The 40,690-nt window shown below is 63.8% G+C and carries 40 protein-coding genes and 1 riboswitch; of the genes, 13 read left to right on the top strand and 27 right to left on the bottom strand.

Annotated features, from left to right (window positions below):
* Positions 1 to 191 precede the first annotated feature (191 nt).
* From NKJ58_RS30395 to bcoG, 6 genes are read right to left on the bottom strand one after another with little or no spacing between them, the layout of a single operon-like run.
* Positions 192 to 974 carry a carnitinyl-CoA dehydratase gene (locus tag NKJ58_RS30395; protein WP_023684273.1) on the bottom strand — a complete coding sequence of 261 codons (783 nt, stop codon included), beginning with the start codon at positions 972 to 974 and terminating at the stop codon, positions 192 to 194.
* Positions 967 to 3,045, bottom strand: a complete 2,079-nt coding sequence (locus NKJ58_RS30390) for an acetate--CoA ligase family protein (RefSeq protein WP_352854611.1) — start codon at positions 3,043 to 3,045, stop codon at positions 967 to 969. Before NKJ58_RS30390 ends, NKJ58_RS30395 begins: the two co-directional genes overlap by 8 nt.
* A gap of 3 nt (positions 3,046 to 3,048) precedes the next feature.
* Positions 3,049 to 4,212: an acyl-CoA dehydrogenase family protein gene (locus NKJ58_RS30385; protein WP_023684275.1), complete on the bottom strand. Its 1,164-nt coding sequence runs from the start codon at positions 4,210 to 4,212 to the stop codon at positions 3,049 to 3,051.
* A 5-nt stretch (positions 4,213 to 4,217) separates the two neighbouring features.
* The gene (locus NKJ58_RS30380) at positions 4,218 to 5,312 is read right to left on the bottom strand and encodes a carnitine 3-dehydrogenase (protein WP_023732588.1); all 1,095 of its coding nucleotides are present in this window, start codon (positions 5,310 to 5,312) and stop codon (positions 4,218 to 4,220) included.
* Between the two features lie 2 nt (positions 5,313 to 5,314).
* Positions 5,315 to 5,938 (bottom strand): HD domain-containing protein, encoded by a 624-nt coding sequence (locus NKJ58_RS30375; protein ID WP_352520039.1) that lies wholly within the window; start codon positions 5,936 to 5,938, stop codon positions 5,315 to 5,317.
* A 14-nt stretch (positions 5,939 to 5,952) separates the two neighbouring features.
* Positions 5,953 to 6,876, bottom strand: coding sequence for a 3-dehydrocarnitine:acetyl-CoA trimethylamine transferase BcoG (bcoG, locus tag NKJ58_RS30370; RefSeq protein WP_023668863.1), 924 nt, complete (start codon positions 6,874 to 6,876; stop codon positions 5,953 to 5,955).
* Between the two features lie 78 nt (positions 6,877 to 6,954).
* Here bcoG and NKJ58_RS30365 point away from each other — a divergent pair, with 78 nt between their 5' ends.
* Positions 6,955 to 7,935 (top strand): GlxA family transcriptional regulator, encoded by a 981-nt coding sequence (locus tag NKJ58_RS30365; protein ID WP_023668864.1) that lies wholly within the window; start codon positions 6,955 to 6,957, stop codon positions 7,933 to 7,935.
* A gap of 61 nt (positions 7,936 to 7,996) precedes the next feature.
* On the opposite strand, the gene NKJ58_RS30360 is transcribed toward NKJ58_RS30365, so the two are convergent.
* On the bottom strand, positions 7,997 to 8,200 hold the full coding sequence (locus NKJ58_RS30360) for a hypothetical protein (RefSeq protein WP_023684278.1): 204 nt from the start codon (positions 8,198 to 8,200) through the stop codon (positions 7,997 to 7,999).
* Between the two features lie 205 nt (positions 8,201 to 8,405).
* Complete coding sequence (gene xylA / locus NKJ58_RS30355; protein ID WP_023684279.1) at positions 8,406 to 9,731, bottom strand: xylose isomerase; 1,326 nt, start codon at positions 9,729 to 9,731, stop codon at positions 8,406 to 8,408.
* Between the two features lie 113 nt (positions 9,732 to 9,844).
* Between xylA and NKJ58_RS30350 the strand changes: the two genes are divergently transcribed.
* Entirely contained in the window at positions 9,845 to 10,207 is a 363-nt protein-coding gene (locus NKJ58_RS30350) for a nuclear transport factor 2 family protein (protein ID WP_023668867.1), read from the top strand.
* Between the two features lie 221 nt (positions 10,208 to 10,428).
* Here the strand turns inward: NKJ58_RS30350 and xylB are convergent, their stop codons facing one another.
* From xylB to NKJ58_RS30335, 3 genes are all read right to left on the bottom strand, one after another.
* Positions 10,429 to 11,883: a xylulokinase gene (xylB, locus tag NKJ58_RS30345; protein WP_352520040.1), complete on the bottom strand. Its 1,455-nt coding sequence runs from the start codon at positions 11,881 to 11,883 to the stop codon at positions 10,429 to 10,431.
* An 81-nt stretch (positions 11,884 to 11,964) separates the two neighbouring features.
* Positions 11,965 to 13,290, bottom strand: coding sequence for a tetratricopeptide repeat protein (locus tag NKJ58_RS30340; RefSeq protein ID WP_352520041.1), 1,326 nt, complete (start codon positions 13,288 to 13,290; stop codon positions 11,965 to 11,967).
* A 24-nt stretch (positions 13,291 to 13,314) separates the two neighbouring features.
* Positions 13,315 to 13,938, bottom strand: a complete 624-nt coding sequence (locus NKJ58_RS30335) for a LysE family translocator (protein WP_023694251.1) — start codon at positions 13,936 to 13,938, stop codon at positions 13,315 to 13,317.
* Positions 13,939 to 14,166: 228 nt separating this feature from the next.
* Between NKJ58_RS30335 and NKJ58_RS30330 the strand changes: the two genes are divergently transcribed.
* From NKJ58_RS30330 to NKJ58_RS30305, 6 genes are all read left to right on the top strand, one after another.
* Positions 14,167 to 14,934 carry a L,D-transpeptidase gene (locus tag NKJ58_RS30330; RefSeq protein ID WP_023668871.1) on the top strand — a complete coding sequence of 256 codons (768 nt, stop codon included), beginning with the start codon at positions 14,167 to 14,169 and terminating at the stop codon, positions 14,932 to 14,934.
* 99 nt (positions 14,935 to 15,033) lie between these two features.
* Entirely contained in the window at positions 15,034 to 16,200 is a 1,167-nt protein-coding gene (locus tag NKJ58_RS30325; protein WP_352520042.1) for a diphosphate--fructose-6-phosphate 1-phosphotransferase, read from the top strand.
* The gene (locus NKJ58_RS30320; protein ID WP_352461850.1) at positions 16,200 to 16,964 is read left to right on the top strand and encodes an MBL fold metallo-hydrolase; all 765 of its coding nucleotides are present in this window, start codon (positions 16,200 to 16,202) and stop codon (positions 16,962 to 16,964) included. The genes NKJ58_RS30325 and NKJ58_RS30320 overlap by 1 nt, the downstream gene beginning before the upstream one ends.
* A 30-nt stretch (positions 16,965 to 16,994) precedes the next feature.
* Positions 16,995 to 17,099, top strand: coding sequence for a PDZ domain-containing protein (locus NKJ58_RS30315; protein WP_352520043.1), 105 nt, complete (start codon positions 16,995 to 16,997; stop codon positions 17,097 to 17,099).
* 244 nt (positions 17,100 to 17,343) lie between these two features.
* Positions 17,344 to 17,955, top strand: coding sequence for a molybdopterin-dependent oxidoreductase (locus tag NKJ58_RS30310; RefSeq protein ID WP_352520044.1), 612 nt, complete (start codon positions 17,344 to 17,346; stop codon positions 17,953 to 17,955).
* A complete protein-coding gene (locus NKJ58_RS30305; protein WP_352520045.1) occupies positions 17,952 to 18,692 on the top strand; it encodes an FAD-binding oxidoreductase in 741 nt (246 codons plus the stop codon). The genes NKJ58_RS30310 and NKJ58_RS30305 overlap by 4 nt, the downstream gene beginning before the upstream one ends.
* 45 nt (positions 18,693 to 18,737) lie before the next feature.
* Here the strand turns inward: NKJ58_RS30305 and NKJ58_RS30300 are convergent, their stop codons facing one another.
* The 8 genes from NKJ58_RS30300 to NKJ58_RS30265 form a co-directional block, all read right to left on the bottom strand.
* Positions 18,738 to 20,204, bottom strand: coding sequence for a nucleotidyltransferase family protein (locus tag NKJ58_RS30300; protein ID WP_352520046.1), 1,467 nt, complete (start codon positions 20,202 to 20,204; stop codon positions 18,738 to 18,740).
* Positions 20,204 to 20,896 carry a glycosyltransferase family 2 protein gene (locus tag NKJ58_RS30295; protein ID WP_352520047.1) on the bottom strand — a complete coding sequence of 231 codons (693 nt, stop codon included), beginning with the start codon at positions 20,894 to 20,896 and terminating at the stop codon, positions 20,204 to 20,206. Before NKJ58_RS30295 ends, NKJ58_RS30300 begins: the two co-directional genes overlap by 1 nt.
* Positions 20,881 to 21,633, bottom strand: coding sequence for a glycosyltransferase family 2 protein (locus NKJ58_RS30290; protein WP_023755574.1), 753 nt, complete (start codon positions 21,631 to 21,633; stop codon positions 20,881 to 20,883). The genes NKJ58_RS30295 and NKJ58_RS30290 overlap by 16 nt, the downstream gene beginning before the upstream one ends.
* 33 nt (positions 21,634 to 21,666) lie before the next feature.
* A complete protein-coding gene (locus NKJ58_RS30285) occupies positions 21,667 to 22,410 on the bottom strand; it encodes a glycosyltransferase family 2 protein (protein ID WP_023755573.1) in 744 nt (247 codons plus the stop codon).
* Positions 22,407 to 23,456, bottom strand: a complete 1,050-nt coding sequence (locus tag NKJ58_RS30280; RefSeq protein WP_352520048.1) for a serine kinase — start codon at positions 23,454 to 23,456, stop codon at positions 22,407 to 22,409. Before NKJ58_RS30280 ends, NKJ58_RS30285 begins: the two co-directional genes overlap by 4 nt.
* Before the next feature lie 152 nt (positions 23,457 to 23,608).
* Complete coding sequence (locus tag NKJ58_RS30275; protein WP_352520049.1) at positions 23,609 to 24,031, bottom strand: PqqD family protein; 423 nt, start codon at positions 24,029 to 24,031, stop codon at positions 23,609 to 23,611.
* 162 nt (positions 24,032 to 24,193) lie between these two features.
* A complete protein-coding gene (locus tag NKJ58_RS30270; RefSeq protein ID WP_352854610.1) occupies positions 24,194 to 25,294 on the bottom strand; it encodes an FAD-binding oxidoreductase in 1,101 nt (366 codons plus the stop codon).
* Positions 25,295 to 25,331: 37 nt separating this feature from the next.
* Positions 25,332 to 26,579, bottom strand: coding sequence for an aromatic ring-hydroxylating oxygenase subunit alpha (locus NKJ58_RS30265; RefSeq protein ID WP_352813285.1), 1,248 nt, complete (start codon positions 26,577 to 26,579; stop codon positions 25,332 to 25,334).
* Between the two features lie 117 nt (positions 26,580 to 26,696).
* Positions 26,697 to 26,898, bottom strand: a riboswitch (cobalamin riboswitch).
* Between the two features lie 498 nt (positions 26,899 to 27,396).
* On the opposite strand from NKJ58_RS30265, the gene NKJ58_RS30260 reads away from it, so the two are divergent.
* From NKJ58_RS30260 to NKJ58_RS30250, 3 genes are all read left to right on the top strand, one after another.
* Positions 27,397 to 27,603, top strand: coding sequence for a DUF680 domain-containing protein (locus tag NKJ58_RS30260; RefSeq protein WP_023668885.1), 207 nt, complete (start codon positions 27,397 to 27,399; stop codon positions 27,601 to 27,603).
* Between the two features lie 66 nt (positions 27,604 to 27,669).
* A complete protein-coding gene (locus NKJ58_RS30255; RefSeq protein ID WP_352813284.1) occupies positions 27,670 to 27,873 on the top strand; it encodes a DUF680 domain-containing protein in 204 nt (67 codons plus the stop codon).
* Positions 27,874 to 27,944: 71 nt separating this feature from the next.
* Positions 27,945 to 28,178: a DUF680 domain-containing protein gene (locus tag NKJ58_RS30250; RefSeq protein ID WP_352813283.1), complete on the top strand. Its 234-nt coding sequence runs from the start codon at positions 27,945 to 27,947 to the stop codon at positions 28,176 to 28,178.
* A 71-nt stretch (positions 28,179 to 28,249) separates the two neighbouring features.
* On the opposite strand, the gene NKJ58_RS30245 is transcribed toward NKJ58_RS30250, so the two are convergent.
* From NKJ58_RS30245 to NKJ58_RS30225, 5 genes are all read right to left on the bottom strand, one after another.
* Positions 28,250 to 29,362: an ABC transporter ATP-binding protein gene (locus NKJ58_RS30245; RefSeq protein ID WP_352813282.1), complete on the bottom strand. Its 1,113-nt coding sequence runs from the start codon at positions 29,360 to 29,362 to the stop codon at positions 28,250 to 28,252.
* Positions 29,363 to 29,428: 66 nt separating this feature from the next.
* Positions 29,429 to 31,093, bottom strand: a complete 1,665-nt coding sequence (gene bglA, locus NKJ58_RS30240) for a beta-galactosidase BglA (RefSeq protein WP_352813281.1) — start codon at positions 31,091 to 31,093, stop codon at positions 29,429 to 29,431.
* A 5-nt stretch (positions 31,094 to 31,098) separates the two neighbouring features.
* Entirely contained in the window at positions 31,099 to 32,253 is a 1,155-nt protein-coding gene (locus tag NKJ58_RS30235; RefSeq protein WP_023668890.1) for a carbohydrate ABC transporter permease, read from the bottom strand.
* A gap of 1 nt (position 32,254) precedes the next feature.
* The gene (locus NKJ58_RS30230) at positions 32,255 to 33,268 is read right to left on the bottom strand and encodes a carbohydrate ABC transporter permease (protein WP_023668891.1); all 1,014 of its coding nucleotides are present in this window, start codon (positions 33,266 to 33,268) and stop codon (positions 32,255 to 32,257) included.
* 235 nt (positions 33,269 to 33,503) lie between these two features.
* Positions 33,504 to 34,859, bottom strand: coding sequence for an ABC transporter substrate-binding protein (locus tag NKJ58_RS30225; RefSeq protein ID WP_023668892.1), 1,356 nt, complete (start codon positions 34,857 to 34,859; stop codon positions 33,504 to 33,506).
* Between the two features lie 364 nt (positions 34,860 to 35,223).
* Between NKJ58_RS30225 and NKJ58_RS30220 the strand changes: the two genes are divergently transcribed.
* Positions 35,224 to 36,246 carry a substrate-binding domain-containing protein gene (locus NKJ58_RS30220; RefSeq protein ID WP_023668893.1) on the top strand — a complete coding sequence of 341 codons (1,023 nt, stop codon included), beginning with the start codon at positions 35,224 to 35,226 and terminating at the stop codon, positions 36,244 to 36,246.
* 166 nt (positions 36,247 to 36,412) lie between these two features.
* Positions 36,413 to 37,759: an NAD(P)/FAD-dependent oxidoreductase gene (locus tag NKJ58_RS30215; protein ID WP_023668894.1), complete on the top strand. Its 1,347-nt coding sequence runs from the start codon at positions 36,413 to 36,415 to the stop codon at positions 37,757 to 37,759.
* A 25-nt stretch (positions 37,760 to 37,784) separates the two neighbouring features.
* On the opposite strand, the gene NKJ58_RS30210 is transcribed toward NKJ58_RS30215, so the two are convergent.
* Genes NKJ58_RS30210 through NKJ58_RS30200 form a run of 3 tightly spaced genes read right to left on the bottom strand, consistent with a single transcriptional unit; the run spans position 37,785 to position 40,436 of the window.
* Entirely contained in the window at positions 37,785 to 39,197 is a 1,413-nt protein-coding gene (locus NKJ58_RS30210) for a S8 family serine peptidase (protein ID WP_352514617.1), read from the bottom strand.
* The gene (locus tag NKJ58_RS30205; protein WP_352854613.1) at positions 39,187 to 39,855 is read right to left on the bottom strand and encodes an anti-sigma factor; all 669 of its coding nucleotides are present in this window, start codon (positions 39,853 to 39,855) and stop codon (positions 39,187 to 39,189) included. The genes NKJ58_RS30210 and NKJ58_RS30205 overlap by 11 nt, the downstream gene beginning before the upstream one ends.
* A 14-nt stretch (positions 39,856 to 39,869) precedes the next feature.
* On the bottom strand, positions 39,870 to 40,436 hold the full coding sequence (locus tag NKJ58_RS30200) for a sigma-70 family RNA polymerase sigma factor (RefSeq protein WP_023683483.1): 567 nt from the start codon (positions 40,434 to 40,436) through the stop codon (positions 39,870 to 39,872).
* Positions 40,437 to 40,690 lie beyond the last annotated feature (254 nt).

Below are 40,690 nucleotides of genomic sequence, written 5' to 3'. Positions count from 1 at the left end.
CCGGCTGCCCCCGTCCCCGCCCCCGCCTGGGGTCGGTGTCCCCCTGCCCGCCCCCCCGCCCCCCCCCCCCCCCCCCCCCGCCCCCCCCCGCCGCCCCCGCCCCCCCCCCCCCCCCCCCCCCCCCCCCGCGGCGCATCACCCCACCCCGGACCTTCGGTCCGACCCTCCCCATCGAGGGGAGGGTAAAGAGCCTACTTCCCCTTCCACACCGGGTCGCGCTTCTCTGCAAACGCCCGGAACCCTTCCATGCCGTCCTCCGAGCCATACAGGGCATCGACGGTCGCCAATTGCCTCCGCGTCACGCGGTTCATCGCATCCTGGAAGGTCAGCGCCTCGGCCACGCGCGCCGTTTCCTTGATCGCGGCGAACACCAGCGGCGGGCCGCCGGCGAGCAGCCGGGCGATCTCCCAGACGCGGTCCTCGAGCTTTTCCTTGGGCAGCACTTCGTTGACCAGGCCCCAGCGATGCGCCTCGGCGACATCCATCCAGCGGCCGGTGAGCAAAAGGTCCATGGCGACGTGATAGGGGATGCGCTTGGGCAGCTTGATCGTCGCGGCGTCGGCCAGCGTGCCGGCACGGATTTCGGGCAGCGCGAAGGAGGAATGGTCGGAAGCGTAGATGAGGTCGCAGGACAGCGCCAGTTCGAAGCCGCCGCCGACCGCCATGCCGTTGACGCAGGCGATGACAGGCTTGTTCATGTCGCGCAGCTCCTGCAGGCCGGCAAAGCCGCCGACGCCATAGTCGCCGTCGACCGCATCGCCGCCGGCGGCGGCCTTCAAATCCCAGCCGGCGCAGAAGAACTTGTCGCCGGCGGTCTTGACGATGGCGACGCGCAGTTCCGGATCGTCGCGGAACGCCTTGAAGGTCTCGCCCATCAGCCGCGACGTTTTCAGGTCGATGGCGTTGGCCTTGGGCCGGTCGAGCGTGACCTCGAGGATGGTGCCCTCGCGGCGGGTGGAAATGACGTCAGACATTCTTCTTCTCTCCCAGCACCAGCAGCGCGTCGGCGATCCAGGCGCCCTTGCCCTCGGCGCAGACGATCAGCGGGTTGATGTCGAGTTCCTCGATCTCTCCGGCATTCGTCTGCACGAAGCCGGCAATGCCCGCGATGGCGTCGATGGCAGCCCCGACATCGGCCTTGGGCCGGCCACGATAGCCGTCGAGCAGCGGAAACAGTTTAAGGCCACGCAGGGCCGCCTCGATGTCGTCGCGCGTCGCCGGCAGCATCAGCGTGACGCTGTCGCGCAACAGCTCGACCAGCACGCCTCCGGTGCCCAGCGTCATGACGGCGCCGAACATCGGGTCGCGGGTGAAGCCGACGATCAGTTCGGCAACGCCGTCGCGCACCATGCGCTCGACATAGAGGCCGGTGCCGAGCGGCAGCAGATCATGCGCCGCCGTGCTCACGGATTCGGCGTCCTTGAGGTTCAGCCTGACCGCGCCGACTTCCGATTTGTGGGTGACTCCGAGCGCCTTCAGCGCCACCGGGAAGCCGAGCGCCATCGATGAGATGACGGCCTCGACAGCATTGGCGGCACGTTCTGCCTTCGGCACAGGCAAGCCGGCCTCGATCAGCCGCGCCTTGGCCTCGGCCTCATCAGGCGTGACATGGTCGCCTCCGGCCGCACCTGCAGCCGTGGTGTCGATCGGCTGCGCCTGCGGCTCGGCCCAGGCCCAGCCGATGAAGGCTGCCGCGCCTGCGGCGTCCATGGCCTCGGAAATGCCGAACAACGGCACCATGCCGCGCGCCATCAGTTCGGCGGTATATTCCTCCGGCAGGTTCTCCGGCAGCGACGAGACGATCGCACCATGCGCCTTGTTGGTCTTCAGCGCCGATTCGAAGGCGCGCAGCGTCGCCCACCAGTCGGTGACCGAGCAGCGGTCGGGGCGTGGAAAGTCGAGCACCAGCATGTTGAGGTCGAAGCCGCCCGACACCATGGCGGTGAAGGTGGCGGTCATCGCCGGTTCGTTGTTCCAGATGAAGGTGTGATAGTCCAACGGGTTGGCGACCGCGACCAGCGGCCCGAGCGTCGATTTGACATGGGCGCGGTGCTTGCTGGTGAGCTCCGGGAAATTGACCCAGCGGCCTTCGGCGCTGTCGGCCATGACAGAGGCTTCGCCGCCCGAGCAACTCATCGATGACAGTCGATAGCCGGGCAGTGGTCCTGTGACATGCAGAAGCTTCAGCGCCTCGATAAAGGCGGGGATGGAATCGACGCGGGCAATGCCGAGCCGCCGCAGGAAAGCGCCCGAGGCAGCGTCCGAGCCAGCCAGCGATGCCGTGTGCGAGACCGTCGCCTGCCGCGCCTGTTCGGACCGGCCGACCTTCATGGCGATGATCGGCTTCTTCAGTTCGCGCGCCCGCGACGCCAGCTTCTCGAAGCCGGCTACCGAATCGAAGGCTTCGATGTGCAGGCCGAGCGAGGTGACGCGCTCGTCCTCGATCAGGCCGAGCGCCATTTCGGAGAGGCCGGTCTGCGCCTGGTTGCCGGCGGTCATCAGGAAGGCGATCGGCAGGCCGCGCTTCTGCATCGTCATGTTGATGGCGATGTTGGAGGACTGGGTGATGATGGCGACGCCCTTGGCGCGTTCGGGCAGCCTGATGCCGCCATGCTGGTCGGGCCATAGCAGCGCGCCATCGGCATAGTTGATCAGGCCGTAGCAGTTCGGCCCGATGATCGGCATCTGGCCCGCGGCAGCCACCAGTTCGGCCTGCAGCCGCTCGCCGTCATCGTCATAGGCCTCGGTCTCAAGAAAGCCCGCGGCAAAACAGACGGCGCCGCCGGCGCCACGCTTGGCCAGCGCCTTGATCACCTCGATGGTGAGATGCCGGTTTACGCCGACAAAGGCGGCGTCGGGCGCCCCGGGCAATTCGGCGACCGAGCGATAGGCCTTGCGGCCGGCGACCTCGTCCTTGTTCGGATGCACCGGCCAGATTTCGCCGACAAAGCCCATCTTGATCGATTGGGCGACGACGGCGGCGGCCTGGGCCCCGCCGAACACCGCGATGGATTTTGGGCGCAACAGACGCTCAAGCTTGTGCATGGGTTATGCCCCGAACGGGCGCAGCAGCGCCCGCGAAATGATGTGGCGCTGGATTTCCGACGTCCCTTCCCAGATGCGCTCGACGCGGGCGTCGCGCCAGATGCGTTCCAACGGCAGGTCGTCCATCAGCCCCATGCCACCATGGATCTGGATGGCTTCGTCGGCAACGAAGGCGAGCATTTCGGTAGCCTTCAGCTTCGCCATGGCCATGTCCTGATCGGTGACGGTGCCCTGATCGTACTTCCAGCCGGCTTCGAACACCATCAGGTCCGCCGCCTTCAATTCGGTCGCCATGTCGGCGAGTTTGAACGACACGCCCTGGAACTTGCCGATCTGCTGGCCGAACTGCTGGCGCTGCGCGGAATATTCGATGGCATGACCGAGCGCCCGCTCGGCGCGGCCGAGACAGGTGGCGCCGACCTGCAGGCGCGTGGCGCCGAGCCAGGAATTGGCGACGTCGAAGCCCTTGTGGACCTCACCCAGCACCTGGCTTGCCGGCAGGCGGCAATCGTCGAATTCGAGGATGGCGTTGGTGTAGCCGCGATGCGAGACGTTGCGGTAGCCGTCGCGCACGGTGAACCCCTTGGTGCCCTTGTCGACGAAGAAGGCGGTGATCTTCTTGCGCTTGCCGCGCGGCGTTTCTTCCTCGCCCGAAGCCATGAAACAAATCGCGAAATCGGCGAGATCGGCATGGGAGATGAAATGCTTGGTGCCGTTAAGGACCCAGTCGTCGCCGTCCTGCACCGCGGTCGCCTTCATGCCTCGCAGGTCGGAGCCGGCGCCGGGCTCGGTCATCGCCAGGCAGTCCCACTTCTCGCCGCGGATGCACGGGAACAGGTACTTTTCGCGCTGCTCGGGCGTGCCGGCGAGCAGGATGTTGGAGGGGCGCGCGACGCAGGTCCAGTGCAGCGCATAGTTGGCGCGGCCGAGTTCCTTCTCGTAGAGCAGCCAGGTCACCGTATCGAGGCCGGCGCCACCGACATCGGCCGGCATGTTGGCCGCATAGAGCCCGGCTTCGATTGCCTTGACCTTGATCTCCTCGATCAACTCGCGGCGCAGCACGCCGGTGCGCTCGACCTCGCGTTCATGCGGGTAAAGCTCATTCTCGACGAACGCGCGCGTCGTCTCGACAATGAGCTTCTGTTCCTCCGAAAGACCGAAATCCATGGTCCTCAGCCCTTCTTCTTTTTCTTCGGCTTTTCCGCCTTCTTCACCGGCTTCGATGCCTTGGCCTTTTCTGCGGCCCTGGATGCGGCCGGCTTCTTCGCCGCCAGCTTGGCCAACTGCTTGGTATAGTCCTTGTGCAAGGCGCCGGCGCCCCAGCCCTTGCCTTTGTTCTGTTTCGACAGAGCATCCATGATCGCGACCAGATTGTCGTCGCGGATCTTTTCCAGTTCGCGGATCGACAGGCCGTGCGCCTGGTCGTCCGACTGGGTGGCAATAAGATCGACCAGCTCGTCGTTGAACTCCGGCACGTCCATAAGCTTGGTCCACGGCCATTTCAGGCACGGCCCGAACTGCGCCATGAAGTGGCGCATGCCGGCTTCGCCGCCGGCGACGCGATAGACCTGGAACATGCCCATCTGCGCCCAGCGCAGGCCGAAGCCATAGCGCATGATGTCGTCGAGTTCCTCAACGGTGCAGATGCCGTCCTTGATCAGCCACAGCGCCTCACGCCAGGCCGCTTCGAGCAGGCGGTCGCCGACAAAGGCCTCGATCTCCTTACGGATCACCACCGGCTTCATGCCGATCGAGGCATAGATTTCCTTGGCAACCTCGATCGCTTCGGGGAACGTCTGCTCGCCGCCGACGATCTCGACCAGCGGCAGCAGGTAGACCGGGTTGAAGGGATGTCCGACAACCAGACGCTCCGGATGCTTCTTCATCGCGACCTGCATGTCGGTCGGCTTGATGCCGGAGGTAGACGAGCCGACTATGGCGTTCGCCGGCGCATAAAGGTCGATCTCGGCCAGCACGCGGTGTTTCAGGTCGAGCCGCTCCGGCACGCTCTCCTGGATGAAATCGGCGTCGGCCACCGCCTCGGCGATGGTCTTGGCAAAGGTCAGTCTGCCTTCCCTGGGCAGGCCGCCGGGAACCATCTGCTTGTAGGCGCGGCGCGCGCCCTTCATCACTTCCGAGACCTTGCGCGACGCTTCCGGGTCCGGATCGAAGATCGACACGTCGATGCCGTTGAGCAGCAGCCGCGCCACCCAGCCGGCGCCAATGACACCGCCGCCAATGGCGGCTGCCTTGTTGATGATGCTCATGGTCAGGCTCCGGTTCTTGTCTTGGCGGTTTCGGGGTCGATGAGAGGCACGCGCTCGCCGGAGCGGATCACGGAGGGGTCGTAGGCCTTGCGGGCGAAGACTTCGAGCACGAAGGGCCGGAAGAATTCGATCGGCAGCGTGTCGAAGTCCGGGTCGAAGCTCGACTGGTCCCAGCGTTCGCAAAACTGGTCGCAATCGTCGAAATAGGCATGGCCGGCGAAGCGGTCGCGAGCATGGCGGTTGCCGCCGAGATGATGCGCGTAATAGAGCCGCTGGAAGTCGCCATGCTTTTCCACCACCCAGGTGCATTGCTCGCGCACGAAAGGTTTCAGGATCGAAGCGGCGTATTCGTCGTGATTGTAGGGAGCGTAGATGTCGCCGATGTCGTGCAGCAGCGCGCAGGCGATCCAGTCGGTGTCGGCGCCGTCACGCCAGGCCCGCGTCGCCGCTTGCAGCGAATGGCCGAGCCTGGTGATCTTGTAGCCCGACAGGCCTTCGTCGAGTTGCACCAGTGCGTCGAGCAGCCGCTCGCCGGTCCTGTCGGCATAGTCGATCTCATGGGCGGTCAGGAACTCATAGTCTTGCCTGTCGCCATCCTTCATCGCAGTGAATTTGACGGTAGCCATGATCCGCTCCCGTCTTAAGCAGCCGCTGCGATCGGCGCCCGCTTGGTGAGGTTGAGCTTCCTGCGCACTTCCTCCGGCCCCAAAATCCTGGCGCCGAGATTGGTGACGATGCTGGCGGCGCGCTCGACCAGCTGCGCATTGGTGGCCAGCACGCCCTTGTCGAGCCAGAGATTGTCTTCGAGACCGACGCGGACATTGCCGCCGGCGAGCACTGCAGCGGCTGCATAGGCCATCTGGTTGCGGCCGATGGCGAAGGCCGACCAGTTCCAGGTCGACGGCACGTTGTTAACCATGGCCATGAAGGTGTTGAGGTCGTCCGGCGCCCCCCACGGCACACCCATGCAGAGCTGCACCAGCGCGTCGGGATTCAAGACCTTTTCTTCGACCAGCTGCTTAGCGAACCAGAGGTGGCCGGTATCGAAGGCTTCGATCTCCGGCTTGACGCCGAGCGCCGTCATCATGCCGCCCATTGCGCGCAGCATGCCGGGCGTGTTGGTCATGACATAATCGGCCTCGGCGAAGTTCATGGTGCCGCAATCCAGCGTGCAGATTTCCGGCAGGCACTGGCGCACATGTTCCATACGGTTGGTGGCGCCGCCCATGTCGGTGCCTTTTTCATTGAGCGGCAGCGGCGCTTCCGGTGAGCCGAACACCATGTCGCCGCCCATCCCGGCGGTCAGGTTCAGGATCACATCGACTTCTGCCGCGCGGATGCGGTCCGTCACTTCGCGGTAGAGATGGACATCGCGGCGCGGCTTGCCGGTCTCGGGGTCGCGGACATGGCAGTGGACGATGGCGGCACCGGCCTTGGCCGCATCGATCGCCGAATCGGCGATCTGCTTGGGCGAGCGTGGCACATGCGGGGAGCGGTCCTGCGAGCCGCCGGACCCGGTCACGGCACAGGTAATGAAAACCTCACGGTTCATCGCGAGCGGCATGGACATCTCCTCCCCATAGAAACAGACCCTAACAATGACCGACTTGCCGGAAACTGTTTTGCAATTTACGAAGCTCTCGTGATCAAAAGCGAAAAACCGACCATCTTTCGCGCTGAGCGATCGCCGCTCAAGGTGACGCTGCTGGTGTTTTCAGGCTCGTCCATCATGTGCGTGGCGTCGACCGTCGACCCGCTGCGCGCCGCCAACCGCATCTCAGGCGAGACGCTGTTCGATTTCAAACTGGTCTCGGTCACCGGCGAGGCGCCGGTCACCACATGCGGCCTGCCGGTGGCGGTCAGGGGCCGCTTCGATGCGGCCGAGCCGACCGACGTGCTTGTCGTCGTCGCCGGCTTCGGCACCCAGAATTACGCGACATCGGCTCTGCTTTCCGGATTACGGCGAGCGGCCCGCGCGGCTCGCGCCTGCGGCGGCGTCGAGGCCGGCACATGGCTGGTGGCGCGCGCCGGCCTCCTCGAAGGCCGCAGCGCCACCACCCATTGGGAAGACATGGAGGATTTTTCCTCCGCCTTTCCCGGCGTCGACGTGCGTCCGGACCGCTACGTCATCGACGGACCGGTGTTCACCTCGGGCGGGGCGTCGCCGACCTTCGACCTGATGCTGCATCTGATCCGCACCCGGCTCGGCATGGCCGTCGCGCTCGATGTCGCCAGCGTCTTCATCTACGACCAGGCGCGCGCCGCGACCGACGCGCAGCCGCTGGTCTCGCTCGGCCGGCTCGACGGCTACGACCCGCGTCTGGCGCAGGCTATCCGGCTGATGGAATCGCATGTCGACCAGCCGCTGACCATCGACGCGGTGGCAAAACGCGCCGGGGTGACGGCGCGGACATTGGAGAGCATTTTTCGCAAGTCGATCGGCGAGACGCCGGGCGCATATTATCTCAGGCTGCGGCTGGGCGCGGCGCGGCGGCTGGTGGTCGACACGCGGATCGCCATGGCGGATATTGCCGGGCGGACGGGGTTCTCGTCCGCCGCGGCATTTTCCAGAGCGTTTTCAAGAGCGTTCGGCGAAGCCCCGGTCAGGCTGCGCCGAGGTTGATGCATGTCGCCCAAAAGTGTGTCGCGGTTTTGGGATTACGACATGCACAGACAAAGGGAGATCAGGCTGCGTTCTGTCGATCGCTGCCGGCGTCCATCTGCGAGCGCATCTGCCTCGCCAGACGGACTTCAAATCGGCTGCTGACAGCACGATCCCATTCGTTTTTCACGCTGTCGGTCGGCCGCGGCAGCGCCATCAGCCGGTCGATGATCGATCCGGTCTCGCCGGATGAGAGCAGGGCGTTGATTTCGCGTTCATGCTGCATATCGGTTCGCCTCCTTCCTTTTCACCCGCCACAACCGCATCCTTATACGAGATACGTGACGGCAGTTTGAAGGCAAGAGCGAGGTCATTGAGGGGCGCCAAAGGGCAAACCCTTGTCGTCGGATAGGGTCTTGCGCAAACCCCATTCCGGGGCGGCCGGAATGTTATCCAGCCACCCTTGAGCACAACGAATCGGCTTTCCGCCCTCAGACGTAGCGGTTGACGATGTTTTCCAGCAACTCCTGGCGGCCGGAGCGTGGCTGCGGCTCGATCTTCTTCTTCACCACGCGCTCGGCGATGTCTTCCAGCGAGCGCTTGCCCGACAGCATCGCCTTGCCCTCGGCCGTGTTCCAACCGGCATAGCGCTCGGCCAGCGGACCCGACAGCGCCTTGTCCTCGACCATCTTGGCGGCTGCCTTGAGACCTCGTGCGCAGGAATCCATGCCGCCGATATGGCCGATCAGCAGGTCCTGCGGGTCGAGCGACTGGCGGCGCAGCTTGGCGTCGAAATTGGTGCCGCCGGTCTTGAAGCCGCCGGCCTGCAACACCTGGTAATAGGCCAGCGCCATCTCCGGCACATTGTTGGGGAACTGGTCGGTGTCCCAGCCCGACTGGTAGTCGTTGCGGTTCATGTCGATCGAGCCGAAGACGCCGAGCGCATTGGCCAGCGCCAGCTCGTGCTCGAAGGAATGGCCGGCAAGAATCGCGTGGCCCTGCTCGATGTTCAGCTTCACTTCCTTCTCCAGCCCGAAGCGCTTGAGGAAACCGTAGACCGTGGCAACGTCGTAGTCGTACTGATGCTTGGTCGGCTCCTGCGGCTTCGGCTCGATCAGGATCGTGCCTTTGAAGCCGATCTTGTGCTTGTAGTCGACGACGAGACTGAGGAAGCGCCCGGCCTGCTCCTGCTCGCGAGCAAGATCAGTGTTGAGCAGCGTTTCATAGCCCTCGCGCCCGCCCCACAGTACATAATTCTCGCCCTTCAGCCGCTTCGTGACGTCGATGCAGCTTTTCACCGTCGCCGCCGCATAGGCGAAGACATCCGGATCGGGATTGGTGGCGGCGCCCGACATGAAGCGGCGGTTGGAGAACAGGTTGGCCGTGCCCCAGAGCAGTTTGACGCCGGTCTTCTTCATCTTGGCGGCAAAATAGTCGGCGATCTCGTCGAGCCGCGCGGCACTTTCGGAGAAATCCTTGCCTTCCGGCCGCACGTCGGCGTCGTGGAAGCAGAAATAGGGCGCGCCGAGCAGCGAGAACATCTCGAAGGCGACGTCGGCTTTCAGCTTGGCCAGTTCCATCGTGTCGACGCCGCCAGCCTTGGGAAACCAGGGCCGGTCAAAGGTCTGGCCGCCAAAGGGATCGCCGCCCGGCCAGGCGAAAGAATGCCAGTAGGCGACGGCGAAGCGCAGATGGTCTTCCAGCCGTTTGCCGGCCACCACCTCGTCGGGATTGTAGAAGCGGTAGGCCAGCGGATTGGTCGAATCCGGCCCCTCATACTTGATCGCTTTGATGTCGCCGAAAAATCCGCTGCTCATGATTTCTGTCCTCTCTCGAATAGTTCGCCCTGATTACCTCAGGCGTAATTGGTTTCGCTCTCGCTTGGGGTGAAAAGGCTCGTGTCAAAGCCACTCAACGAAGGAGACAGACCATGACCGACCTCAACACGATCGCCGAGAACTACATCACCGCCTGGAACGAGGCCGATGCGGATCGCCGTGCCGAACTGCTCAAGGCCACCTTCACCGAAGACGTCAGCTACCGCGATCCGCTCATGCAGGGCGACGGCCACGCCGGCGTTGCTGGGCTGATCGACGGCGTACAGCAGCGCTTCGCCGGCTTCCGGTTCTCGCTGAAGGGTACGCCGGACGGGTTTGGCGACCGCATCCGCTTCTCGTGGAATCTTGGGCCGGAAGGCGTGCCGTCGGTTATCGAAGGCACCGATATCGGTGTTATCGAAAATGGGCGCCTGAAGAGCGTCACCGGGTTTCTGGACAAGGTGCCGGCGCAGTGATCGATTAAGGGTGGCGCGAGACACCCCCCTCTGCCCTGCCGGGCATCTCCCCCGCAAGGGGGGAGATTGATAGTCACGCGGACCTTCGCCAACCAATAACGCCGAAAGAAAAGAGTCGGCGCGCAAGCTGCCAATCTCCCCCCTTGAGGGGGAGATGCCCGGCAGGGCAGAGGGGGGTGCCTCGCGCTCCCTCATGTGATTGCCGGGTGCCCCGCGCTCACTCACGCCATGGCGCCCTTGATCGCCGGATACAGCGCCCGGTAGCGCTGATAGGCATCGGCATACGCCCCGCCAAGCGGGACATCCGGTTCGATCGTCGCATCCGTCCTCGGCGCCGTGCACACCGCCAGCGGATCAGCCCCTGTCGCCGCAATCAGCCCGAGCCGGGCGGCGCCAAAGGCAGCACCGAAATCGCCGTCGGCCGGAATGTCCACGGGCACCTGCAGCGCCGTAGCGATCGCCTTCAGCCAATAGCGCGAGCGCGAGCCGCCGCCGATTGCCGTCACCCGCGTCAAATCCGTGCCGGCGGTCTTCAAGGCTTCGAGACTGTCGCGGAAGGCGAAGGCGACGCCTTCAAGCACGGCCTGCGTCAGCACCGCGCGGCTCGACTCATGCGCCAGTCCGGTGAAGGACCCACGAATGGCGGAATCATTGTGCGGCGTGCGCTCGCCCGAGAGATAGGGCAGGAACGACACCCCGCTCGGCGCTTTCAGCACATCGCCAAGTTCGGCGGTCAATTCGCCGGCCTTCTTGCCTGAAATCTCCGACAGCCAGTTCAGCGAATCGGTCGCAGACAGGATGACCCCCATCTGGTGCCAGGTGTTGGGCAGGGCATGGCAGAAGGTGTGGACCGCACTTGCCGGATTGGGCAGGTAGGAAGCGTTGGCGGCAAACAGCACGCCAGATGTGCCCAGCGACACAAAAGCGTGGCCGGCGCCGACCGTGCCCATGCCGCAGGCCGAAGCAGCATTGTCGCCGGCGCCGCCGGCAACCGGGGTGCCCGATGCTATGCCCCAGCTGGCGGCCAGTTCGGCGCGCAAGGCTCCGGCCTTCTCCGTGCCTTCGACCAGCGACGGCATCTGCCTTTCGTCGAGCGATGTCGCCGCAAGCAACTCGGGGGACCAGCGCCGTTTGCCGACATCGAGCCAGGAGGTGCCGGCCGAGTCGGACATTTCTGAGATATGCTCGCCGGTCAGCCACAGCCGCAGGAAATCCTTCGGCAAAAGCACCTTCGCCACTTTGGCGAAGACGGAGGGCTCATTGTTCTTCACCCAGGCGAGTTTCGGCGCCGTGAAGCCGGGGAAGACGATATTCCCGGTGAGTTGGCGAAAGCGCGGGTCGGCATCGAGCGCCGCGGCCTCAGCGTGGCTGCGCGTATCATTCCACAGAATGCAGGGGCGCAGCACCTGGTCGCCGGCATCGAGCAAGGTGGCGCCATGCATATGGCCGGAAAGGCCGATGCCCTTGACCGCGGCAAGCTCTTTCGGGTGCGAGGCTTTCAGCTCGGCAATGGCCGTCTCGCAGGCGCGGATCCAGTCCGTGGGGTTTTGTTCGGACCAGCCGGGATGCGGCCGCGATACGTCAAGCGAAGCATGGCCGGAGCCGATGATCTTCTGCCCGGCATCGATCAACAGCGCCTTGACGCCCGACGTGCCGAGATCGAGGCCGAGATACATGCATTCCTCCCATTGCCATTAATTTTTTCGGGTCTCGAAAAAATCTGGCTTGCCAGTTTTTAAAACAAGATCCGCCGCGGGTCAATTCTCTGACAAATTGGCGGCGCGTTGCGAAAACAGCGCCGACAGCGGACTGTCCGGCCGGGCCAGTGCGCGCTCGGCCGTCAACGCCCGGGCAAGCGCTGTGTCGCCGGCGCGCAACGCCGCCTCGATCAACGTGAGATCAATCACATCGCGCTGGGCGTGGCTGCCGCCAAAGCGATGGGCAATGGCGCGGATCGGTCGAATCAGGCGCACCGCTTCGCTGTAATTGCCCTCGCCGAATGCCTTAATGCCTTCCGTCAGTGGCTGGCCGACATCCCGGGTAAAGGCGGCATTGTCGTCGCTGCCGCGCATCGCCTCGTGCTGGGCTTCGAGCAAGATCTTGGCCGACGCTTCGAGCCCGGCGCCGACGAATGCCATCATCGCATGCGCATCGTTGAAGGCGTAATTGCCGGCTCCAGCCTTTGGCGCCCAGTTGGCGGCGAGCGCTGCCCAGCGGTCGCCGACATCGACACCGCCGAGATAAAGCCGCCACAGGATCGCGGATGCATCGACCATGTTCAGCGCCAGCGTCGAACGCTCGCCATAGATCGGCCCGTCATAGAGCTTGAGCACCTCGTCGGTCTCGCCGAGATCGTAGTGGAACAGCGCCAGATGCCACCAATTATGCACCTGCAGGAAGCTTTCCTTCGTCCACGCCTCGGGGTCGGCGCGCATCCAGGCGATGCCGTCCCGTTGCCGGCTCTGCATCTCCATGACATGGGCGACCGCATGCTGCGCCCAGCCGTCTCGCGGCTCGATCTCGATCGCCTGTCGGCCGAAACTTTCGGCTCTGACATAGTCGCCCATCTCCTCGAGACCGAAGGCCTGCATACCGAGAATGGCGTGATAACCTGGCATGCCGCTCTGCCAGGACGGTAGCGCGCGGCCGATACGGTCGCGCAGCATGCGGGCATTGCCGGTGAAGAAGTCGATCTGGTGGCCGACCTGCAACGCCACCGCGTCGAGCGGGTTGTCGATGGCGATATCTTCGAGCAGGCGCGCGGCGTCATGCCAGCGTCCCTCGGCAAGGTGGCCAAGGGCCGCCACATGCGCCTGTTCGCGCGGCGTCGCGGCAAGCGGCAGTGCCGCAGCATGGCATGCCTGGGCGACCGCCGTTGCCTCGCGTTCGGTGGCGAGGCCGAACAGATACCCCTTGAAGACATGCGCCATGACGAAACCGGGATCCGCCGATATGGCGCGGTCAACGGAGCCGACCGGGTCGCCGACGAAGCATTGCAATTCATGAACGGCCTGGCTGTAGGGTGAAAACCCGGCCTCGGTCGCGCCCGAAAACATTAGGCCGAATGGATCTCTTACTGCCATATCGGCCCTGATGCTCCGCAGTTCCTAATGGCCCGAGCGCATCGCCACCGTGGCGATCCCGGCGCCGACCAGCAGCGTGCCGCCGGTGCGGTTGAAGATGCGGATCGCCTTGGGGTTGCGTACGACGTTGCGGGCGCGCGCCGCAATCAGCGCGTAGCCGAAGGCATTGGCGAAGGCGAGCGCCAGGAAGGTCGTTTCGAAGATCAGCATCTGTGTCCAGAAATCGGCTTCCCGATTGAGGAACTGCGGCAGGAAGGCGACAAAGAACGTGATGCTCTTCGGGTTGAGTGCGGTGACCAGCCAGGCGTGCGCCATCATCTTGGCGGCCGAGACGGCATCTGTGCGTGGTTCGGCTTTGAGCGCGCCGCCGGCGCGAAACAGTTTTACCCCGAGATAGATCAGATAGCAGGCGCCGATCAGCTTCAGAATGGTGAACACGGTCGCCGACGCGGCCAGCAGCGCGCCGATGCCCAGCATCGACAGGGTCATGGCGGTGAAGTCGCCCAGCGCCACGCCGACGGCCATCGGCAAGGCAGTGCGCCAGCCCTGGCCCAGCGCATAGGACACGACCAGAAGAATGGTCGGGCCCGGAATGATGAGCAGCACGGCCGAGGCGGCGGCGAAGGCGGCCCAGTTTTCGAACGACATCTTTGTCTCCTTGAGCGCAAAGAAAAGGATAAATCCTCGTGTGCGGAGGAATGTAAAGAGCCCTCTCCCAAAAATGCACTGCGGACCATTTCGCCCGACCGCTGCGGCTATTGGCGGCACAAGTTTAATGCCGGTCGTTGGGCCTTCACCCTTTTTCAACCATGTTTGGCGAAACTGCCTGCTATCCGGCCGGACCGTGTTTCCCGCCGACAGCGTAGGGTTGGGTGCATGCGTGAGTTGCCGCAGAATGTGACGCCGCCAGCAAATGGCGACGCAAACGAGACCGAACATCTCTATTCCCGCCGCTTCGTCCTGTCAGGGGCCGGCGCCATGACGCTACTCGGCATGGCCGGCTGCAGCACTTCGACGCTCGAGCTGCCGCAATTCCAGCTGGATGACACGGTCACCGGCTCGGTGCGGCCGATCCGTCCGGCGATCAGCGTCGACAAGAACGTCACCGGCCCCGATGTCATGTACGCTTCGCTCAACGATGGCGGCTTCGAAGTGCCGGCGGTGCCCTATCAGAAGGTCAAGCCGGAGTTCCGCCGCCAGATCGTCGTCAACGAGACCGGCGAGGCGCCCGGCACCATTGTCGTCCATCTGCAGGAGCGAAAGCTCTATCTGGTGCAGGAGGGCGGCGACGCCATCCGCTACGGCGTCGGCATCGGCAAGGACGGCTTCCGCTGGTCCGGCCGCGCCAACATCCAGTACGGCAAGGAATGGCCGACCTGGACGCCGCCGCCGGAGATGATCCAGCGCAAGCCGGAACTGGTGAAATGGCAAAACGGCCAGCCCGGTGGCCTCACCAACCCGCTCGGCGCACGCGCTCTTTACATCTACCAGGACGGCAAGGACACCGGCTACCGCATACACGGTTCGCCGGAATGGGCGAGCATCGGCCAGGCGATGTCGTCGGGCTGCGTGCGCCTGATCAACCAGGATATCATCGACCTCTACAGCCGCGTTTCCAAGAAGAACCCGGTCGTGGTCGTCTGATCCTGTGCGGCGGTTTGGCGCCGCTGGAAACTCCCGTTGCGCGATGCGGCAAGCTAGGCCAAGGTGCCTTGAAAACCACAGCGCCGGGAGAGATCGAGCATGGCTGGAACGTTTGTCATCGCACAGGGCGGCGGCCCGACCGCCGTCATCAACCAGACGGTTGTCGGGGCCACGCTGGAAGTCCGCAAGCGCCATCCCGGCGCCAAGGTGCTGGGCTCGCTCCACGGCGTGCGCGGCATTCGTGACGGCAACTATGTCGACCTCTCCGCCATCCCAGAGGACCGGCTGCGGCTGATCGCCGGCACGCCGAGTGCCGCGCTCGGCTCGACACGCGACAAGCCCGACGCTGCCTATTGCGAAGTCATCCTCAACGGGTTGAAGAAGGCCGGCGCCGACGCTTTCATCTACATCGGTGGCAACGACACGTCGGGCACGCAGCAGATTCTGACCGACGCCGCCGGCGGCAGCATTGCTTTCGTCCATGCGCCAAAAACCATCGACAACGACCTCGAGGAAAACGACCACACGCCGGGCTTCATCTCGGCGGCCGAATTCGTCGCCGGCGCCTTCCTGTCCGTCGATCTCGATTTCCGCGCATTGCCCGGCATCTATGTCGGCATCGTAATGGGTCGGCATGCCGGCTTCCTCACCGCGGCGGCTGCAGCCTGGCAGCTCGATCCCGACAGCGGCCCGCATCTGGTCTACGTGCCGGAACGGCCGTTCTCCGCCGCCGGTTTCATCGACGACGTGCGCGCCACGCTCGACCGCCACAAGCGTTGCATCGTCGCCGTCTCCGAAGGAGTCAGCACCGCCGACGGCAAGGCGCTGGTCGAAAGCCTGGTGCCGCCGGACAAGCTCGAGCGCGACGCGCATGGCAACGTCAAACTGTCGGGCAGCGACCTGCCGTCAGCTCTGGAACGTGCGCTCGCCGAAGGCCTGCCGGGCAAGCGCGCCCGCGTCGATGCGCTTGGCTACATGCCGCGCGGCTATGTCGGCGCGATCAGCGCCGTCGACGCGCGGGAGGCTTTCGACGCCGGCGCCTTCGCGGTTGCCGTTGCCGGCGAAGGCGGTGGCTCGGTGGTGCTGCAATATGACGGCACGAAAACCGTGCTGAAGAAGGTGCCGCTGAAGAACGTCGCCGGCAAGACGCGCCATATGCCCGACGATTTCATGAAGCCCGATGTCAACCAGCTGTCGGAAGCGGGCATGGCTTACCTGAAGCGGCTGGTGCCGGAAAAATACAAGGTGGGAAAGCCCTTCGTCTGATGGGCGGCCGTTTTGGCGGCACCCGTTTTGGTGGCGAGCGCGTTGTCGGCGACTGGTTCGGCAAGACGATCATCGACGACCGCACGACGATGCTGACCGAGCCGTTCGTGCATGATTTCGTGCGCGCCAACATCTGGCATTTCAGGGGACGCGACGCCGACCTGCTGGTCGACACCGGCATGGGCATCTGCCCGCTGGCGCCTGAGATCGACACGCCCGAGGGCAAGCCGCTCATCGTTGTCGCCACCCACATCCATCTCGACCATGTCGGCTCGCTGCACGAGTTTCCGCTGCGCGCCGGGCCGCGGCACAGTGCCGAGCATTTCGAGACCATGAATGAGGCAGTGACCTACGCCTACATGTTTTGCAATCTCGACGGCGCCGTTTCGAAATTGCCGGCGCCGGGCTGGACGGCGGCCGACTACAAGATCCCGCCGGCGCCGCTGACGCGCACGCTGGACGAGGGCGACATCGTCGACCTCGGCGACCGGCAGTTCCGCGTCCTGCATCTGCCCGGACATTCGCCGGATTCGATCGCTTTGTTCGACGAGGCGGACGGCCTGTTCTTTGCCGGCGATGCCATCTACGATTCCACGCTGATCGACGACCTGCCGGATTCCTCCCGGCCTGATTATCGCCGTACCATGCAGCGGCTCCTTGACCTGCCTGTTCGCCTCGGCCATGGCGGCCATGGGCCGAGCTTCGACGGCAACCGGATGCGCGAGATCGCCACAGCCTATCTCAGGCGCAACGAAGGCCGCTGACGACATTGTGATTGGAACCAGCGTGGCGCCGTGGTCGAGCGCGTCAATCCGGACAAGGCAGCCGCGAATGCGGACCTGCAGCCGGGCGACGTCATCGTCGCCGTCGACCAGTCGCCGGTGCGGAATGCGCCGTAAGCCAACCAGGCGATCGCCGAGCCCGGCAGATCGGGCCGGAAGTCGGTGCTGCTTTTGGTCGACCGGGGCGACGCGCAAATCTTCGTCGCGTACCCTTCGCCGCCGGTTGAGACATGATTCGGCGGGCTCGCTGAACGATCGGCAGGCCTGCCGCACGGCCCCGCCAAAATTCCTGTTGCCCGCCGCGACATCTTCGAGAACATTACGGCAGGCCGGCAATGGCCTGCAAAAAACGGACGGTTCGATGGTCACTCGCGGTTTTTCCTCCGGTCGAAAGCCTCCGACGGAGACCGATGCGCGCATTCCGCCCGGTCAGTATCTCGAACAGGGCTTTCCAGTGCTGTCGGCGGGGCCGACGCCGCGCGTGCGCACCGAGGACTGGTCGTTCACGCTCAAGCACGGGCCACGCCCGATCAAGAAATGGAACTGGGCCGAGTTCAACGCGCTGCCCTTGACCAAGATGACGCGCGACATCCATTGCGTTACCGCCTGGACCAAGTTCGATACCGCCTGGCAAGGCGTGCTGGTCGACGACATCCTTGCCGATGCCGGCATCGAAGCGCCGACCGGCTTCCTGCTGGCGCATGGCTATGACGGCTATACCACCAACGTGCCGGCCAAGGATCTCACCGCGGGGAAGGCGATGGTGGCGCTGCTTTATGAAGGCAAGCCGGTCACTGCCGATCATGGCGGCCCGGCGCGGCTCCTGGTGCCGCATCTCTATTTCTGGAAATCGGCTAAATGGCTGAACGGGCTGCAGTTCACCGAGCGCGACGAGCCGGGCTTCTGGGAATTGCGCGGCTATCACATCTATGGCGACCCGTGGCGCGAGCAGCGCTATAGCGGCGATCCATGAGCGAAGCGCCGCAATCTCCCTGGCAGACGGCGAAAATCACCCGGATCGAAAAGCGGACGCCACGCGTCACCAGTTTCTTCTTCGCGCTGTCACGGCCATTCGCCTATCGCGCCGGACAGCATGTCGATGTCAGGCTGACGGCGCCTGACGGCTACCAGGCGCGCCGCTCCTATTCCATCGCCTCGGCGCCGGAGAGCGGCGCCACGATCGAGCTGGCCATCGAGAAGCTCGACGACGGTGAAGTCTCGCCCTTCTTCCACGACATCGCCGCGGTCGGTGACGAGATCGAACTGCGCGGGCCGCTCGGCGGCCATTTCGTCTGGTCCGATGGGGATGGCGGGCCGCTGCTTCTGGTCGGCGGCGGCTCCGGCGTGGTGCCGCTGATGGCGATGGTGCGGCATCGAGCCTTGCGCAAATCGGCGGTGCCGGTGGCGCTGATGTTTTCGGTGCGGGTCTGGGACGAGGTGATCTTCCGCGACGAGCTGATCGGCCTCGGCGACCGCAGCGACGGGTTCGAGCTGGTGCTGACGCTGACGCGCGAGGCGGCACGGCGCCCGTCCGACTATTCGAGGCGCATCGACACGGCAATGGTCATGCAGGCGCTCACGCGGCTGCCGCGGCCGCCGGCGCTCGCCTTCGTCTGCGGGTCGAACGCCTTCGTCTCGGCGGCTGCCCAGGCGCTGATCGACGCCGGCATATCAGCGGAAATCATCCGCACCGAGCGCTATGGCGTCTGAGAGGGCCACAGTGGTTCACCGTTTCATGGAAACAGCCACCCGCTCTCAGGCGGGTGAAAACCTTGCCGACAGCAATTGGAACGGCAGCGCGCCATAGGCGGCGACTTCGGCCTCATTGTCCCAGTTGCGGAACTGACGCGATGGCCGTGCCTCGATCACCAGAGGCCGGCCGGTGTCGTCCACCGTTACCTTGCCGCGAAAGCGCAGCACACGTCCGCCGCCGGCGCGGCTGATCACCATGGAACGCAGGCGGGCGACATGGCCGCCGCCGGCATTGATTTCCATCTCGATGCGGCGCCGGATTGGTGGAACGACGATCCTGACGGTGACGTCCAGCACCATCGCTCCAGTCCTGTCCGGACGCGGCAGGGGCTGGGAAAGTGCAAACGGCGCCGACGTCGCTCTTGCCTTGCGCAATGTCGGCCTGCCGCGCCAGACGGCGGGCGTCGGCTGCTGCAGGCGGCCCTTTTTGCGTTTGAGGCGCAACTGCTTGGCAAAGCCGCGAGACAGCCAAACGAGGCCGCCGAAATCGGTGCGCGGCTTTGCCTGCAGCACCGAGGACCAGCGCGACAGGCCGGCGCGGTCGGCCAACTCAATCGTCTTTGCAAGTTCGGCCTCCGGCACCGCAATGCCGATCTCCAGGCAGAGATAGGAGAGCGCCACCGCCGCGGCGACGGCGAGGCCCCGCTTGGCGATGATGTCGGCGAACACGCCCCAGTTGACTGCGCCACTCTCGATGGTGACCGCACAGTCGACCAGCCAGTCGCTGTGGGTGTGGGCATCGAGGCCGCCATGTGCGATGGCAAGCGCCATGCGGTCGGCCGGAGAGGGCACAAGCACGCGGACGCCATTGAAGTCGGCTGACAGCGCCCGCTGCCAGATCGCCAGATCATCTTCCGCGCTTTGCTGCGACCCGTCATAAGCGAGCTGGTGCAGGTCGATGTCGCCGAAACTGCCCTTGAAGAAATTCATCGAACGCAAGGACGCCAGCCTGGTGCGCAGATATTGCGGACTGACGCCGGTGGCGATCTGCCAGTCGCGTTCGCTAAGCACATCGAAGGCGGCAATCATGTCCTGCGGGCGCACCAGTATGTCGATGTCGTGCGCCACCCGGCCGCGCTGCGCCCACGCGTTGACGGCGATGCGGCTGGCGCCTTTGATTAGCATCACCGCGCAGCCGGCGTCGATCATGGCCTGTAGCGCCGGCTCGGCCTCGCGCGCAGCCAGCCGCGATTTGGTCCACAGCATCTTTTGCAGGCCGACAAGACGTGGATAGGCCGGATGCCCAGCGAGCTTGCGGCCAAACCTGTCGGAGATCGCGGCCAGCAGCCGATGCTCGCGGAAGGCAACATGGTCGATGTCGTTCTCGTCGAGCCAGCGCGCCGCGTAACGCCCTGCCGCTTCTTCATCGGGCAGCAATGCGGCCTTCAGCAGCTGGTCGAGTCCGCCAGTTGGCCATGACCAACCATAGTCCGGAAACTGACGGCCGATACGGCGCATGGCATTGGCCATCAGTCGGCGCTCGCCTTTTTCGCTGCTCGCCTTTGCATGGCCAGCCTTACGACTTCGACATAACCGCGGTCGCGCACGGGGTCGCGTCCATAGGACATGCTGTCGGGCCGGATGCGGCGCAAGGTCAGGACATCGTCGAGCATGGCAAGCGCAAAGCCCGCCTCGCGGGCACGGGCGATCCAGTCGACCATGTCGCCGCGACCGCCTTGCGGGTCGATGATCGGACCGACGGCCTCGGCTACCTCCCGGCGGATCATCATCGTCGTGCGCGACCAGCCCGCCACCGCCACGTCCTGTTGCACATCGGGCTTGTCATCGCGAAACGTCCGCCAGTGGGCAAAGACTCCTGCCGTCGCGGGAAACCGCTCGAAATGCTCCAGCTGCCTTTCGATCTTGGTCGGCAGCCACAGATCGTCCGCATCGAGCGTGGCGACGAAGGGCGTCGCCAGCGCGGCGATGCCCCTGGTGGTGGCGCTGCCTGGTCCGGCATTGTCCTGGCGCAACACCTGCACCGGCATGCCCAGCGCATTGACCACCGCGACCGTATCGTCGGTCGAGCCGTCATCGACGACGATCATGGCGTCGGGCTGGACCGTCTGGGCCGCGACCGATCGCAGCGTCTCGGCGATGGTGGCGGTCGCGTTGAAGGCCGGAATGACGACGCCGTAGCTGGCCATCACAGGAAACGCCAATTCGCAAGTTCCTTGAAATCGAAGATGCCGTCGACAGGGTGCAAGGAGCGGTCGGCCTCGCGCCTTTTCATCGACTTGTAGACGGCGCGCATGAATTCGCGAAAAGGAACATCGGCCTGCCTGGTCATGTTGCCGGGATGGCGCCGGTAATAGAGCGCAACAGTGTCGGGCATCGTGAATTTCGGCCCGCTTTCGAAAGTGCGCAGCAGATAGTCGGTGTCCTCGGCCTGGTGGAAATCCTCGTCGAAGCTGCCGATGCGTTCGACCAACCGCCGGACGAAGATAGCGGGCGACAGGTGAATGCCGCGAACCGTCACCGAGTGGCTGTCGGCTGTCGGCTCCAGCGTATCGTCATCTATGTCGTCGACCAGCGTCATGCGCGAATAGGTGAGCTCGAGGGTGGGGTCTGCGTCGAAACAGGTCAGATCCGCCTTGAAGCGGCCCGGCGGGGAAATGTCGTCGGAATCGAGAAACGATACCAGCCCGGTCTGCGGCAGCAATTGCCGCAAGCCCGCGTTGCGTGCCCGCGTCACCCCGGCATTCTGCTGCTGGAAAAGGCGAATGCACGGCGCCTCCGCGATCAGCGAGCGCACGACCGCCACCGAACTGTCGGTCGAACCGTCATCGATAACGATGATGTCGAGATCGGCGGCATCGCGCTGCCTCAGCAGCGAGCGCAGCGCCGAGCCGACATGGCGTTCGCGGTTGTAGACCGGCATGATCACGCTCAGCTTCACGCACGCATTCCAGGCTGTGATCTATTCATTCTTTCACCACTCTGCCGGGCGCTTGATCTCGAAAAGCCCCTCGACCGGGCGCCGCGACGGATCGGCCTTGCGCCGCCGCAAGGATTTCTGAATTACACGTAGGTATTCGCGCACCGCCACATCCCTTTGCTTGGTCAAATTGCCGGGGTGGCGCCGGTAGTATACCGCGACGGTGTCGGGAAAAATGTGCTTTGGGCTGGTTTCGAAAATGCGCAGCAGATAGTCGGCGTCTTCGCCCTGCCGGAACTCCTCGTCGAAAGCACCTGTACGGTCGATGAGTGCCCTGCGGAATATCCCGGCGCTAAGGCTGACGCCGCGCACGGTGGGACCTGCGCCGCCCGGTGCCGGCTGCAGGGCTTCGTCGTCCATGAGATCGACGCGCGTCATCAGCGAGTAGGTCAGCTCGAGCGCAGGGTCGGCCGCGAACAGGGGTAGGCCAGCCTTGAATCGTCCAGCCGGCGAGACGTCGTCCGAATCCAGGAACGACACCAGTTCGGTTTGCGGCAGCAACTGCCTCAGCCCTGTGTTGCGCGCGTTGGCCACGCCCTGGTTTGCCTGCTGGAACAGGCGGATGCACGACGCTTCCCGCATGATGGCGCGGACTGCTTCAACGGAGCTGTCCGTCGAGCCATCGTCGACAACGATGATATCGAGATCGGCATCGTCGCGTTGCCTGAGCAGGGACCGCAACGTCGAAACGACATAGATCTCCCGATTGCAGACCGGCACGATGACGCTCAACTTCATGCGGAGCCCCGAAGGACGAAATCCGCAATCGTGCCGGCGATCTCGCGCGGCTCGGTCCCCAGCGACAGCCGGTAGCATGGCAGATCGCGGGTAAGCTCGCTGAAAAAGCGAAAGCCCGCTTCCCGCTCGCCCGGCATCTGCACGATTCCTGACGGCGCCAGGGCGATCATGGCATCCTTGCGCGATATGGGCATGACCGAGCTTCTCGCACCTCCCCTGATATGGGGCACTATCAAAGCAATAATGTCCAGACTTGGAGGAGTTGGTCGAGGCGCGATCTCGTTGATGTGAAAGGCATGCTTGCCTTGCCAGTTCAGCGGTTGGTACGACTTTAGCCGCTCCTCCAGCTTCAGCCGCTTGAAGCCCTCCGGATCCTGCTTGAGCGTGGCAAACAGCGGATAGGCCGTCACCCCCCCGGTCCGGTCGATCAGCACATAGTCGTCGCCGACGCTATCGAGCCCATTGAGCAGGCCGGCGACGACTGTTCCCGATTTTCCGGCTCCCCCGGAGCCCGCCAGCAACACGCCCTTGCCATCGATGCCCAGCGTGCCGGCATGGGTAAGCCGCATGCCGCGCGCCGCATATTCCCAATGCAGGAAGGCGCGCAGCGGCGCCGCCTGTTCCCATGGCGGAAAGGCCTCGGCCGCCATCATCAGCTGCGCCCCGACATGGCGTTGCGGATCATGGAACTGCCAGAAATCGAGGTCATGATAGTAGCTGCCGCGCAATCCGGCCTCTTCCAGCCGGTTGGCAAAGGCATGATGGTTGTAATCGCCTCGGCCCCAGGTGGCCGGGGCGGGAACGCCGTCGATGGCCGGGTGGGCGACGAAAATGCGGCAGCCGTCAGATGCAGACGGATTTTCCGGGGCCGGTATGAAGGCATGGCTCATGGCTTCCGCCAGCGTGCCATGGTCGAGGTGGACACTCAGGTCCAGTCCCGGCAACCGCACCCCGGCGGTAACGGGATAGAAGGCGGCGGCGCTTTCCGCGGCCGCCAGCACATGGCGGGCATAATCCGGCAGGGTTTGCAGCGTGATCAAAGGCATGTGTTGGTTGTTCAGCGTCCAGAATTGCGCCGGGTCGCCTGATGCATGTCGCTCGGGGTGGCCCCGGTTTTGAGACGACGACATGCATAAAAACAAAGACCTAAAGCGCGTCGCCTGAGTCCGTTCAAATGCGACGCGCTTTAGGGAAACGATTATGCCTGTTTCACCGCCGGCCAGCCGAGAGGTTCCTCGACCTCATGGATCGGGTCGACAATGATGAGATCGGCAAGGTCGTCATGGACATCGACCTTGAGCGGCTCATTGCTGGCAGCAAGCGCAGCCGACAGCTCGCCCGAAAGCGGTTGTGCCGGTCTTTCGGCTGGCGCAAGCAACCCGAAATCGAGCAGTCGGGCAACGAAGCTTTCGAGGTCGGCCAGGCTTATTTTTGCGGCGCCCGCGGCAGCTCCGACCAGTGCTTCAGTGGCGACGCCGGACGACAAAGCCTGCCAGACCCGGCTGCCGGAATCGGAAAAGCCGAAATACTTACCGTTCGAAAGATCGAGAACGACGGCTTCGCCATCGAATGATTCGAAAACGATGTCCTTGCTTGCGACCGCGTAGACCCGCTGTTGCATCGCTCTGTCCCCCGTTCCATGCGCCCATGAAGGGATGCGCCGGTTTCACGGTCTGCCCAGCCCTTCCTAAGTGCGTCTAAATCACTCGGCCCATGCTTGGCAAGACAAAGACCCGCGAACACAACGCCTGCGTCGGCGACCGTTGCGGCGAAGTCGACCGGCTCAAGCCTCGATTTCGAGCGCCGACAACGGTTTCGAGCAGCAGGCAAGGATGAAACCGTCATCGATCTCGTGGTCGAGGATGCCGCCATTGTGGCTTATCTCGACTTCGCCGGAGACCTTCTTCACCTTGCAGGTGCCGCACAGGCCGAACTCGCAGGCGGCGGGTATCCGCACGCCCGAGCTGCGCGCGGTCTGCAGCACGGTCTGGCCGGCGACGCATTCGGCATCGACCTCCGAAAGCGAGAAGCGGATCGGCGTCACGGCTTCGACAGGTGCAGCGATGCCGTCCTCGACCGGGGAGGCAATCGGCGCCGGAATTTCCTCCACCACAGGCGCGGCAAAGCTCTCCTGATGGTATTTCGTCATGTCGAAGCCGGCGGCATCCAGCATGCCGCGCACGGCGCGCATGAACGGATCGGGGCCGCAGCAGAAGATTTCGCGCTCGCGGAAATCCGGAGCCAGCAAGGGCAGCCGGATCGCGTCGATGCGCCCCATATGACCGTACCAGCCCTCGCGGCTGGAACGTTCCTCGATCATGAAGCCGAGCGACAGGCCGGGCATATGGCCGCCGAGCAGTTCGAGTTCCTTGCGGAAGATGATCTCTTCGGCACGCCGCGCGCAGTTGACGAAACCGACATCGGTCCATGGCGCGCAGTCGTTCAGCCAGCGCAGCATCGACATCATCGGCGTCACGCCGGAGCCAGCCGAAATGAACAGGTATTTGGCCGCCGGGTGGCTGTGCAACGAGAAGTCGCCCGCCGGTCCATAGGCCTTGACGTGCGAACCGGGTGCCAGATTGTCGAACATCCAGCGCGTGCCGATGCTGCCGGCCTGCGCCTTGATCGTCACCGCGATCGAAAACGGCCGCGATGGCGACGACGACAGCGTGTAGGTGCGCATCAGCGGCCCGTCCGGTGTCGGCAGTTCCAGCGTCAGGAACTGGCCCGGCTTGTAGCGGAACCAGGTCTGGTTGTCGGAGCGGAAGGTGAAGGTCTTGACGTCGGGCGCCTCGTCGCTGACGCCGATCACTTCCAGCACCTGCAGCCTGTCGTTCCACGGCGCCATCTGGTCGAGATGGCGATAGAGCCCAAGATCCGTCATCGCATTCATCCTCTGGTCCCTCTTCGCCTGCTCCAGCTCACGCGACGCTGCGCAGCGCCGGCCGGCCGCCTTCGGCAAGGCGCGGGCCGATGAAGGCCGCGTACCATTCGACGAACTGGATCACGCCGCCCTCATGCAGCTCCGAATAGGGGCCGGGCTCATAGGCCGGCGACAGGATGCCGAAGGCGTTTTCCTCGACGATGCGGCGGTCCTGGTCGTTGGTCTCGGTCCAGACGTGGGTGAGCTCTTCAAGGTTGTAGTCGACGCCCTCGACCGCATCCTTGTGCACCAGCCACTTGGTCGTCACCGCGGTTTCGGTGGCGCTGATCGGCAGCACCCGGAAGGTGACCGCATGGTCGATCAGGATGTGGTTCCAGGTCGTCGGATAGTGGTAGTGCATCAAGGTGCCGATGCGGTCGGCGGCAACAGTGTCGGACAGGTTCTTCGTCACCGCGCGCTTTCCCGACATCGTGTAGCTGACGGCATCGCGCAGCAGCGGCGCGCGGGTGGCGCGGTATTGCCCGGCCGGATCGATGCGGAACTTGCTCGGCAGGCCCGCCGCCTCGCATTTCCCCCAGTGCGCCAGCATCTCCGGATCGCTGTCGGCGCCCTGCACGCCGGTCACCGTCGGCGCTTCGGGGAATGTCTTGCACAGCTCTGGATGATTGCCGGCGCAGTGATAGCATTCGCGGTTGTTTTCCCAGACCAGCTTCCAGTTGCCCTTCTCGATGATGGTGCTCTCGAAGGCGACCTTGGCTTCATTCAGCCGGTGCGGCTTGAGGTAGGGCTCTATCATGGCGCGCATCGGCGCAAAGTCGGCAGGTTCTTTCGCCAGGCAGATGAAGATGTAGCCGCCGACGCTCTCGCAGGCGACGGGCTTCAGGCCGAACTGGCTCTTGTCGAAACCGTCGGCCATCTGGCGGGCAAACAGCAGCCGGCCGTCAAGCTCGTAGGTCCACTGGTGATAGGGGCAGACAAGCTTTGCCGCCATGCCCTTCTCAGTGTTGCAGACACGGCTGCCGCGATGGCGGCAGGAATTGTGAAAGGCGTTGATGTTGCCCTTCCGGTCGCGGACCAGCACCACCGGATAATCGCCGATCTGCACGGTGATATAGCTGCCGGGCTTCGGCAGTTCGCAATCATGGCCGATGAACAGCCAGTCGCGATACCAGATAAGCTCCATGTCGAGCTTGAAATAGTCCGGGTCGGTGTAGAAGGGCTGTTCCAGCGAAAAGCCTTGCTTGCGGCCGTTCAGGAGCCTCAGCATGTCGTTGCGCGTATCCATAGTTCTGTCCTCGTGGTTTAAGGACTGAACTTGGTGGTGATGGAGGAAGGATCGGACGCAGGCCGGCGCGGCGCCGGACATGCACTATCCACCTCTTGACCGCCCACCGCGATCAGTCGAGTCTATGCATCTCGGGCTGGTTTCCGGGCTCTGGAGTTGTCCTTGCGGACCATCGCGACACCTTCCCAGGCTCTTGCCCAGTGGTCTCCCGTTGCGACTTCAACTCCACCACCGTTGCGGGGGCAGCGCCGGATTCTGACCGGCTTCCCAATTCTCCGCTGCGTCGTCACGAAGCGGCACCTGAGATGCGATCATCTAATCACGGCAGCGATCGCGACGTCGGCATGAAAGCGACATCGTATCCATGCGGCGCGACACGCGCGGCATACGCTCCCCGCCGCCGGTCAAAGAGCTGAGACGTTTCTTGCGACGCCATCATGCCGTTTCGAATCGCTGCGGATCCAGTTCGATCGGGGGCAAAAAGGGCTCAACGGTATCGAAAAGTTACTATTAGCAACCTCTAATCGAACCGAACGGTTCGTTTCGGTTGACAATGCGTGCAGGACGGTGTGAACGACGGCCCGGAAACCGACACCGGAGCGAACCACTCGGTTCGACATAAGCAACTGAAAACAATACAATAAACAGCCATGAAGGAACTTCCTGGTACAATTTCAAGGTGCAGGAGCGTGGTCCACACGGAACAACTTCGTGATTGGAAACCAGCCTTTGGCTTTCCCACATCGGGGCTGTCCGAACGACGCGAATTCCTCCCAAGACACGCCGCTAGACGGACAGACAAACTGGAGTACTAAAAATGAAAAAGATCATCCTCACTGCCGCAGCCGTTTTGGCGATCACCGGCAGCGCCTTCGCCGGTAGCGACAATTACGGTTCCAATGGTGCGAACCAGCCAGCCGTCTCGGTCGACAGCTCGTATACGGCTTCCATTCAGAAGCCGGCGCACGCTGACAAGCAGCCTGTCGTTCAGGGCGCCGACCGCGACCTCTACGGCAATCGCTGATCCCGACCAAAGAAGGGCGGCTAACCCGTCGCTCTCGGGATCCCAAAAAATTCAGGAGTATTTGAAATGAAAAAGATCATCCTTGCTGCCGCCGCCGTTTTGGCCATCTCCGGCAGCGCTTTCGCCGGCAGCGACAACTACGGTTCGAACGGCGCCAACCAGCCTGCGATTACGTCGACCGATAGTGGCCATACGGCTTCGGTTGAGAAGTCGGCTCCAGCCGAGCAGACGCCTGCCCACGGTGCCGACCGTAACCTTTTCGGCCGTTAAAAGCCGGTTCCCAGCACGCGGCGGGCTTATCCGCTGCAGCTAGCGGCATCAGAAAAATTCAGGAGACTAAAATGAAGAAGATCGTTCTTGCCACCGCAGCCCTTCTGGCTGTTTCGAGCGCTGCCTTTGCCGGCAGCGACAATTATGGCTCCAATGGCGCCAACCAGCCGGCCGCTGCCGTCGACACCACCCGCACTTCGTCGACCGGCACCAACTCGGCGGTCTACAAGCTGCTGAACTCGTCGAACGACCAACAGAAGTTCGTTCCTCAGAGCAGCGACAGGGATCGGTTCGGCAACAACTAACAGCCGAAGCTTAAAAAAGAGCGGCGGGCCAGGCCCGCCGCTCTTTTTCATGCCTGTACGACGCAGCTATCTCAAGCCGCCTTCACTTCCACCGGCTTGAGCGAGAAGGAGTGCCCATCGGCGTCGAAGATGTGCAGGTCCCCGGCATCCGCGGTCAGTCGCAGCTTTGCCCCGCGCTTGACCTCGACATTGCCGGGCAGCTTGGTCACCAACGGCAGGTCGGCGCGGCCGATATCGACATAGACAAGCTGCACCTCGCCGAGTTGCTCGACATAGTCCACCACGCCCTCGAAAAGATATTCCGCGCCGGTGGCGGCCGACAGATCCTCCGGCCGCACGCCGAAGCTGACTGGCGCACCCTTTGCTGACGCCGGCGTTGCGATCGGCACCGTTGCCTTGCGGCCGCCGACATGGCTGACGATTGTCGGGTTGCCCGTCCTGTCGATTGTCGCCGGCAGGATGTTCATGGCCGGCGAGCCTATGAACTGGGCAACGAACAGATTGCCGGGCTTCTTGTAGAGGTCCATCGGCGTGCCGACCTGCTCGATATGGCCATCCTTCAGCACGACGATGCGGTCGGCGAGCGTCATCGCTTCGACCTGATCGTGGGTGACGTAGATCATGGTCGTGGCAGGCATCGATTCCTTGAGCTTGGCGATCTCGATGCGGGTCGCGACGCGCAGCGCCGCGTCGAGATTCGACAGCGGCTCGTCGAACAGGAACACTTTCGGATTGCGCACGATGGCGCGACCGATGGCGACACGCTGGCGCTGGCCGCCCGACATCGCCTTGGGCAGGCGGTCGAGATATTTGGTCAGCTGCAGGATCTCCGCTGCCTGCCGCACCCGCTTGTCGATCTCGGCCTTGCTTTCCTTGCCGATCTTCATCGAGAAGGCCATGTTGTCGTAGACGGTCATGTGCGGATAGAGCGCATAGGACTGGAACACCATGGCGATGCCGCGCTTGGAAGGCGGCACATCGTTCACCACCTCGCCGGCGATCTTCAGCTCGCCGGAGGTGATCTCCTCAAGCCCGGCGATGGACCGCAGCAAGGTCGACTTGCCGCAACCCGACGGGCCGACGAAGACGATGAACTCGCCCGACTTTATGTCGAGGTCGATGCCGTGGAGAATGTGCAGATTGCCGTATGATTTCTTCACCTGTCTCAGCGTGACATCGGCCATAATTTCCTCCCAGTGATTTCCCTAGAGAACCTGGATTTCCTCAAAAAATCCAGTTTCGTCAAAAACTCAGTCGATGCGCCCGAACCAGGCGCCGTAGCCGCCGAGGCGGATGGAACCTGTGCCGGATTGTCCCGAAAAACCGTGCCCGGCCAATGGCAGCAGCGCCTGACCACCGAGATCGACCTCGGCCGGCTTGCTGGCCAGATTGAAGACGCAGACGATCTGCTCATTGCCCTCACGGCGGGTGAAGGCGACGGTGTCGCCCTCGCTTTCGATGAACTCGATGTCGCCTTTGGCCAGGGCCGGATGCTGGCGGCGGAAACCGAGAAAGCGCCGGTAGTGCTCGAGCAGCGAGGCCGCGTCGCCCTGCTGAACATTGACCGCTTGCGACAAGTGCTTGCCCGGCACCGGCAGCCAGGGCTTGGCCGTCGAAAAGCCGGCATTGCTGGCGGTTGCATCCCACACCATCGGCGTGCGGCAGCCGTCGCGGCCCTTGAATTCGGGCCAGAAGCGAATGCCGTAGGGGTCCTGCAGATCCTCGAGCTGCAACTCGGCTTCGCCAAGCCCAAGCTCCTCTCCCTGATAGAGGCAGACCGAACCGCGCAGCGACATCAGCAGCGCCGAGATAACCTTCAGATAGGCGGCCGGGTCGGCCTCGTCGGCGGCCCAGCGCGAGGCCGGACGCATCACGTCGTGGTTGGAAAAGGCCCAGCACGACCAGCCGTCACTGGCGACTTTGCCGAAGGCTTCCAGCACCTCGCGCACCTTGGCGGCGCTGATCTTTTCCGGCGCCAGGAAATCGAAGGAATAGCACATGTGGACGCGTTTGCCGCAGGCGGTGTAGGCGGCGACCACTTCCAGCCCGCGTTGCGAATCGCCGACTTCGCCGACTGCGGCGGTTGCCGGATATTCGTCGAGCAGCGCCCGGAACCGTTCGAGGAAGGCAAGGTTTTCCGGCCGGCTCTTGTCGTAGATATGGTCCTGGTAGTTGTAGGGATTGACCGCAGGTGCTGTCTGGTCGTTGCGCTCTTCGGGCGGCAGCGGCGGATTGTTCTCCAGCCCCTGGCTGTGGAAGTAGAAATTGATGGTGTCGAGGCGGAAGCCGTCGACGCCGCGCTCCAGCCAGAAGCGGGTGACGTCGAGCAGCGCGTCCTGGACTTCCAGATTGTGGAAGTTGAGATCGGGCTGCTCGGACAGGAAATTATGCAGGTAATATTGCTGGCGGCTGGTGTCCCACTGCCAGGCCGAGCCGCCGAAGATCGACAGCCAGTTGTTGGGCGGCGTGCCGTCCGGCCTGGCGTCGGCCCAGACATACCAGTCGGCCTTCGGATTGCCGCGGCTGGCGCGGCTCTCCTTGAACCATGGATGGTTGTCGGCGGTGTGCGACAGCACCTCGTCGATCATCACCTTGAGGCCGAGGTGATGGGCTTCCGCAACCAGCGCGTCGAAATCGGCGAGCGTCCCGAACATCGGGTCGACGTCGCAATAGTCCGACACATCGTAGCCGAAATCCTTCATCGGCGACTTGAAGAAGGGCGAAATCCAGATGGCGTCGACGCCGAGCGAGGCGATGTAGGTCAGCCTGCGGATGATGCCCTTGAGGTCGCCGATGCCGTCGCCATTGGAGTCCTGATAGGAGCGCGGATATATCTGGTAGATCACCGCGCCCCGCCACCAGTCGCGACCGACGGCGAGATCGGGCTTCGAGGTCGCCTTCAAAGCGGCTTGCATAAGTCTCAACCTCCTTTGACCGAGCCGGCCAGCAGCCCGCGGACGAAATAGCGCTGCAGCGAGAAGAACACGATCAGCGGCACGATAATGGTGACGAAGGCCGATGTCGTCAGGATTTCCCAGTCGCCGCCGCGCGAGCCGAGCAGTGCGTTGAGCTTCGCGGTCAGCACGATCTGATCCCCTTCGGTACCGAGGAAAACCATTGCCACCAATAAGTCGTTCCACACCCACAGGAACTGGAAGATCGCAAAGGACGCCAGCACCGGGAAGGACAGCGGCAGCACGATCTTGACGAAGATTTCGAAATCGCTGGCGCCGTCGATGCGCGCCGATTCCATGATCTCGCGCGGCAGGCCGGCAATATAGCTGCGCAGGAGATAGATGGCGAAGGGCAGGCCGAAGCCGGTATGCGCCAGCCAGATGCCGAGATAGGTTTTCGACGGCACACCGAAGAAGATGCCGACGCCGTTGTAGATCTTCAAAAGCGGGATCAAGGACATCTGCAGCGGCACGACCAGCAGGCCGATGATTGTGGCGATCAGCAAGGCGCGGCCGGGAAAACGCATCCACGCCAATGCATAGGCGGCGAAGGCGGCGATCAGGATCGGGATGACCGTCGCCGGGATGGTGACGGTCAGCGAGTTTATGAACGAGCGGCCGATGCCCTCCGAAAACAGCACGGTCTTGTAATTGTCGGTGGTGAATTTCGGTGGCGCCGACGAGGCGTAATAGACGCGCTGGCCACGGTCGCCTTCGAAAGCCTTGGGCGAACTCATGACGAACGTTCCGTCGGCATTGAGCTGCAAGGTCACGCCGTCGCCGAGATCGGCAGTGGTGCCGGCCGGATATTGCGTCGGTGCCGCCGACTTGACGCCGAAGGCGCTGATGTTGCGCGCAGCACCGTCGCCGAAGATATTGCCGGCAAGCACGAACTTGCCGTCCTTCTCGACCTGCGCCGAGGCCGGCGGCAGGCGGCCGGCTTCAGTCTGGCTGGAGCTGGAGAACGAGTTCCACCAGCCCGAGGCGATGATCTGGTCCTTGTCGCGCAGCGACGAGACCAGGATGCCGAGCGTCGGCACGGTCCAGACGGCGACGAAGACAAGCACGGCGATGTGGACGCCGAAGCGGCTGGCAAAGGACTTTCCGGTCGCGACGGCCATCTCAATGTCCTCCCGTCTCTTTGTTCGCCTGGCGGATGTTCCAGACCATGATCGGGATGACCGCGATCATGATGATGATGGCGATGGTGGCGCCGCGGCCGAAATCGCCGCCGCCGCGGAACATCCAATCGAACATCAGATTGGCCAGCACCTGGCTGTTCCATTGGCCGTTGGTCATGGTCAGCACGATGTCGAACACTTTCAGCACCAGGATGGTGATCGTCGTCCAGACCACGGCGATGGTGCCCCAGATCTGCGGCACCATGATCTTCCAGAAGATCTGGAACGGATTGGCGCCGTCGATGACCGCGGCTTCAAGCGTCTCTTCGGGGATGCCGCGCAACGCCGAAGACAGGATGACCATGGCAAAGCCGGTCTGGATCCAGATCAGGATGATCATCAGGAAGAAATTGTTCCAGAACGGCAGCGATATCCAGACCTGCGGCTGGCCGCCGAAATACTGGATGATGGCGTTGAGCAGGCCGATCTGCGTCTGGCCCTCGCCGCGATATTCGTAGATGAATTTCCAGATCACGCTGGCGCCGACGAAGGAGATCGCCAGCGGCAGGAAGATCAGGCTCTTGGCGATTGTGCCCCACCAGATCTTGTCCGTGAGCACGGCGATTATCAACCCTAGAAAGGTGCAGGCGGCGGGCACCACCGCCAGCCAGATGATGTTATTCAGGATCGAGTTGCGGAACTCGCGGTCGCCGAACGCCCATTCATAGTTGGCGAAGCCGACAAAATGCTGGCCGCCGCGGTCGAGGAAGGACAGCCAGAGCGTCGCCACCACCGGATAGATCAGGTAGACGGTGAGGATGATCATCGCCGGGCCGACGAACAGCCACGGACGGACCAGTCCTTGCCGGCGCAGATTGTCGATGGCCGCAGCCCCGGCCACGCCGCGCGACGGGAATATCAGGTCGACCAGCTTGTTGGCGCCCCAGAAATAGGCGACGCAGCCGCCGACGCCGATGATGATGACAAAAATGGCCGATAAGATCTGAGCAGCCATGGGTCCCTCTTCCCTGCGCATGATCGGCCGGGCCTTGAACAGCCCTGGCGATGTGGCTCTGCGCCGATTTAAGTTATTCTGAAACGAACGAACGCAAATCGGTCCGGCGTAAGGCGCCGGTCGGATCCGGGCCATAGCGGCCCGGACCCAGTCTGTGGAGGAAGTCCTGAATTTGCCGCCAAAGCGGCTGATTACTTGGCAGTGGTTACTTGCCAGCTGACTGCTTGCCAGCTGACTACTTGATAGCGTCCCAGCTCTTCTGGATGTCGGTGGCGACATCCTGCGCCGACTTGCCGCCGACCAGATCGATCATGCCGGTCCAGAAGGCGCCGGCGCCGATCTTGCCCGGCATCAGGTCCGAACCGTCGAAGCGGAAGGTCGAGGCATTGGCAAGGATATCGCCCTGCTTCTTCAGCGCGTCGCTGGCATAGGCATCCTTGTTGACCGACTTAAGCGGCGTGACGAAGCCGCCCTGGGCCATCCAGATTTCATGTGCCAGCGGCATTTTCAGGAATTCGATGAACGCGCGTGCACCCTTCGAGTCCTTGGTGATCATGGCCAGCGTGCCGGCGCCGAGCACAGGCGTGCCCAGCTCGGGCTTGGATGCATAGGGCGGGAAGTAGAAGAAGTCGGCGTCCTGTCCAACCTTTGTGCCTTCCGGGAAGAAGGTCGGGATGAACGATGCCTGATGGTGCAGGTAGCATTTCGGCGGCACCGAGAAGAGGCCCTTCGGGCTGTCGCGGAAGTCGGTCGCGGCAACCGCCTTGGCCCCGCCGTCGACCATCTTGTCGTCGGTCGCGATCTTGCCGAAAATGTCGATGGCGTTGACCACCGCCGGATCGTTGAACGGGATCTCGTTCTTTACCCACTTGTCATACACGTCGGGCGCCTGGGTGCGCAGCATGATGTCTTCGACCCAGTCGGTCGCCGGCCAGCCGGTAGCGCCGCCTGAGCCGAGGCCGATGCACCACGGCGTGCCGCCGTCGGCGATGATCTTCTTCTCGAGATCGGCGAGCTCTTCCTGGGTCTTGGGAACCTTGTAGCCGGCTTCCTCGAAATTGTCCGGCGAGTACCAGACCAGCGATTTCACGTCGGCCTTGTAGGGAAAGGCGAAGAAGCCCGGCTTGCCGTCCTTGTCCTTGAAGGTGCCGAGATCGACCCATGACTGGCCGGCGCCGTAATTGTCCTTGATCCATTTGGCGGTGTCGTCGCCCAGCGGCGTCAAAAGGCCCTTGGACGCCAGATCCTGGATCAGGCCCGGCTGCGGCAGTACGGCGATATTGGGCGGGCTGCCGGCCTGGGTATCGATGACGATCTGCTGTTCGTAATTTTCCGACGAGGAGTATTTGATCTCGGCGCCGGTGGCTTCCTGAAAATATTCGAGAACAGTGCGGATGAGGCCTTCGTCCTCGCCGCGCCAGGGCCCGAAGATAGTCAGTGTCTCGCCCTTGAGATCGACCTTCTTCAGTTCTTCGTAATTGGCCCAGTTGAAGCGCTTGTCTTCCCCGGGCTTGAACTTCAGTTCGGCTTGCGCCGGCAGGGACAAGGCGAGCGTGGCAAACGCTGCGCCAAGCAGAAGCATCTTCTTCATCGGTATTCCTCCCAGTGTGGACACATACACCCGGACGGAACCTCCATTCCGCCCGCCGACGCTGCAGGACTGTGACTCGTTCAGAAAGGAACCGCAACCTTTCGAAGAGTCTTCCAAAGCGCTTTGGTCTTTTTGATCTCGCCATTGAATCGGCTGGAAGTCAAGAGGGCGGTGGGCTAATCGATTTAATTTCGAGCTGGAAGACTTGGTAAAGTGCGCTGCAGCATAGTTTTACGGCGGTGCAGCAGCGTATTAAGCTTCAAACTGGCCTGACCAGTGCGTATGGTCGACCAGCTTGGCCGCGCCCATTGTGGCGCCGCGTGGCTTCAAAATTAAAAGCGCTTTGAGGCTTGGAGGCCTCCCGGTGAACCTGAAGCAGCTCTCTCATATGCTGGCCCTGTCGCAGACAACGGTAAGCCGTGCGCTCAACGGCTATCCCGAGGTCAACGAGGAAACCCGCCGGCGTGTGGTGGATGCCGCCAAGCGCCACGGCTACCGGCCCAACCCGAGCGCGCGCCGGCTGGCGACCGGCAAGACGGGCATGATCGGTTATGTCCTGCCGACGGGCGCCTCCGTCGACATCGACCCGCATTTCGTCGAATTCCTCTCCGGCCTCGGCGACTATGCCCGCTCGCACGAGCTCGACCTGGTGCTGTCGCCGGCCGATGCCGACGACCAGGAAACCACCTATCGCCGCATCGTCGCCAACCGACAGGTCGACGCCGTCTACATCTCCTCGCCGCGCCCGGCCGACCGGCGGGTGGCGCTGGTCAACACGCTCGGCATTCCCTTCATCGTCCATGGCCGCAGCGAGGGTTCCGATTTCGACTACCCTTTCACCGACATTGACAATGAGGGCGGCTTCCACGATGCGGCCCGGCTGCTGGTTCAGCTCGGCCACCGGCGGCTGGCGCTGATCAATGGCGACGACCGCGAGACCTTCGCCATCCACCGCGAGCGCGGCATGCGCAGGGCGCTGGCCGCGAGCGGCCTGACGCTCGGCGAGCGCCATGTCTGTTCACTCACCATGACCGAGGAGAACGGCTACCGCGCCGCCAGGCGCCTGCTCGAACAGAGCGAGCGGCCGACGGCGATCGCCTGCTCCAGCCTGATCATGTCGCTCGGCGTCGTGCGCGCGGTGCGCGACCTTGGCCTGACCATTCCCGGCGACCTGTCGTTGATTGCCCATGACGACGTCTTTCCATGGCTGAAGCCGGAGAATTTTTCCGTGCCGCTGTCGACGACGCGCTCGTCGATCCGCCTCGCCGGCGCCCGCATCGCCAAACGCCTGGCAGCGCGCATTTCCGGCTTGGAAGAAGGGGCGCGGGGCGAGGTCTGGCCTGTCGACCTGGTGGTGAGAGGCTCGGTCGCCGGCGCGCCGGTTTAGGGATTAATCCAATTGCTCCGCTGGGCAAGTTCACCCATGTGGATGTTGCCCGCAGATAGATTGACTTCGTTGGGACAACGGTCTGCCTGGACCTGTCCTTGATTTGGCTTCGAGTGGGTGGCAACCAGTAAGCCAGAGCCATCAACCAGTCCTCAGGGTGCGCCACTTGCCCATATTCCCGTTCTCCGAAACGGATCCAATCCGGCATCCTGGCCCACCGCCGAAAACGTCGGAGGTGGTCATTGTCGGTGGCGGCATCATCGGTGTGACGACGGCGCTTTTCCTGGCACAGCGGAACATCCCGGTGACGCTGCTGGAAAAAGGGCGCATTGCGGCCGAACAGTCGTCCCGAAACTGGGGCTGGATTCGAAAGCAGGGACGCGACGCCGACGAGCTGCCCATCGTCATCGAGGCGATTCGCCTGTGGCGGCAACTGGCTGAGGAATGCGGCGAGGACATCGGCCTGACCCAGACAGGTGTGACCTACCTGGCGAACACCGACAAGGACATGGCCGGGTTCGAAGCCTTCATGAAGATCGCCGCGATCCATGCGCTCGACACCCGTCTCCTGGATGCAGACGAAACCGCGACACTCATCAAAGGCATGTCGCGCAAATTCAAGAGCGCGATGACGACGCCCTCCGACATGCGCGCGGAGCCTTGGCTGGCGGTGCCCGCACTTGCCCGGCTCGCCGTGCGAAAAGGCGTCAAAATCGTCGAGAATTGCGCAGCGCGAACCCTCGAACTCTCAGGCGGCAAGGTCAAGGGCGTGTGGACCGAGGCGGGGTATGTCGAGGCCTCCAGCGTGCTGGTCGCCGGCGGCGCCTGGTCATCTCTGTTCTTGCGCAGACACGGCATCTCCATCCCCCAGCTCAGCGTCAGAGTAACCGCAGCCGCAACGGAGCCCATGCCTGAGGTCTATGCCGGTGCGGCGGCCGACGAACACATCGCGTTCCGGCGCAGGCAGGATGGCGGATATACGCTCGCCGCGGGCGGCAGCCATTTGCTTTATTTGGGGCCTGACGCATTCCGGCACGCCACCAAATACCTTCCCGCCCTCAGGGATAACCCGTTCGGGACGCGCTACTTTCCGTTCGCCCCGTCAGGTTACCCTGATGCGTGGTCGACGCCGCGCGATTGGGCGCCGGATTCCGTCAGTCCTTTCGAAAAAATGCGGGTGCTGAACCCGCCCCCTGAACGAGCCGGTCTGCGTTCGATAGAACGCAATTTCGGACGTCTTTTTCCACAGCTCGAAACAGTTCGCCTGAAGGCAGGCTGGGGCGGCATGATCGACGCCATGCCGGACGTCGTCCCCATCGTGGATCATGTGCAGGCCGTCGGCGGTCTTTTCGTCGCGACGGGAATGAGCGGTCACGGCTTCGGTATCGGGCCTGGCATAGGCCGTGTCGTTGCCGACCTGATCCAGGGAAACCAGACGGGGCACGACCTCAGCCGCTTCCGGCTGTCACGCTTCCATGATGGCAGCCCTGTCCGGCTGGGCCCGGCGCTCTGAATTGGTGGCGCGAATTTCGCCCGGTTTACTTGTTCGCCGCCGCCTTCGTATCCAGCAGCCCATAACCGAAATCATTGTCCCGTCCCTTCGGACCGAGATCCCTGGCGGTGGCGGCCAGCGCCTTTTCGATGTCGTCGGCGGAGCGCTCGGGTGAAGCGTGGATCAAATTGGCGATAGCGCCGGACACGATCGCGGCGGCAAACGAGGTGCCGGTGACGACGTCAGAGCCGGCGCCGCTCGGCGCCACCATCTCGACGCCGGGCGCCGAGATGAAGACATAAGCGCCGCGATTGGCCTGCTGCATCAGCCCGTCCTTGGCGTCGGTGGCGGTGACCGCGATCACGCCGTCATAGGCGGCGGGGTAGCCATAGGGCGCTTTCGGCCCGTTGTTGCCGGCAGCAGCGACCAGGATGATGCCGAGCCCGCGCGCATTGCGGCAGGCGGTGGCGAGCAGATCGTTCTTGGGGCCGACGAAACTCATATTGATGATGCTGACATTCTGGTCCGCCGCCCAGTCGAGCGCCGACAGGATGACATCCATGGTCGACCTGCCGTCCTCGAAGGCGCGGGCGTGATAGATCCTGGCGCCGGGCGCCATGCCTTCGAGCGCGCCGACGCCGGCGATCAGCCCGTCGACCGAGGTACCGTGGTCACGCTTTTCGACCGGCACGTTGGGCATGGCGTCGAACTGGTCGGCAATGACGCCGGTCAGCGCCGGATTGGTGTCGTCTATGCCGGTGTCGATGACGGCGATGCGCACGTTTTCGCCACTGGCTTGCTTGTTGTCGAGCTGAATGCGCTCGAAGGCATAGTTGACGATGCCGGCCGCCTGCTGCAGCGAATAGATATGGTTTGGCTCGCGCCGCAGGGTGCGGCCATCGGCGGCCAGCTGCGCCAGCACGGCGCCGACCGGGCGGCCGTCGGGAATGCCGAAGCGCACCAGCGTGGTGCCGAGCAGCCGCGACTGGCGCTGCGAGCGCACTTCAAGGCCGAAGGAGGCGGCGATCTGCTGGACGGCGCCGGCATCGCCGTCGACGGTCACCAGCACCTCGTCGGGCACGAACTCGCCGGCGATGGCACGGCGCGGCGCGGTCGCGACAAGATCGGTCGGCGAAACGATCGCCCCGCCGGCGGGTGGCCCGGCCTGCGTGTCGGCAGGCGGCGCTGACGGCCGCGGCGTCGGCACGGGCGCTACGGGAGCCGGTGGGTTGGGAAACAGGTCGACGATCAGGGCCGGAAGGGTAACTGCGCCTGGTTCGCCGCCGACGTTGGCCTCATTGCCGTCTTTCGGGCAGTCGGCAGCCGCCGCTCCGGCCGCGTCGGTGCAGTCGGCCCGGCCGGCATTGGGATCATTGGTCTGCGCCGACGCCGGCACGGCGACGATTGTCGTCGCCGCCACCAGGATCGCCGCAAATCGAATGACCGCCCTAGCTGCCATCAACCGGTTTCCTTCCCTCGATCACAGTCTCCGCGAACGGCTGGGCGGCAATAAGGCCGACGAGCCTGGTGTAGTCTGCTCCGGTCTTGACCGGGATGGCAATGCGGAAGACGCCCGAGGCGGCCGGCCCGCCGGCGATCTTCAGCGCGTTCTGGTCGAGGAAAACAGCGATGTCGGACATCTTCGCATCCGGCTTGAACTTGACCAGCGCGAACGGCAGTTTGGCCAGATCATCCTCGGCGCCGGCAATCTCGAAATCATGGCTCTTGCCGCCGGTCTGCACGTAGGACTGCACCACGACCAACGCCAGCAGCACCGCCGCTGCCGCCCAGGCGACACCGACCGGCACCGCCATGAAACGGCCGAGTGCCTGCGCCAGCCAGGAACGGCCCGCGGGAGCGCGGACCGGTCCGGCTTCGGCGTCGAGCGCCCTGGCAAAGCGGCTGAGCGCATCGGCCGGTGGCCGGATCGCCTCGTTGGCGGCGGTGGCGCCGGAGAATTCCGCCTCAGCCTCGCCAAGCGCCGCCATCGCCGCCGGATCGGACGCCAGCCATTCCTCGACGGCTTCGAGGTCCCAGCCTTCCAGCGAGCCGTTCAGGTAGAACGGCAGCAGCGTTTCCATTTCGTCACGGCGCGACATTTTTTCAGCGGCGCTCATGTCTTCAGGATTGCTCATGGCCACCCCCTGTCGTAACCGGCGGCCTTGAGGGCTTCGCCGAGTTTCTTGCGGGCGTAGAACATTCGGGTCTTGACAGTGGCGACCGGGATGCCGAGTACCTCGCCGATCTCCGTCACCGACTGTCCATGGTAATAGGCAAGGTCGATCACCGAGCGGTGTTCCTCCGGCAAGGCATCGACGAAGCGCCGCAAGGCGGCGCCCTTGTCTTCCTTCATGGTGGCGACTTCCGGCGTGTCGGCGCCATCGGGAACCTGCGCCGCATCATCGTCATCGATCCAGTCTTCTTTTTTCTTGCGCAGCATCGACAGCGCCTTGAACCGGGCGATGCCGAGCAGCCATGTCGAGACTTCCGAGCGCCCTTCGAAACCGGGCGCCTGGCGCCACAGCTCGAGAAAGACCTCGTTTGCGATATCGTCGGCCATCATTTCCGATCCCGTCTGGCGCACCACGAAGCGGTAGACCCGCGCGTGGTGACGCATGAACAGCAGCCGAACAGCGGCACGGTCGCCCTTCGCGACCCGGTCGACAAGCGCGCGATCAGTCTCGGTCGCTGCCGTCATGGCCGGTCGAGCCGCCTGGCTCCTGTCTGCTCTGTCGCCGATAGGTTCAAAAAGGTTCATCCTTCCGCCAAGGAATTTTGGCGAAGCTAACCGAAGAGAGGGAGTGTTGCCAGAGCGTCTGTCCAGCCGATAGATGGGTAACACTTTGAACCGGATACGTAGGTGACACTTCTCTCCCCCTATGCGTCCGCCGCAGCGCCAAGCGGATTGGTTGGCGCGGCGCTGCGGCGGACAAGCTTCATGTGCCGTGTGTC

The organism is Mesorhizobium sp. M0139, assembly GCF_040322455.1.
Lineage (GTDB): Bacteria > Pseudomonadota > Alphaproteobacteria > Rhizobiales > Rhizobiaceae > Mesorhizobium.
This window is presented reverse-complemented; position numbering and strand designations above follow the sequence as displayed.

Coding starts and splice junctions, on each gene's coding strand:
- NKJ58_RS30395 (WP_023684273.1), bottom strand. CDS start 974: ATGTCTGACGTCATTTCCACCCGCCGCGAGGGCACCATCCTCGAGGTC.
- NKJ58_RS30390 (WP_352854611.1), bottom strand. CDS start 3,045: ATGCACAAGCTTGAGCGTCTGTTGCGCCCAAAATCCATCGCGGTGTTC.
- NKJ58_RS30385 (WP_023684275.1), bottom strand. CDS start 4,212: ATGGATTTCGGTCTTTCGGAGGAACAGAAGCTCATTGTCGAGACGACG.
- NKJ58_RS30380 (WP_023732588.1), bottom strand. CDS start 5,312: ATGAGCATCATCAACAAGGCAGCCGCCATTGGCGGCGGTGTCATTGGC.
- NKJ58_RS30375 (WP_352520039.1), bottom strand. CDS start 5,938: ATGGCTACCGTCAAATTCACTGCGATGAAGGATGGCGACAGGCAAGAC.
- bcoG (WP_023668863.1), bottom strand. CDS start 6,876: ATGCCGCTCGCGATGAACCGTGAGGTTTTCATTACCTGTGCCGTGACC.
- NKJ58_RS30360 (WP_023684278.1), bottom strand. CDS start 8,200: ATGCAGCATGAACGCGAAATCAACGCCCTGCTCTCATCCGGCGAGACC.
- xylA (WP_023684279.1), bottom strand. CDS start 9,731: ATGAGCAGCGGATTTTTCGGCGACATCAAAGCGATCAAGTATGAGGGG.
- NKJ58_RS30350 (WP_023668867.1), top strand. CDS start 9,845: ATGACCGACCTCAACACGATCGCCGAGAACTACATCACCGCCTGGAAC.
- xylB (WP_352520040.1), bottom strand. CDS start 11,883: ATGTATCTCGGCCTCGATCTCGGCACGTCGGGCGTCAAGGCGCTGTTG.
- NKJ58_RS30340 (WP_352520041.1), bottom strand. CDS start 13,290: ATGGCAGTAAGAGATCCATTCGGCCTAATGTTTTCGGGCGCGACCGAG.
- NKJ58_RS30335 (WP_023694251.1), bottom strand. CDS start 13,938: ATGTCGTTCGAAAACTGGGCCGCCTTCGCCGCCGCCTCGGCCGTGCTG.
- NKJ58_RS30330 (WP_023668871.1), top strand. CDS start 14,167: ATGCGTGAGTTGCCGCAGAATGTGACGCCGCCAGCAAATGGCGACGCA.
- NKJ58_RS30325 (WP_352520042.1), top strand. CDS start 15,034: ATGGCTGGAACGTTTGTCATCGCACAGGGCGGCGGCCCGACCGCCGTC.
- NKJ58_RS30320 (WP_352461850.1), top strand. CDS start 16,200: ATGGGCGGCCGTTTTGGCGGCACCCGTTTTGGTGGCGAGCGCGTTGTC.
- NKJ58_RS30310 (WP_352520044.1), top strand. CDS start 17,344: ATGGTCACTCGCGGTTTTTCCTCCGGTCGAAAGCCTCCGACGGAGACC.
- NKJ58_RS30305 (WP_352520045.1), top strand. CDS start 17,952: ATGAGCGAAGCGCCGCAATCTCCCTGGCAGACGGCGAAAATCACCCGG.
- NKJ58_RS30300 (WP_352520046.1), bottom strand. CDS start 20,204: ATGGCCAATGCCATGCGCCGTATCGGCCGTCAGTTTCCGGACTATGGT.
- NKJ58_RS30285 (WP_023755573.1), bottom strand. CDS start 22,410: ATGAAGTTGAGCGTCATCGTGCCGGTCTGCAATCGGGAGATCTATGTC.
- NKJ58_RS30280 (WP_352520048.1), bottom strand. CDS start 23,456: ATGCCTTTGATCACGCTGCAAACCCTGCCGGATTATGCCCGCCATGTG.
- NKJ58_RS30275 (WP_352520049.1), bottom strand. CDS start 24,031: ATGCAACAGCGGGTCTACGCGGTCGCAAGCAAGGACATCGTTTTCGAA.
- NKJ58_RS30270 (WP_352854610.1), bottom strand. CDS start 25,294: ATGACGGATCTTGGGCTCTATCGCCATCTCGACCAGATGGCGCCGTGG.
- NKJ58_RS30265 (WP_352813285.1), bottom strand. CDS start 26,579: ATGGATACGCGCAACGACATGCTGAGGCTCCTGAACGGCCGCAAGCAA.
- NKJ58_RS30260 (WP_023668885.1), top strand. CDS start 27,397: ATGAAAAAGATCATCCTCACTGCCGCAGCCGTTTTGGCGATCACCGGC.
- NKJ58_RS30255 (WP_352813284.1), top strand. CDS start 27,670: ATGAAAAAGATCATCCTTGCTGCCGCCGCCGTTTTGGCCATCTCCGGC.
- NKJ58_RS30250 (WP_352813283.1), top strand. CDS start 27,945: ATGAAGAAGATCGTTCTTGCCACCGCAGCCCTTCTGGCTGTTTCGAGC.
- NKJ58_RS30245 (WP_352813282.1), bottom strand. CDS start 29,362: ATGGCCGATGTCACGCTGAGACAGGTGAAGAAATCATACGGCAATCTG.
- bglA (WP_352813281.1), bottom strand. CDS start 31,093: ATGCAAGCCGCTTTGAAGGCGACCTCGAAGCCCGATCTCGCCGTCGGT.
- NKJ58_RS30235 (WP_023668890.1), bottom strand. CDS start 32,253: ATGGCCGTCGCGACCGGAAAGTCCTTTGCCAGCCGCTTCGGCGTCCAC.
- NKJ58_RS30230 (WP_023668891.1), bottom strand. CDS start 33,268: ATGGCTGCTCAGATCTTATCGGCCATTTTTGTCATCATCATCGGCGTC.
- NKJ58_RS30225 (WP_023668892.1), bottom strand. CDS start 34,859: ATGAAGAAGATGCTTCTGCTTGGCGCAGCGTTTGCCACGCTCGCCTTG.
- NKJ58_RS30210 (WP_352514617.1), bottom strand. CDS start 39,197: ATGGCAGCTAGGGCGGTCATTCGATTTGCGGCGATCCTGGTGGCGGCG.
- NKJ58_RS30205 (WP_352854613.1), bottom strand. CDS start 39,855: ATGAGCGCCGCTGAAAAAATGTCGCGCCGTGACGAAATGGAAACGCTG.
- NKJ58_RS30200 (WP_023683483.1), bottom strand. CDS start 40,436: ATGACGGCAGCGACCGAGACTGATCGCGCGCTTGTCGACCGGGTCGCG.